Raw genomic sequence first — 56142 nt, forward strand, 5'->3', positions numbered from 1 at the left:
CGCAATCGCCCGCCCCGCTGCGCGAAATGAAAGCTCCGCGCGTCGGGCGATTGCTCAACCTGCGCCGATCGGCGTAAACACCAACCGGACTCCGGTCGCGGCTGGATGAAAGTTCAGTGGCAGGTCAGGATGACAAATACTGCATTTATTGGAATCCTCTCGGCCTGCATGGCTTGCCGCAGCACCGTATCAACCCCGTTGATTACATCCGCAAAGATAGCCCGTCCTTGGTCTCGGACGTCAAAGTGCTGTGTCAAAATTTGGTGGTGGCAAGCGGGTCGGCACAGGGTGTGTATTTCGAAGGCCGCGCACAAGAAATACTCGAGGGCGTCATTCTTAACTTGGTCGAACAAAAAGGCGTGTTAACCCTGCCTGACCTCTATCATGTGGTGAATTTGATCCCCGGAGGCGGCGAAAACTGGTTGGATTTTGGCTTTGAGATGTCTGAAAGCCAGTTCCCCATTGCCCGCCGTGTTGAGGAAGAAATCGCGACCTCCCGTGAAAACGGCGCGAATAGCTTTCAAAGCATCATGGGAGAAATCTACCGCGCCTTAGCGCCGCTCTCCGATCCAATTTTGCTTCAATCCGTAAGTCCACCTTTTGATTTTTCCATGGCTGAGCTTTGCGCCAATGACCGCAAATACCAACTCTATTTGATGCCTCCGGCGGAAATGGTCATGCCGTGGGCGGGCATTGTGAAATCGTTTTTTGTGGCGGGTACGATTTGGAAATCCCGCGCGCCGCATGCGCCACGGCAAACATGGATTATGGATGAATGTGGGCAGTTGGGAAAATTCCCGATGATCCCAAAGCTCTATACTTACGGCGCAGGCATTGGCATCCAGCCCTTCGCGGTGTTTCAAAACTCCAAACAAATGAACGGGTTAACCGAAAATGGCGCGGAGCTGATCGCCTCTAGCGCGGCCTTGTCGCTGTATTACGCTGTGCGTGACCTTCCCTCGGCAGAGCAGCTTTCACGTATGCTCGGGGCGGAAACCCTTGAGTATAATGACAGCCTGCAACAATCCCGCGCGGAACTGGCCAAATCGCAAGCGGCGCAAGCTTTTATCTCCGGCGGTGATCCGTTTGCGGCTGTACTGAACTACCGTCACCACAAGCAAGCTGCGGCGCACCGCAGCCAACAACGCCGCATGGTGCGAAACCCCGATGAGATCATTCAAACGCCGCCGGACAAAGGCTATGCCTTTGTCGATGGGCTGTCGCATCCGCTCGAATATGACCGCAGGCCGTATTATAATGAGCCGTGGATGGCGGGGCGCTTCTTCCCGAACCCGTATCATCCGCCCTGCGACGCCGTGCGGGTAAAATCCGGCTGGGGGCATCGCACGCTACGTGTTCGCGATGTCACGCCCCCCTCACACCTCATGCATTATCCGCAATACGCCCATGGGCGCATGCGGGTTTTGGAGAAGTAAACCTAGGATAAACCCGAAGCCGCGACCCCTCGGCTTCGGGCGCTTTAACGCTTATTCAACGGGGCTGTGTGTCCAGTTTTCGCGGTGATGACGTACGCGCAAGACAAAGACCGTTTTCCCATCTTCCAGAACCGAATAAACGATCATGTGTTTTTGCACGGGGTAAACCCGCACGGGCGGTGAGATTTCTTGGCGCAAACGCGCGATCTTGGGGTTTTGGGATAACGTATCAAAGGCCTTATCCAGCTGCGCTTTATAGCGCTCGGCTTGCGTCAGCCCATGCTCTTCAATGCCGTAGAGAAGTATCTCTAACAGATCATCCTCTGCCGCACTGGAAAATCTAATTGCCACCGTTCGTTTGCGCCCGTTCCTTTGCCATGGTCCAGATATCGTCCAGGTTCTTATCACTGACGCCGCTCGACAGCGCTTCGTCCACCAGCTTTTGCATCGCTGATATTTTAGACGCACGGTCTTGATCGTGGCGGATAAGATCACGGACATACTCGCTCGCATTGTCATAGCGGCCAGAGCTTGTCTGTGTTTCAACCCAGTCCTTCATCGGTTCGGGAAGGGATATGTTCATGCTTGCCATGTCAGCACCTCCTACCCCCTCAGAATGACACGAAATGGCAATGTCTGTCAAATTTCGTCATCGCATTGCTGTCGTTTTCGGCGCGTATCACCCGAACACTGCTGGTGGGCGTGGTAGGTCGAAATGGGGCTTTGCCCCTAAACCACAACATTTCAGCAAATGAGGTAAACCTTGTCCAGACAGCCAAAGAGAGGGCATGTCAAAGCGCCCGTGTCTGACCTTGAACGCGAGTGGCTCGAACAGTTTCGTGCCACGCCTGCTTATGAAACCCACCTTACGCCAACGGGCAGCATTGCCAAAGAAGTACGCCGTGACGTCGAAGATATCCGCGAAGCACGGATCAAACACATCACCAAACGACTCGACGCGCAAAAGACCCGCGCACGTGATGGTTTCAATCGCTCCCGCTAACAAAAGGAACTGATATGACAGACACGCCTAATCAAACACCCCGCAAGCCAGAAATGATCGCCTATCACGTCAAGGATCGTGGCGAAGAGAAAGACGCGGTTTGGAATCGTGTCGGTGCGGCTTGGCAGCACCGCGACGGCAAAGGTTTTGACATTCAGATGGATGCAACGCCCGTCGATGGTCGCCTTACCTTGCGCGAACAAAAACGCGAAGAATATCACGAACAGCGCAAGGCCGCGCCGACGCGCGAGCAGGAACAAAGCCGCACACGATAGTATGATTGCGCGCTGCGCGGCGCTCACAGCCCCCGCAGCGCGCACCCTTTGCATTTGTGAATTTATTCCTTGTGACAAATTCCAGAATTGTGGTATGTTCCCCATTCGTTCTTATCAAAACGAAAGGAGAACACCCACCCACAGCACAACAAAAGGAGATCAACATGGTTCAAGCTGATGGCCAAAATAACGGGCGCTACAAATCTCTCACCCTTGATGTCGAGCGCTATCAGGCCATGCTCGATGCGCCGGATTTGAGCGATGCGCAAAGGCGCGAATTGATCGAAACGCTGTGGCAGGTGGTGGTGGGGTTCATTGATCTGAACGTCGAAATCCGCACCACGGATGAAGGCGTTGGTGAAAGCTGTGGAAAACTGCCCAAACTCTCGCCATCCGCCACATGCGATGCGCCGCCTGTGGTAAAATCAAGCATTCCTTTGATGAAGAGCGGTTTTGCCGAAGCGTCCAGCAACGCGGCAAACGCGCCAGTTGAGCTAACAACTAAACAGGAGGCCTCATGAGTAAAAACACCATCACCAAAGCCGTCATTTATACCCGCGTTTCCGGTGCAAAACAGGTGCGCGAAGGCGATGGCCTTGCCTCTCAGGAAACCCGTTGCCGCGAATATTGCACCTATAAGGATTATGACGTCGTTGAGGTTTTCTCCGACGATATGTCCGGCAAGTTTGAGCGCCGCCCTGCGATGGATCGCATGCTTGCCTTCTTACGGCTCAACCCCAAAGGCAGCCACGCTGTTATCATCGACGATATCAGCCGCTTTGCCCGCAACGTGCAGGCGCATATCAAGCTGCGTGAGACCTTGGCGGAGGCTGGCGGTATCTTGGAAAGCCCCTCCATCGAGTTTGGCGAGGATAGCGACTCCCGCCTTGTCGAGCACATGCTGGCATCCGTCGCGCAGCATCAACGCGAAAAAAACGCCGAGCAAACCTCAAACCGCATGAAGGGGCGGATGATGAACGGTTACGCCGTGTTCTCCGCACCCTTGGGCTATGCGTATAAAAAGACCAAGACGCATGGTAAGCTCCTCACCCGCGACGAACCCGTCGCCTCAATCATCCAAGAAGGACTAGAAAGCTACGCCGCAGGCCGCATCACAACGCAGGCCGAATTGCGTCGCTTCTTTGAGGCGCAGCCCGCCTTCCCGAAATGTCTACCCAACGGCAAAATCCGCCAGCAACGGGTGAGCGATTTGCTCAAGCGCGTCATCTACGCGGGGTACATTCAGCATGACCCATGGGGCGTTTCGCGCCGCAAAGGCCATCATGAGCCGATTATCTCGCTTGAAACCTTCGAGCGCATTCAAGCCCGCAAAAACGCCCGCTCCGTCGCACCCAAGCGCGCGGATATTCATGAGGATTTCCCGCTACGCGGGGCGGTTGCCTGCGGCTGCTGTGACAAGCCTATGACCTCCTGTTGGTCGCGCAGTGGCACTGGCAAGCTTTATCCTTACTTCTTCTGCAATAACCGTGAATGTGACGCCTACCGCAAAAACATCCGCGCCGAAAAAATCGACGCAGGATTTGAGGGCATTTTGCGCGCCCTGACACCAAGCCGCCAATTGCTCACCATCGCGATTGAGATGCTTAAAGATGCGTTCGGGCAGAAGGCGGGGCAAGTTGCCCATGTGCAAGCCGAGCTGAAACGCCAGATCAATACCTTGGACAAACAACAAGACGCGGTGCTGACTCGCTTGGTCGAAACTACCAACGGCAAAGTTGCCGCAGCGCTCGAAACCAAAATCGCCCAACTGGAAGATAGAAAGCTTCTGACACAGGAAAAACTGGCGCAAACCGCTAAACCCCACGAAGCCAAGCCTCAGGAATTCGAACTTTTGCGTAGTTTCCTGTCAAACCCTTGGGAAATCTACAAAAACGGCACACTCGCCATGAAGAAAACCGTCCTAAAACTCGCCTTTACAGCACCATTAAGCTTCGACCGAAATACAGGCTTTCGAACTCCGCAAACATCTGTAATCTTTGACTTTTTAGACAATCTCACTGCAAAATGTGTAATGGTGCACCCGACAGGATTCGAACCTGTGACCCCTGCCTTCGGAGGGCAGTACTCTATCCAGCTGAGCTACGGGTGCCTGCGCATCGCTATAGGCTATTGGGCACGGGGCCGCAATGCTGAAAACTCAGGATTAGCCGAACAACTCGTTCGCCAATTCCAGCGCCTCGACCAATTTGTCGACCTCTTCCAAAGTGTTGTAAAGCCCGAAGGACGCGCGGCAGGTGGCCGTCACGCCCAGATGGTCCATCAACGGTCCGGCACAGTGATGCCCTGCCCGCACGGCCACGCCCTTTTTATCAAGAATCGTCGAGATGTCATGCGCATGGGCCATCCCGTTTAGGGTAAAGCTAAAGATCGCCGCTTTGCCCGGCGCCGTGCCTTGCATGTGCAGCCAATTCAGACCGCTCAGACGCTCCATCGCGTAGGCCGCGAGTTTTTCCTCATGCGCGGCGACATTTTCCATGCCCAGCTGCATCAGGTAGTCCAGCGCCACGCCAAGACCAATGGTCTGAACGATTCCCGGTGTTCCCGCCTCAAACTTCATCGGCGGATCGTTATAGGTGACCGTGTCTTTGGACACTTCACGGATCATATCGCCGCCGCCCATGAAGGGGCGCATTTCGGCCAATCGTTCCTTGCGCACCCAGATCGCGCCCGAGCCAGACGGGCCATACAGCTTATGCCCGGTGATCGGATAGAAATCGCAGCCCAAGGCCTGCACATCAACGGGCGCGTGCACCGCGCCTTGCGAGCCATCGACCAGCACCGGCACGCCCTTTTCCCGCGCCGCCTTGCAGATCGTCTGCACATCGACCTTGGTGCCCAGCACGTTGGACAGATGCGTAATCGCCACCAGCTTGGTTTTCGGCCCGATCGCGTCAATTACCTTTTGCGCATCAAGCGCCCCGGTCACATCGCAATCGACCCATTTCAGCACCACGCCCTGACGTTCACGCAAGAAGTGCCACGGCACGATATTGGCGTGATGCTCCATCACGCTGAGGACGATCTCATCGCCCGCCTGCATCCGCGGCATGGCCCAGCTATAGGCCACCATATTGATGCCTTCGGTGGTGCCGGAATTGAGGATAATCTCATCCTCATCGGCGGCATTCAGGAACTTGGCGATGACGCCCCGGACGCTTTCGTACTTTTCAGTTGCAAGATTAGAAAGGTAGTGCAAGCCACGGTGAACGTTGGAATATTCTTCGGCATAGGCACGCGTGACCGCATCAATCACCACCTTGGGCTTTTGCGCCGATGCGCCGTTGTCCAGATAGACCAGCGGTTTGCCGTTCACCTCACGCGACAGGATGGGAAAATCGCGGCGGATTTCGGTCACATCATACATGTCTTAGCACTTCCAAGTTATTGAATACCGATCATCGGAACGACGACCATAAGGGCCACGGCCATGCCGATGAACCCCAAAAACACCACGCCAAGCGTCTTCAGAAGACTGCCAAAGGCATGGACCACATCCACCAAGTTCAGAAAGATCCAGATGCCCAGCAGGCTGGCGACAAAGGCGCCAATCAGGGCAAGTCCGGGGCTGATGAAGGCGACAATCAAAACCGCGATCTGAACCAAGATGCGCAGGGCTTGCATCCAAGTTAGCATCAACAGGATCTGGTCAAACCGTCCCTGCCCGCCCATCATCCGGCCGATCGATGCGATACAGGCCGCGAAGATCAGCACCATCAGCGCGAAGACCACCGCCATCACCCAAGGCGCAGCAAGCGGCCCGGCCAAAGCGGCCATCGGATCGCCCAGCAAGGTGATCCCGGTCAACAGCGTGTTCAGCACCACCACCAGCGCAAAGGCCAACAGAACTGTGTTGCGCGGCAATTGCAGACGGATCAGCCAATCGGCCACCGCACGGGGCGCCTGCACGGACTGGATCACGCGGGCTTGCATTGGAAGGGTCATGCTGCATCCTCCTGCCCGGAGGCCGCCCATAGGCCCGCGCCCCAGAACCACAGGAACACCGCCAACCAGACGACGCCGACCGCAGATTGCGCCGGTCCCGGCCCGATAAAGCCCGCGACCAACCCGTTCAGCAGAACCAGCGGCGACGAGGCCAGCAGCGCCCAGAACAGCACAAACCGCGCGCCATAGGACGACACCCCAACCTTCAACGCCCGCAGCACCAGATGGCAGACAAAGGCCACCGCATAGAGGACCAGTGGCAGGATCATCACCAATGCCAGCAACGACCCGCCAAGTAGCATGTCGAGTTCCTGCCCGCTCAGATGCGCCTCACGCGACAAGGCGGGCCAACGCGCAACAAAAAACACTACACAGGCTGCCATAACGATGGCCAAAGCGCGATCTTCGCGTTGCCCCATCGCCAGTAAGCGGCGGACCACCCGGCCCGGCCCGCGATAGGTCTGAACGATATCCGTCGTGACCGGCATCTTACCCCCGACGACGCGTCAGCCAGCCTTCGATCCGGCTAACGATTTCTTCTTGGATGGCTTCGTCTTCGATTTCCTGCACCGCTTCGGCAAGGAAGGCAATCGTCAGAAGGTCGGTTGCCTCATCGACAGGCACCCCGCGCGAGCGCAGATAGAACAGCCCTTCGTCATCAATCGCGCCGCTGGTGGACCCATGCGAACAGGCCACGTCATCGGCGTAGATCTCAAGCTCGGGCTTGGCCAAAAACTGGCTGTCATCATCAAGCAGAAGGCTCTGGGAAATCTGGTAGCCATCGGTCTTCTGCGCGCCCGGCTTCACGAGGATCTTGCCCTGGAAGACGCCGGTTGCGCCGTTGCGCAGCACCTTTTTGAACACCTGACGGCTCTCGCAGTTCAGCGCGTCATGGGTCACGAACACCGTGTCATCATGAAGGAAATCACCGTCGCCCATGCAGGCCCCGGCCACATGTGCCACCGCGTCATCGCCCGTCAGTTCGATCACGCATTCATTGCGCGTCAGCACGCCATTGGCGGTGAAAGTGAAAGACTTGAACACCGATTCCGCACCAAGACGAGCAAACATATGCGTTGCCGCACGGCGCTGATGGTCACGGCCCTGCGCCCGGATGTGGTGCAGCTTGCCGCCATCGGCAATGTCGGCCTCTAGGCATTTGTTGAACCGCGCAGCCGCCGGACCGTTTTCCAGCAACGTCAGTTCGGCACCGGCCTCAACCTTGACCACGTGATGCAGGATCGCGTCGGAATTGGTTGCGGCGTGTTTATAGGTGATGTGGATCGGCTTGGATGGCGTTTTCGTCACGCGGATCAGCAGACCATCGGTGGCAAAGGCCGTGTTCAGCGCCGCCAAGGGCCGCTCAACCGGGGTTTGGCCACGCGCTTCCAGAACACCGTAGACGTCCTTGGCCCAGTGGATATCCCCCGCATCGGCCAGCCGGTCGATGCTCACGCCTTCCAGCGCCAGATCGTCCGAGGCGTCGGCATCAAAGACACCATCCACAAATACGATCTTCACGCGGTCGAAATCGTTGAAAATCGGCGTTTCATTGGCGTCAAACACCTCAGCCACCGGGGCATCGACCTGCACCAGCGTGTCAGGCTGCGTGTATTTCCAATACTCATCCCGGCGCGACGGCAGGCCCGTGGCTTTTACCCGCGCAAGGGCATCTTCGCGGGCGCTGCGGCTCCAACCGCTGGCGGGCAGATCCAGCGCCGCCAGCCGCGCGTCTGTCGCGTCTTGCTTCAGCTTCGGCAGGGCCATTACGCGATCTCCGCCAGAATGTCGGCATAGCCGTTCTGTTCAACTTCGAGCGCCAGTTCCGGCCCGCCGGTTTTCACGATACGGCCCGCCGCCATGATGTGCACCACGTCGGGTTTGATGTGATCCAGCAGGCGCTGATAGTGGGTGATCACAAGGAAGGACCGGCCTTCGCTGCGCAGCGCGTTCACGCCTTCCGACACCAGCTTCATCGCATCGACGTCAAGACCCGAGTCCGTTTCATCAAGGATGCACATTTTCGGTTCCAGCATGGCCATTTGCAGGATCTCGTTGCGCTTCTTTTCGCCGCCCGAGAAGCCGACGTTCACCGGACGCTTCAGCATATCGGCGTCGATCTTCAGCGTCTTGGCCTTGGCGCGAACGACCTTCAGAAACTCTGCCGCGCTCATTTCTTCTTCGCCGCGGGCTTTGCGCTGTGCGTTCACAGCCGTCCGCAGGAAGGTCATGTTGCCCACGCCGGGAATTTCGACCGGGTATTGGAAGGCCAGAAACAGGCCAGCGGCCGCACGCTCTTCGGGGTCCAGATCCAGTAGATCTTCGCCATCGAGCGTCGCTTCGCCATCGGTGACCTCATAGCCATCGCGGCCCGACAGAACATAGGACAGGGTCGATTTGCCCGACCCGTTCGGACCCATGATCGCATGCACTTTGCCCGCTTCGACCGTCAGATCAACGCCTTTGAGGATCTGCTTGTCCTCTTCTTCAAGTTTCACATGCAGGTTCTTGATTTCCAGCATTATTTTCGTTCCTCTTTCGATTCCGGGCCTGCCGGTGATTTATCCGTCCCGATTGTCCTGATGGATCACCGGGTCGCCTTCGCCCACGCGATCCACCGCGCCAATCAGGAAATTCTTGTTGCTCACATAGCGTTGCACGACTTCCATCGCGCGGTAGTTGACGCTGGCCATGAAGGCATCGAATGCGTCATAGTTTTCTTGGTCCACCTCGACCAGCATATGCGGCTGGCAGCGCTGCAAGGTGGCGCGAAGCCCCTCAAGCACGCCGATCTCCATGCCTTCTACGTCGATCTTGATGAAATCCGGCGTCAAATCGGCCAAAGCCAGATCGCCAGTTGTCACCGGGATATCGCCAGTCCCCGCCAAGAGCCGCGCCGCGCCTAGGTTCGTTGCACGATCCTCAACCCCGAACCCATCGCCCGGCGCATCCGACAGGCCCCAGCCCAGATGATCAAACCGCACGGTTTGGTCCAGACCGTTCAGCACCATGTTGGCCATCAACAGACGATAGGCCAAGGGGTTCGGCTCAAACGGAACGACGCAGGCGGCGTTCAGGAACTTGGCCGCATAAAGGCTATGGTTCCCGACATTTGCGCCGATGTCGATGAAGGTGCCACCCACGGGCACGTATTTGCGAAGCAGCTCCAACTCGGCCGCCTCATAGAAGCGGCCATTGCGGTGATTGCGCTGAATCGGGTCGCGCTGTTTGTCCGTCGCGAAAAAGACCCGCGCCCCATGGATCATCGCCGCCGTCACTTTGACATTGTCAAAGCTGACAGGCGCACCGGCTATCAAAGCCTCGCGCACGGCGGTCAGATCAAATTCAGGGGCGGGTCTGGCCATTGGTTACGCCACCACCACAGCTGTGCCAGAGGCGCTGACCATCAGCATGCTTTCGCCCACGACCTCATAATCGAGATCAACGCCGATCACCGCATTCGCCCCAACAGCGGCGGCACGTTGTTCCAATTCGCGCAGCGCCGTATCACGCGCGTCTTGCAGCTTGCTTTCGTAAGCCCCCGACCGGCCACCGACAATATCGGTGATCCCGGCAAAGAAATCGCGGACGATATTCGCGCCCATGATCGCCTCGCCCACCACGATGCCGCGGTAATCGGTAACTGTCTTGCCTTCAATCTGTCCGGTCGTCGTCAGGATCATCGAATTTCCTTTCGCTTGGCTCCAAGGCATATCAGGCCCCGGCGGTGAAAAATTTGATGGCCATCATGACCAGAAGCGCAACGCCGCCCGCCGCGCTGGATGTCAGCAGGACCGAGTCGCCCAGTAGCCCTTCGCGCTTGCCTGAGCGTTTGCGCAGTGACAGGCCGATCAGACAGCCCAGAAACACGCCAATGGCCGCCCCGGCCGAACTCTGCACCAATTGTGCGATCATACTTGCCCCCATAGGCCTTTGAATAAAAACGTCATTCTGCCGCCTCCTGCATGCGCTTCAGCCGCGCAGGCAAGCGGTCAACATAGCCCGCCGCCAGATCCGGTCCGCCGCGATGGGCCAATTCGTCCAGACAGAGCAAGCACAGATCATGGCTGCCCAACACCAGCGACGCAATCAACGCCAGATGCGCCAATTGGCCATCCGACCACGCGGCGCGATCCTCAAGGCTGCGGATATAGACCGCGTCCCCGTCGATCAACTGGCTGCCAGCCGCCCGCACATTCAGACGGTCACGCTGAGAGTTGTTCAGAAATCGCGCCTTTTGCGACAGGAATTTGTGCAGCACAAAGCCCTGGCTGCGCAGTTCGGCGTCAAGCTCGCCCAAGCTCGGCTCGCCCTCATAAAGGCCGTAGAACCGCATCTCGACGATCACCGCCACCGCATTCGCCAGCTTGCCACGGGCGCCCGCGATCACATCGCGATCCGCGCCTTGCGTGTCCACCTGCAACAGATCAAGAGGCGGCACCTCGGCCACCTCATCCAGCGCATGAAGCGTCATGGCGATCTTGGTTTCGGTCCCCAAATGCCGCAGAAAATGCCCCAGATAGCCCAAGGCAGCCCGGCTGAGCGGATAGACCGACGACATCTCAGACGCTTTATAAGCATGGAACATCGCAGGCCCCGGCAGGCCGATGGCCTTATCCGAAACCGTCAACCAGTCCGGCCGCTGCGCGTTCAATGCCGCGCGGGCATCGTCATTGGGTTCAAACCCCCAGACCTGCGCCAAGCCAGCCTCAGCCAGCGGCAGGTACTTCGGCGCTTCAATCGGATTGGCCCCCACATCGGCAATCGCCATCGGGCGAAGCGGGCCAAGCCCCTCCGCCAGATATTGCGCGATATGCGAACCTTGGTCCGACATGCCTCAGCCTTTCCGGATCAGCCGACCGAGCCTTCGAGGGAAATCGCCACAAGCTGTTGCGCTTCCATCGCGAATTCCATCGGCAGTGCCTGAAGCACGTCCTTACAGAACCCGTTGACCACCAGCGCCACGGCCTCTTCTTCGTCCATGCCTCGCTGACGGCAATAGAACAGCTGATCGTCATCCACCTTGGATGTCGTCGCCTCATGCTCAACGCGGCTGCTGTTGTTCTTGACCTCGATATACGGAACGGTGTGCGCCCCGCATTTGTCACCGATCAGTAGGCTATCGCATTGCGTGTAGTTGCGGCTGTTCTTGGCTTTCGGGTGCATCGAAACCAACCCGCGATAGGTGTTCTGCGCCACACCCGCGCTGATGCCTTTCGACACGATGCGCGATTTGGTGTTCTTGCCCAGATGCACCATCTTGGTGCCCGTATCGGCCTGCTGGTGGTTGTTGGCGATGGCGATTGAATAGAACTCGCCCTGGCTTTCTTCACCGCGCAAGATGCACGACGGGTATTTCCACGTGACGGCCGATCCGGTTTCCACCTGCGTCCACATCACCTTGGACCGGTCGCCCCGGCAATCGGCGCGCTTGGTCACAAAGTTATAGATCCCGCCCTTGCCGTTCTCATCGCCCGGATACCAGTTCTGAACGGTCGAGTATTTCACCTCGGCGTCTTCCTCGATGATGATCTCGACCACAGCGGCATGAAGCTGCGCGGTGTCGCGCTTGGGGGCGGTACAGCCCTCAAGGTAGCTCACATAGCTGCCCTTGTCGGCGATGATCAGCGTGCGCTCAAACTGGCCTGTGTTTTCCGCGTTAATACGGAAATAGGTCGACAGCTCCATCGGGCAACGCACGCCCGGCGGCACATAAACGAAGGACCCGTCCGAGAAGACGGCGCTGTTCAGCGTGGCATAGAAGTTGTCCGAGACCGGAACCACCGAGCCAAGGTATTTCTTCACCAGCTCGGGATGTTCGCGGATCGCCTCAGAGATCGAGCAGAAAATCACGCCCGCCTTCTTCAACTCCGCCTGAAAGGTCGTGCCGACAGAGACCGAGTCAAACACCGCATCCACAGCAACCTTGCGGCCTTCAGCCGGCATGTTTTCCGCGCCTTCAACTCCTGCAAGGATCATCTGTTCCTTCAGCGGAATGCCCAGTTTTTCATAGGTGGCCAACAGCTTGGGATCGACCTCATCCAAGGATTTCGGCTTTTCCTGCATGCTTTTGGGACGCGCATAGTAATAGACGTCCTGAAAGTCGATCTCAGGATAGTTGACCATCGCCCATTTCGGCTCTTCCTTCTGGGTCCAGCGCTCAAACGCGGCCAAACGCCATTCGGTCATCCATTCCGGTTCGTCGTTCTTTTCGCTGATCAAACGCACGATATCGGGGTTCACGCCCTTGGGCGCGTATTCCATCTCAATATCGGTATTCCAGCCGTATTTATAGGCTCCGCCAACTTCACGCACCGCATCAACGGTTTCCTGATCGACGCCTTCCTTGACGGTTTCGGTATCCAAAGCAGCCATCTGAGCCCTCTCTGCCATTCACGCCGACCGGGCGCGATGCTTTTCGTATTTGGTCAACCAGCTTTCGCAAAAGCGTCGGACATCATCTTCTGTTGTTTGCGGCCCAAGGCTGACCCGGATCGCACAAGCGGCAACATCGTCGCCATAGCCCATCGCCTTTAGCACGCGGCTGGCCTTGACCTTGCCGCTGGAACAGGCGCTGCCCGCGCTGATCGCAAAGCCTGCAAGGTCCATTTGCATGACCTGCGTTTCGCCCTTCCAGCCCGGCGTTGCAAGGCAAGAGGTGTTGGGCAGGCGCGGCGCGTCTTTCCCGACTAAAATAGTCTCTTTCGCGCTGGCCACAATAGTTGATTCTAGAATGTTTCTAAGTTTCTCGACCCCGGCCCACAGACCATGGTCCAAATCCCGCGCCGCAGCCTCGGCCGCCGCCCCAAATCCGGCGATTCCAATCACGTTTTCCGTGCCCGAACGGCGCCCCATCTCCTGACCGCCGCCTTTGATCTGCGACGCAATGTCAGTGCCGCGCTTCATCACCAAGGCCCCGATTCCCTTGGGTCCACCCAGCTTATGCGCCGATATCAGAGCCATCTGGCAGCCCATCCAATTAAACGCCAAAGGCACCTTGCCAAAGGCCTGCGTGGCATCCACCACCGCGAGGCCCTGCGGCAGATCCTGGATCACGCCTGTTTCGGAATTGGCAAATTGCAGCGCAGTGCGTTCCGGCTCAGCCACCGTCACCCGGCCTGCCCCGTCCACCGGCAAACCGCCATCGACCCACGACAGCACCGCGTCATGCTCGACCTCAGCGCCCAGCAATCCGCGCCCAGCACAAGCCAGCGCCGCGGCCTCGGTCGCGCCAGACACGAACACAACATCGGCACCATCCGCGCCAAAGGCCGCAGCCACCTGCGCCCGCGCCCGTTCAACCAAGGATTTGGCCGCACGCCCCTCGGCATGCACGCTGGATGGATTGCCGCAAAGGTCCATCGCTGCGATCATCGCGGCCCGCGCCTCATCCCGCAGCGGCGCAGTGGCGTTATAGTCCAAATAGGTCCGGCTCACCGCGCCCATCCCATTTTCTGACCACAAATATCCCGGGGAGTCCGCGCCCTTGCGCGGACGGGGCAGCGCCCCAAATCCACATCTGCCAAACGCACCGTCATCCTTCGTCGTCCACCACATCAAACAGCGACGGCACCGCCGGGCACGGGGCCAGCGTATTGCTCACCAAATCGGATAGGCGTGTCTGATGCAGGAACACATAGACATGCGCCGAAAGCCCTTGCCACAAACGGTTGGTCAGCGATTGCGCCCGGCTGCCCGACAAAGCGCCCGACGCACCCGCACCCTTGTGCATGGCATCTACGGTTTCATCCACCGCCGCCAGAACCTCAACCACCCGTATTTCGCTTGCCGGCCGAGCAAGGCGATAGCCCCCGCCCGGTCCCCGCACCGAAGCCACCAGATCCGCCCGTCGCAACTTGACGAACAACTGTTCCAGATACGGCAAGGAAATATCCTGACGCCGCGAGATATCGCCAAGCGTCACCAGACTGCCCTCGGGTTGCAGGGCAATATCGGTCAGCGCGACCATGGCGTAACGCCCTTTGGTACTCAACTTCACCTGCTGCACTCCCCTCAAGTGGCACCGATAGATTGACCTCGGCCTTGACAACGCATATCTGCAATCGAACCCGTCCGTCAAAATGGACAGTTAGAATAGTTCTAAGGTGCTTGAGAAAATTCGTCAAGAATTGAGGCGCCCCAGACAAGGAGCTTGTTGCGACCAATGCCCGAGGTCATTTTCCCTGGCCCAGAAGGCCGCCTAGAAGGCCGTTACCACCCGCAGAAAGACCGTGACGCTCCGATCGCGATTGTTCTTCATCCCCACCCGCAGTTCGGCGGGACGATGAACAACAAGGTGGTCTATAACCTGCACTATGCCTTTTACAACATGGGCTTCACCGTGTTGCGCTTTAACTTCCGCGGCGTTGGCCGCAGTCAGGGCGAATACGACCAAGGCGTGGGCGAATTGTCGGATGCGGCATCGGCGCTGGATTACCTGCAATCGATGAACAACAACTCCAAACATTGCTGGGTGGCTGGCTTTTCGTTTGGGGCATGGATCGGCATGCAGCTATTGATGCGTCGCCCGGAAATCACCGGCTTTGTCTCGGTCGCGCCGCCGGCCAACATGTACGATTTCTCGTTCCTGGCACCCTGCCCGTCCTCGGGTCTGATCATCAACGGCACCGCCGATCGCGTGGCCCCGCCTGCGGACACCACCACATTGGTGAACAAGCTGCACGATCAAAAGGGCATCACGATCACCCACACCCAGATCGAAGGGGCCGGACACTTCTTCGAAGAACCGCATATGGGCACGATGGTGGACGACGTCACGACCTATGTGAAACGCCGCCTGACCGAAAATTCGCGGTAAACCATGGGTGTTCTGGAGGATCTGGCCGACGGTCTGGCCGCCGACACCATGAAGGCGATGGCCAAACTTGGCGATGAACGTCTTTACGAAGAGGTGGCCAAAGCGCTTGGCGCCTCTTCGACCACGCTGGAAGAGGCATTTCTGACCTCGATGCGTTTCCGCTTGGCCGAACGGCGCGGGCGCAAGTTCTTGGAAAACAAGGTGCGCGAAGCGTTGAAGGCGCAAAAGGCCGAAAAGGCCGCGGATGATGGCAACTGACCGTCTGACGGCGCAAATGCGCTTCCTGCTGGAGGCGGACAAGCTGAAATCGGTGGACCGCGCGAACGTGCTGATGGATCTCAGCCGCGCGGAAAACTCGGCAGAACATTCCTGGCATCTGGCGCTTTATGCGATGGTCATGGCCCCCTATGCCGCGTCCGATGTGCGGCTGGACCGGGTCATGCTGATGCTGCTGATCCACGATCTGGTTGAGATTGACGCAGGCGACATGCCGATTGATCAACCCCATGACGTAGCCGCCCACCGCGCCGCAGAAGAGGCCGCGGGCAAACGCCTGTTCGGCTTGCTGCCAGACAACCAGGCCACCGCCCTGTCCGATCTGTGGCATGAGTTTGAATTCGCCCAAACGCAAGACGCGATATTTGCCAAAAGAATTGACCACTTACAGCCCATTCTTCAGGTTCTTTTCGCGCGCGATCCACTGCCCGATCACATGCAGGTCGTCTATGACAACCTGACCACGGGCCGCGCCGCGCGGTTCCGGGATGAATGGCCAGACATGCACGCTTGGGCCTTGTCGCATTTTGATGGTCCCAAGGCCGCGCTTGACCCCACTCTATCCGCCCGCCTGCGCTTTCTCGCCGAGGCGGATCGCCTGAAATCGGTCACCCGCGCGACCCTGCTGGCCGATGCCAGCCGCCGCGAAAACTCGGCTGAACATAGCTGGCACATCGCCCTGTTTGCCCGCGTCCTTGCCGAACATGCGCCGCAGCCGGTGGATGCCAATCGCGTGGCGCAAATGCTGGTGCTGCATGATCTGGTGGAAATCGACGCGGGCGACACGCCAGTCTTTGGTCAGGTCGACGCCGCCGCCCAAGCCGCCGAGGAAGACGCCGCCGCGCAGCGCCTGTTTGCCCTGCTGCCAGCCGATCAATGCGACGCATTTCTGACCCTGTGGCGAGAATTTGAAGCCAACGAAACCGCCGACGCCACCTTTGGAAAATCGCTCGACCGGTTCTGCCCGCCCAATCAAAACCTTGCGGCGGGCGGCGGCAGCTGGGTGGAATACAATGTCAGTTACGCCACCTTCCGCGACCGTGTTGGCCGCAAGATCGAACACGGTGCTCCGGCGCTGTGGCAATGGCTGGAGCCGCGCGTAACTGTGTTTTTCCAGCAAAAACTGGGCCGTAGCACCGATTGACCGCCTAGACTTTCCGAACAAAAAGGCGCCGCGATTCGGCTATCGCAGCGCCCAGATTATACTTTTGCAACATTCAGGCAAATCTAAAGATAGTCAGACCTCTGCAAGCCATACTTGGCCATTTTCTCATTCAAGGTCCGGCGCGGCAGGCACAATTCGTCCATCACCGCCGCGATGGATCCCTTATGACGACGCATTGTGTTGTCGATCAACATCCGCTCAAACGCTTCGACATATTCCTTCAACGGCTTGCCTTCGGTGGTCATCACCGGCTGCATTTCGTCGTGATCGCTCATCAACAATGACGCGATCGTGCCCGAGCCGCGACGCGATTGCAGCACCGCGCGTTCGGCCAGATTGATCAGCTGGCGCACATTGCCGGGCCACGGGGCCTGAAGCAATTGCGCGGCCTCTTGTGCCGAAACCTGCGGCGCGTCGCAGCCGTATTCCTCGGCGAATTGATCGACCAGATGGGTAAACAGTTTGAGGATATCCTCGCCCCGCTGGCGCAGCGGCGGCACGGTGATCCGCAGGGCCGCCAGACGATAGAACAGATCGCCGCGAATGGCGTCCTCGGTCGTCTTGCCTTCGTTCTGAAGGTTCGAAATCGCGACGATGCGCGTTTCAGGCGGGTTGCCCTGTTCGTTGATAAAGCTCAGCAGACGCGCCTGAAGCGTGTCAGGAAGCGCTTCGATGTCTTCCAGCGCCAAGGTGCCGCCCCGCGCCTCCTCGACCGCTGGAAGGCGCGTATCCTCGGGCTGCATCGGGCCGAACAGGCGGCGCGTCAGGGCATCTTCGTCAAAGGCACCACAGCTGACCAGAACGAATTTCTTACCGGCGCGCGTACCGACCGCATGCAGCGCGTGGGCGATTAGCGTTTTGCCAGTGCCGGTTTCGCCTTCGATCAGCACATGCCCGTCGGCCTGCCCCAGATCGAGGATATCTTCGCGCAAGCGTTCCATCACCGGCGAGGTGCCCACCAGCTTGTTCATGATCTGCGAGCCGTCAGACAATTCGCGGCGCAGCGCCCGGTTATCAAGCGTCAGTCGGCGCGAATTGGTGGCCTTTTTCGCCAGTTCCGTCATCCGGTCCGGGTTGAACGGCTTTTCAAGGAAGTCGAACGCGCCAATGCGCATCGCCTCAACCGCAATGGGCACATCGCCATGCCCGGTGATCATGATGACCGGCAAAGTGCTGTCGCTGCCCATCAGTTTGCGCAGCAATTGCAGCCCGTCCATGCCCGGCATTTTGATGTCGGAAATCACGATGCCCGGATAATCCGGCCCGACCGCGCCAAGCGCTTCTTCTGCGCTGGCGAAGGTTTCTGTGTCATAGCCTGACAGGGCCAGCCACTGGCTGATTGATTGACGCATGTCCTTTTCGTCATCGACGATGGCAATTTTCATCGCTTTCGACATGTGGTCCTTACTCCGCTGCCTGTGTCGTTTCGTTTAATATAGGAAGCTGCATCTCAAATACTGCCCCCCCGCCTTCCGCATTTCGCGCGGTCAGCCGCCCGCCAAGGTCGGACACAATGCCCGAAGAAATGGCCAGACCCAACCCAACGCCGTCGCCCGGCTGTTTGGTGGTATAAAATGGTTCAAACAGCGCATCGAGATCAGCAATCCCATGGCCATTGTCGCGCACGGTCAGCGTCGCGGTCTCACCACTGGCGAGAATGATCTCAACCAACGGGTTATCGACGTTGCGCGTGGCATCAATTGCGTTGCGCAGCAAGTTGACCATCACCTGTTCAATCCTCACGCGGTCGCCCATCACATAAACGGGCCGTTCGGGTAGGATCTTGGACAGGCGCATTTGGCGCAATCGCAGCTGCGGCTCCATCATCGACAGGCTAGAGGCCAAGGCATCGCCCATATTGACGGGGTGAAACTCTGACGCGCCCTTGCGGGCGTAGGATTTGAGCTGGCGGGTGATCGCGCCCATGCGTTCGATCAGATCGTCGATGCGGTGGAAGGCGGTCAGCGCCTCATCCGGGCGGTTCCGGCGCAGCAACAATCGCGCCCCGGCCAGATAGGTTTTCATCGCCGCCAAAGGCTGATTCAGTTCGTGACTGACCGCCGCCGACATCTCGCCCAAAGCGGCGAGTTTTGAGCTTTGGGCCAGCGTCTGTTCCGCCACATCGAGGTTCTTTTGCACCCGTTCCCGCTCGGCGATTTCCCGCTGGAGCCGTTCGTTCAGCACGCGCAATTCCGCCGACTCCCGTTGGAACAGTGCCATGCGCAAGGCGCTTTTGCGGCTGAGGAGGTAGAACACCATCGCCGCAAGAATGGCGAATCCCATGATTTCAAGCGCCAAGACACCGTTCACTCGTTCGCGCACGCTGGCATAGGTGGTGAAGCTGGCGATGCGCCAACCCCGGAACGGGATGCGCCCGGCGATGCGCATAACCGCTTCGCCGCTAAGGTAAGCCTCGGCTGGCAGGGCCGTCCAATCGGCAGTCACCTGAATGGCGCGGCTGATGGCGCCGCGCGCTGGCTGCCGCTCAAGCGCCTCTTCCTCGGTCAATCCGCGCCAGCGCGGTTCGGTCGCCAGAATGATAACGCCTTCACTGTTGGACACCAGAACAGCATCCGAAATTCCGGCCCAAGCGCGTTCAAACTTTTGCAGATCAACCTCAACCACGATCACCCCGACCGAGGCGTTCATATCCTCAACCCGGCGCGAGTAGGTAAAGATATACCCGCCGCTTTCACGCGGAAGCGTCGTAAACACGGTGATATTGGAGCGCTGCGCATCGACGAAATAGGCCGATTGCCGGTGCATACTGCCCAAACGGTTGCGGTCGGTGGCGGCCACTGCGCGCCCGTCCTTATCGAGCAGCATCAGCGACGCCGCGCCAATCTCATCGACGTAAGAAATCAGGCGCTGCGTAGACTGGCTGAAATCGCCTGAATTCAGCGCCCCAATCAGCGCCGGATCACGGGCCAAAAGCTGCGGCACAATCGCGTTGCGGCGCAGTTCTGACACAAGGTTTCCCGAATAAAGCGCAAGGCGCAATTCGGCCCGGTTGCGCGTGGTTTCGGTGAACCGATTGGTCAGCAGATGGTTGGTAAACAGCACCGTGCCAATGGCAGTGACCAGCAATAGCCCAAGCGCCACCCGGACCCGCCAACTAAGCGGGCCAGAGCGTCTTTGGACTGCCTTGGTGGAGGTGCTGACCGACATACGCGCCAGATTACGGCGCGAGAATGGGCGGCTCAAGTCACGCGCCTGCGAGCGCCTCAGTCAAATGAGCGAAAAGCCGCGCACCATCGGTGCCGCCATGCGCCTCTTCTGCGGCCCGTTCGGGGTGCGGCATCATACCAAGAACGCGGCGGTTCTCAGACAGAATGCCCGCGATATCGGCGGTCGACCCATTGGGGTTCTGGCCATAGGTGAAGGCAATCCGATCTTCGTCTTGCAACAATTTCACCGTGTCGGCATCGGCGCTGTAATTGCCATCGTGATGGGCGATCGGGATCATGATCTCCTGACCCTGCGCATAGGCCGAGGTAAAGACAGACGACGTGGTCTCAACCTTCAGCGGCGTGTTCTTACACACAAATTTCAGCCCGGCATTGCGCATCAACGCGCCGGGCAGAAGCTTGGTTTCGGTCAGAACCTGAAAGCCGTTGCACACCCCAAAGACATAGCCGCCGCGATCTGCGTGCGCCTTCACCGATTGGCAAATTGGCGAATTGGCCGCGATGGCCCCGCAGCGCAGGTAGTCGCCAAAGCTAAAACCGCCCGGAATGCCGACCATATCGATGCCCGACGGAAGGTCAGTGTCCTTGTGCCACACCATCGTGACGTCCAGCCCGGCATTGCGGAAGGCCACCGCAAGATCGCGGTCGCAGTTGGAACCCGGAAAAACGATGACGGCGGCGCGCATGGGGCAAGCTCCTTCAGGCGGTGAAATCGGTGATCACGGCCACGCCCGGCGGTGTCGGCCCGTTAAAGGCCGCAAGCTCCGCTCCGGTCTGCGACAGCGCAATCTCCCGTGCTATGAGCGGCGACATATCGACAGCGCCGCTTGTGATCAAGTCCAATAGGCTCGGATAACGCCAGCTTGGCATGCCGCGGGTGCCATAAAGCGCCAAATTCTTCATATAGACGCCGTTCATATTGATATTCATGAAGGCGGTGTGCCCCACGGGCATGCCAACCTGCACATGGCGGCCCAGCGGGCGCAGACAGTCGATGCTGGCGTTGGTCGTCGCCTCAATCCCCAGCGCCTCAACGCTGACATGCGCCCCGCCCTTGGTGATCTCACGGATCTGTTCGGCCACATCGCCATCGCGGGCGTTCACGGCGGCATCGGCCCCAAGGCCAAGCGCGTGGTCCAGCTTTTCCTGCACCACATCCACCACGATCACACGCGCGCCTATCGCTTTGCCCAGCAGCATCGCAGACAGGCCGATTCCCCCGGTGCCATGCACGGCCAGCCATTCGCCCGCCTTCACATCGGCGCGGCCCGTCAAAGCGTGCCAACTGGTGGTCACACGGCAGCCAAGGCCAGCCGCCACGGTTGGCGACAGCATCTCAGGCAAACGCGCGAGGTTGTGATCGAACGGAACCGCCACATATTCGGCAAAGGCCCCCGGCTCAACGAACCCCGGCAAGCGTTGGTTCGGACAGGTGTTCTGATGACCCGACTGGCAACTTGGGCAAGTGCCACAAGCCAGAATGAACGGCGCAACCAGAACATCGCCCAGCTTGTAAGTCGCGCGCGGCCCGGCCTCCACAACCTCGCCGCAATATTCATGCCCGCCGATCTGTCCGGGCTTCACGCGCGGGTGCTCACCGCTCCAGCCGTGCCAATCGCTGCGGCACACGCCGCAGGCCAGGACCTTCAGAACAACCCCGTCTTCAGGACACTCCGGGAACGGAACATCCTCAATCGACAAGTCCTTGTTATATTCACGTAAAACCGCTGCACGCATGGGGGCCCTCCTTCTCCTGAAGGCTACCAGACCGCAGGGCCATGGCTGCGTCAAGCACCCAAAGAAAAACGCCGCGTCCCGATGGGCGCGGCGCTAGACATCCCGGTCAGGACAGGATCACACCAGCTCGATCTCGTAGCGTTCGATCACAGTGTTCGCGAGAAGCTTCTCGCACATGTCTTTCACGGTCTCTTCGGTGGTGCCATCGGCCAGATCCAGCTCAATCACCTTGCCCTGACGCACCCCTTCGACGCCAGCAAAGCCAAGGCTTCCGAGCGCGTGGCGCACGGCCTCACCCTGCGGATCCAGAACCCCGTTCTTCAACATCACGTGCACCCGTGCCTTCATTTTCGGCTCTCCGTCCTAGTGATAAGGGGCAAGCACCCCTCTTTCATCTTTCTCATAAATACTCAAAAGCCAGGCCCGCCGAGGGGCACGGCCTTAGTTGATCAGTTTCGGCTTTTCCATCGGCGTCGCGCCCTGCGGCATCAGGCCAAGGCGGCGTGCCACTTCGGCATAGGCATCCGTCAGGCTGCCCAGATCGCGGCGGAACACGTCTTTGTCCAACTTTTGCCCGGTCTCGATGTCCCACAGGCGGCAGCTGTCAGGGCTGATTTCATCGGCCACGACCAAACGCTGGAAATCGCCTTCATAGACACGACCCACTTCGATTTTGAAATCGACCAGACGAATGCCAACGCCGTACATCACACCGGCAAGGAAATCATTGACCCGCAGCGCAAGGCTCAGGATATCGTCCATGTCCTGCTGACTGGCCCAACCAAAGGCGGCAATATGCTCCTCAGTGACCAGCGGATCACCCAGCTTGTCATCTTTATAGCAATATTCAACGATCGGGCGCGGCAATTGCGTGCCTTCTTCGATTCCCAGGCGCGTCGACATCGACCCGGCTGCAAAATTGCGCACGATGATTTCCAGCGGCACGATTTCACACGACCGCACCAGCTGTTCACGCATATTCAGGCGCTTCAGGAAGTGAGTCGGAACACCAATATTGTTCAGACCGATCATGAAAAATTCGCTCATGCGGTTGTTCAGCGCACCCTTGCCGTCGATCACGTCTTTTTTCTGAGCGTTGAAAGCGGTGGCGTCATCTTTGAAATACTGCACGATGGTGCCCGGTTCGGGGCCTTCGTACAGGATTTTTGCCTTGCCTTCATAGATTTTCTTACGACGTGCCATGAGATCTCTTTCGATGGGGGTAAATGGAGCGCGACTCCACTGTCATTCGCCCTCATAGTGCATGGGCGGCATTGTCGCAAGCTGCGCCACCCCCTTGCGCCCCGCGCCCTCAGGCGGCATACGTTTATTTAACCGCAACGCCCGAGGGAGTGTGACCAATGACCACCTTCGACGATCGTGAAAGCGCATTTGAAAACAAATTCGCGCATGACGAAGAAATGAAATTCAAGGCTGAGGCCCGCTGCAACAAGCTGCTGGGTCTTTGGGCCGCCGAAAAGCTGGGCAAGTCCGGCGATGAGGCCGCAGCCTATGCCAAAGAAGTCGTGAAGGCCGACTTCGAAGAAGCAGGCCACGAAGATGTGGTGCGCAAGGTCGCAGGCGACCTTGGCGATGCCTCCAGCGCAGAAGAAATCCGCGCCAAGATGGTTGAGTTTCTAGCCGAAGCCAAAAAACAGCTGATGTCCGAACTCTGAGGCACATTGCCTTTCGGACCGATTTTGAAACGCGCCTTTCGGGGCGCGTTTTTCTTTGCGCGCCCCCTTTTGCAGCAAGATCGAACAGGATCATGAGCAATATCGGTTTGCGTCAACGCCCGCGCCGTGCCAAACCGGCGCAAACTTAGCACAAAGGGCACGCCTGATGACAAATGCGCTTTCAGACCTTCTGGCCACCCGCGACTGGCTTTTGACCGATGGGGCCACGGGCACGAACCTGTTCAACATGGGGCTGACCTCAGGCGATGCGCCCGAGCTTTGGAACGAAACCCACCCTGAAAACATCCTCAAGCTTTACCAATCGGCTGTGGATGCGGGCAGTGATCTGTTCCTGACCAACTCCTTTGGTGGCAACAGGTCGCGTCTGAAACTGCATGATTCCGGTCACCGCGCGCATGAACTGTCGCGCATCGCTGCGGAACTTGGCCGCGAAGTCGCCGACAAAGCGGGCCGCAAAGTGATTGTCGCCGGTTCCGTCGGCCCGACGGGCGAGATAATGCAGCCAGTCGGCACGCTCAGCCACGCGCTGGCGGTTGAGATGTTCGAGGAAACCGCGCAGGGCCTCAAGGATGGCGGAGCAGATGTGGTCTGGGTTGAAACCATCTCGGCCCCCGAAGAATTCCGCGCCGCCGCCGAAGCCTTTGCCAATGTCGGCATGGACTGGTGCGGCACCATGAGCTTTGACACCGCAGGCCGCACCATGATGGGCGTGACATCGGCGGATATGGTCAAGATGGTCGATAGCCTGCCCAACCCGCCGCTGGCCTTTGGCGCGAACTGCGGCGTGGGCGCGTCGGACCTGCTGCGCACGGTTCTGGGCTTTTCCGCCCAAGGCACCGAACGCCCGCTGATCGCCAAGGGCAATGCCGGCATTCCGAAATACGTCGATGGGCATATCCACTACAACGGCACGCCTGAACTGATGGCCGATTACGCCTGCCTTGCACGCGATGCGGGCGCGACGATCATCGGCGGCTGCTGTGGCACCATGCCCGAACACCTGCGCGCCATGCGCGAGGCGCTGGAAACCCGTCCACGCGGGCCGCGCCCGACACTGGAAGACATCGCCGCCAAGATCGGCGGGTTCAGCTCTGACTCAGATGGTACGGGCGACGATTCCGACGCGCCCAAGCGTGCACGCGCGAACCGCCGTCGCCGCTAAGAAACAACTGCGCCGCCAAGGCCTTAGCTTTGACGGCGTCCGCGCCACCCGCCCCGGCGCGCAGGCCGATCCGCCTGCACCAAACCTTCCCGCAACACCTTGGTCATCGGATGGTCGCCCGCATCGGCATAGCGGGCCAGCAGCGTTTCGATCAGATCATTGGTATTTGCGCCCATCGGCACCGACAGCGCCCAATCCATAAAGATCGACCGGCATTCCCCTTCGGTGATACCGTCGATTTGATAGGCCTCTTGGATCAAGGCCTTGGGATCAGTCTGTGGGTCGCCCTTCGTCGGCATCGTCTTGCCCTACCAATTCATCTATCATGGATGTTGCTTTTGCAGACATCTCTGACAGCCTTGCCTGTAGCCCGTCAAGCCCGGTGCTGGCCGTCATACGCGTCAAAAACCCGGCGCCACCGGCCCCAAGCGCATCCGGTGCGATCATGTTGGCGCTGATCAGCCGCGATCCCGTCTGCAAGCCCCAGCACAAATCATAGGTTGCACGCAGGTGATCGGCCTGAGCGCCAGACATCCACCCGCAAGCCACCGCCGCCGCCAACGCCCCCGCCACATCGCGGTGCGGCTGACCTGCGATCAAAGCGCCCGCTTGGGTGACCAGTTCGATATCCTGCAACCGCCCGCGCCCCAGCTTGGGATCCCAGGCATCGCCCTGCCCCTTGGCCGCCGCGATGCGGCTGCGCATGGTGGCAACCTCGGCCAGAACCGGCGCGGCGTCGCGCGGGGTCGAAAGAATTTCCTGCCGGATCTGATCGACCGTCGCGCCCAAGTCATCCGGCCCCGCCACAACCCGTGCACGGGTCAGCGCCAGATGTTCCCACAGCCATGCCTCATTGGCCTGATAGTTGCGGAAGCTGTCTATGGACACCGCCACTGGCCCCTGATTGCCCGACGGGCGCAGACGCATGTCCAGCTCATAGAGCCGCCCTTCGGCCATGGGCGCAGTCACCGCTGTCACCAAGGCCTGTGTCAGCCGGGCGTAATAAGTGCGCACGTTCAGCGGGCGGCGACCGTCTGACATCTCGACCCCGGCCGGGTCATAGATGACGATCACATCCAGATCTGACCGCGGATGCAGACGCCCCGCCCCAAGCGAGCCCATGCCCAGCACAATCGCGCCGCGCCCCGGCACTGGCCCGTGACGCTCGGCGAACTGCGCCTCGACCACCGGCAGCAAGCCGCGCAGCGACGCCTCGGCCAGATCTGCATACTGCCGCCCAGCCTCCCCGGCGTCGATCAGCCCGCGCAGCAAATGCACACCAATGCGGAAATGCCATTCCTTGCCCCAGCGCCGCGCCGCATCCAATTTCCGTTCATAATCGGCCTCGGCCCCAAGCCGCACCGTCAATTCGGCAACCAAAGTCGTCAGCCCCGGCCAATCGCTAAAGAAATCCCCGCCGATCACCGCATCAAAGACGCCCGAATTGCGCGCCAAATAGCGCCCCAGATCGGGCGAGACCGAGACGATATCAATCAGCAAATCAACAAGTTGCGGGTTCGCCTCAAACAGCGAAAACAACTGAACCCCGGCGGGCAGCCCCTCTAGGAACCCGTCAAACGCCAAAAGCGCCTCATCCGGGCGCGAAGCCTCGGCCATGCGCGTCATGATCTCAGGGCGCAGGCGTTTGAAGATCTCAACCGCGCGTTCCGACCGCAGCGCCGGGTAGGTTTTCCAACGTGATGTGATCTTGGCCACTTCCGGCGGCTCGGCGTCGGTGGTTGGGCTCTGGCCCGGTGCAAAGAAATCTTCAGTCAGATCATGCACTTCCGACAGGCGTTGCCGCAGATCGCTGCGCAAGCTGTCGGCATCGGTGCCCATCATCGCGGCCAGGCGGTCAAACCCATCCGGGGTTTCCGGCAGGCTATGGGTCTGAGCATCGGCCACCATTTGCAGACGGTGCTCAACCTCGCGGTGCTGGCGATAGCGGTCAGTCAGAACCTCCGCCACCTCCTGCGGGATCCAGCCCTTGCCCGCAAGTTGCGCCAGCCCGTCTACCGTGCCGCGCACCCGCAAATCGGCATCACGCCCGCCCGCAATCAACTGGCGGGTCTGAGTGAAGAACTCGATCTCGCGGATACCGCCGCGCCCCAGCTTCATATTGTGACCAGTCAGCGTGATCGGCCCGCCAACGCCCTTATGTTCGCGGTAGGCCAGACGCATATTATGCGCGTCGTCAATCGCCGCGAAATCGAGGTGCCGCCGCCACACGAAGGGGCGCAGCGTTTTCTGGAAAGCCGCACCCGCGACCAGATCCCCGGCGCAAGGCCGCGCCTTGATCCAAGCGGCCCGTTCCCAAGTACGCCCAAGGCTTTCGTAATAGCGTTCGGCCGCTTCCATCGCCATACAGACGGGTGTGACCGACGGGTCAGGACGCAGCCGAAGATCGGTACGAAACACATAGCCTTCGCCCGTCAAATCATTGAGCGTAGACGACATTTTCCGCGTTGCCCGCACGAAGGCAGACCGCGCTTCGTGATAGTCCGACGGGTCATAGCGGCTTTCGTCGAACAGGCAGATCAGGTCGATGTCCGAGCTATAGTTCAGCTCTCGCGCACCCATTTTGCCCATCGCAAAAACCGCCATGCCGCCCGCATCTTGCAAGCTGTCCTCGGTCGCGCCGGGCAGTTTGCCACGCCGGATTTCATGGGCCAACGCGGCCTTCAGCGCCAGATCACAAGCCCGGTCGGCCAGATCCGTCAACGCGCCTGTGACCTGTTCCAGCGTCCAAGCGCCGCCCAGATCGGCCAGACCCGCCATCAAGGCAACGCGCCGCTTTGCCTGGCGCAAAGCGCTGGCAAGCGCATCAGGGCCAACCTCGCCCAAATCGGCCAGCACCGCCGCAACCGCACCTTCGGCATCCTGAACCGCGCCTTCCAGCCAATCCGCCTCTCGACGGATCAGGCCGCCCAGATAGGGGCTGCACCCGGCTGTGCCAGCCAAAAGTTCAGCCAAGGGGCCAGAGGCCCAAGGCACTGCGGACAGAACATCCATCCCCAAAGCGGGGTCATAAGGGCGCGGCAATCGGGTCAGGTTATTCTCGAGTGTCATAGGCGCAGCTTGGTCATGGACGGTGAAAAATGGCAATGCGATGGATCAACCATTTGCGCGGATTTTCCACCCGCGTTACCAATCACCCATGACCCAATACGCAGCCTTCCTTCGCGCCGTTAACGTGGGCGGCACCGGCAAACTGCCGATGGCCGACCTGCGCCAGATGTGCAGCGATGCGGGCTTTGACGATCCGCGCACCTATATCACCAGCGGCAATGTGGTCTTCGGCTCGGACCTGCCTGAGGCCGAGGTCAAAACTACGCTAGAGGCGCGGTTGGCCGACTACGCCGGAAGGCCTGTGCCGGTCTTTGTGCGAACGGCGCAAGACCTGAACACCTTGCTAAACGCCCTGCCCTTTGCCGATGCTGAACCGTCAAAGGTGGCCGTCAGCCTGCTCGACGATGAACCCACAAAGGCCGACATCGCCGCGCCGCGTCATCAAACCACCGAATCCATCGCCTTGGCCCCCCGCGCGATTGTCGTGCAATACCCCGATGGGATGGGCCGGTCGAAACTGCGCCTGCCCGCCGCCGAGGCCGGGACCGCGCGCAACGTCAATACACTGCGCAAAGTGCTGGCGATGTTGGGCTAGAAAAGGACACCCCATGAGCAAGAGCCTGAAACGCGTCCGCGCCGCATTACATGATGCAGGCATCACCGCCGAAATCGTCGAAGCCGGTCAGGCCCGCACCGCGCAAGAGGCCGCCGATACCATGGCCTGCCACATTGACCAGATCGCAAAGTCGATCATTTTTCGCGGTGAAGCCTCGGGTGAGGCTGTTCTGTTCGTCACCGCAGGCGGCAACCGGGTCTGCGCTGATAAGGCGGCCGCCCTTGCGGGCGAGGCTTTGGGCAAAGCCGATGCGGCGCTGATCCGGTCGCAGACGGGCTTTGCCATTGGCGGCGTGTCGCCAGTGGGCCACGTAAACCCCATCCGCGCATGGCTGGACCCGCGCCTGATGGAATTTGACGTAGTTTACGCCGCCGCAGGCACCCCGCGACACCTTGTAGGGTTGAATCCAGCCGATTTGCCGGGTTTGGCCGGGGCCGTTCAGGCCGATTTCATCGAATAAAATCCAAAAAATGAACCGCGTAACCCGCTGAAATAAAACCAGATAAAAAATAAATGTAATAAACATTCACATGCAACCTTGAAACCCGGCCCTGTCATCCCGATCTCCTGTAATGTGAAACGCATTCACATACACACCGAAACAACGGAGACACACATGACAACCGCCGCTTCTTCCACCCCGCTGCCCGCCAACTCTGGCTGGTTTTCCCGGAGCGAGGCATGGCTCGACAGCAAGGGCAAAGGTGCCTGGATTGCGGCCATGGTTCTTGGCTTCGTCTTTTTCTGGCCTGTCGGCCTCGCCCTTCTGTTCTACATGATCTGGAGCAAACGCATGTTCTCGAAATCCTGCCGCGGTCGCGGCGCCGCTTCGCACTTCCAAAACTTTCAGGGCTTCCACGCCATGAAACCCTCGGGCAACACCGCATTTGACGCCTATAAGGCCGATACCCTGCGCCGCCTGATGGACGAACAAGAACAGTTCGAAGCCTTCCTTGAGCGCCTGCGTGCTGCCAAAGACAAGGCCGAGTTCGACCAGTTCATGGACGACCGCGCCAAGACCGCACAGGCCGCGCGTGACGACGAAGAAGACGCACGCGAAAACGCCTAATCGCACACCATGGCACGGCCCGATCCGCGGGCCGCGCCCTTCAACCCCGGAGCTTTCAATGTATTCCGACATCTCGCATTTGCCTGACCCTGCGGCCCAGCCCGAATTTTATCGCGACGTTCCGATGAAACGCGCCTTGGCATGGCTGATCGACACGATTCTGATCATGCTATTGGTGGTTCCCGTCGTTGTGCTGACCGCTTTTGTGGGCCTGTTTTTTCTGCCCTTCTTGTTCCTTATTGTCGGCTTTTTCTATCGCACGCTGACCATTGCCTCGGGGTCTGCCACGTGGGGTATGCGCATGATGTCGATCGAACTGCGCAACGCTTATGGCGAACGCTTGGATGGCGCGCAGGCCTTCATGCACACCGCAGGCTACACCCTGTCGATTTCGATCTTCCCGGTGCAACTGGTGTCGATGGTTCTGATGGGCATTGGCGACCGCGGCCAAGGTCTGAGCGATTTGGCCCTTGGAACGGTGATGATAAATCGTCGCAGCTAAGCGATATCACAACCTTAGGCATTCCCGGCCCGCGCCAAGACAATTGGCGGCGGGCCGTGTCATTGTTGGCGCAACTGCATCTCTCACGGGCCGTTTTCCGCCATTTGATCACGAAATCCGCACTTCTGCTAAAGATTGCCCTTGAAATGGATCCCGTTTCTTTTCAGATTTTTCCAAGGGGCTGTTGTTGAGGCATGGATGCAGGTTAAGCACATCCAATTCATGCCGTTAACAAGATCAGCCATGTATATTCATCAAGCTTCGGGCACTCGCCCGGCACGGTGCCCATTTGGGCGCCGCACGAACAAGACGACGACGGAACAACGATGCGCCATTCTGTACCTCTTGCGCCGCAGTTTTATGTGACGGCTCCGCAACCCTGCCCTTACCTTGAGGGCCGGATGGAACGGAAGCTGTTCACCGCGCTGCAAGGCGACGCGGCCCAAAAGATGAACGACGGGCTGTCCAAGCAAGGGTTCCGCCGATCGCAGAATGTGCTCTACCGGCCGTCCTGCACGGATTGCGCCGCCTGTTTGTCTGCGCGGATCAACGTTGCAAAGTTCGAGCCAACCAAAAGCCAGCGCAAGACCATGCGCCGCAATGCGCATCTGCGCCGCCGGGTTTCCAGCCCTTGGGCGACCGAAGATCAGTTCGATTTGTTCCGCCGCTATCTGGACGCAAGGCATGCCGACGGCGGCATGGCCGATATGGATGTGTTCGAATACGCCGCGATGATCGAAGAAAGCCCGATCCGCACCCGAGTTGTCGAATATTCCGACCCGCACCACACGGGGCTGACGGCGGTCTGTCTGACCGATGTCCTCGATGATGGGGTATCGATGGTCTATTCGTTCTACGAACCAGAGCTTCAGAAAAACAGCCTCGGCACATGGATGATCCTCGATCACATCGACATCGCGCGCGAAGCGGGGCTGCCGTATGTCTATCTGGGCTATTGGGTGCCGGGATCGCAGAAGATGGGCTACAAGGCCACCTTCACGGGGCTGGAACTGTATCGCCACGGGCATTGGCAACCTATGCAGCACCATTCGGCCTATGAGGCGGACACGCACCCGCTGTCCACCGATCCGATTGCCGAACAGGTGGCCAATATCGCCCTGCCCGACACGCGCCGCGTCGAAGGCTAGTCGCCGGAAATTCCCGCAGATCGAACCGGCCCAAGTGGCCGGTTTTCTTTTGCCCCAGCCACAGAACCCGCGCCAAAGTAAAAGGGCCACCCGATTGGGCGGCCCTTTCGATGTCTTACCTAACTCTGGGCCGTTACGGCATCAGGTCCGGTACGATGGTCACGATGCCCGGGAAGGCCCATAGCAACGCCAGACCGAACACCTGGATCAGCACGAACGGGATGACGCCGCGATAGATGTGGCCAGTGGTCACTTCTTTCGGGGCAACGCCGCGCAGATAGAACAGCGCAAAGCCGAACGGTGGTGTCAGGAACGAGGTTTGCAGGTTCACCGCGATCATGATGGTCACCCATTTCGGATCGAAATGCGCCCCATAGATCACCGGGCCCACAATCGGCACCACGATGTAGATAATCTCCAGGAAGTCGAGCACGAAGCCCAGGATAAACAGGATGATCATCACGATGATGAAGGCCGTTTCCGGGCGTTCGAAGCTACGCAGGAAGTCCTGAATATACTCTTCGCCGCCGAAGGAAATCACCACCAGGTTCAGCAGCTGCGAGGCCACAAGGATGGTGAAAACCATGCTGGTCACTTTCGCCGTCTCGCGGACCGCTGGGGTCAGTACCTTGGTTCGGAACAGAACCCAGCAGCTATAGAGAAGGCCAAACCCGGCAACCAGATAGGCCCCGTATGCGATGAAGAAGAAGATCCAGCTTTCGGCGCTGACGCCGCTCTGGTTGATCCGCAGGTCAAAGTTGATGCCCACAAGGATCATGATCAGCACGGCAAAGGTCGACCAGATGATGATCTTGCCGGTGCCGCCTTCTTCTTTCAGCTTACGGTACGCTGCCAGCATGATCGCACCAGCCGCACCAAGCGCCGCAGCGGGCGTCGGGTTGGTGATACCACCAAGGATCGAGCCAAGCACAGCCACGATCAGAACCAGCGGCGGAAAGACCACGCGGATCAGTTCGTTCTGGGCCAGACGGCCAGCGGCCACCTTACAAGCCCAAAGCGTGATCAGCCACGGAACCAACATCAGCACCACGGTCGTCGACGGCGAGGTCAAAGGCCCAAGAAGGAACGCATCGACCAGCAGACCCAGCACGATACCGCCTGCACCAATCATCAGCGGGCGCGGATCGGACGACGGCGACACGCCGCGTGCGAAGGCCAGCGTCAGACCGAACATGATGGCCATGATGGTCAGACCAGTGCCCAGAGGCGCGGCATCTGCCACTTTCTGTGCGCGGGCTGCCTCGATCTCTTCGGGGGTCAGGCGAACCGATTCCTTGGCACCGCCGGATGCGTCGATATCGGCCTGTTGGGCAATTGCCGCGTCCCATGCCTCTTGGCCATGCAGGTCGATCATCGCCGACTGACACTGCGCGTCCACATTGGTCCGCAGGCTGGCTGCCTCACCAATATCCGAGAAGCTGTCAACGCGCACCGATTGCGAGCCGACGAAGTTGACCTGCGACAGGGCCACCGTGCCAAAGATCAGAACCACAGGAACCGCAAGGAACCAGGTCAGACCTTCGTTACGGGTGATCGGCTCGCCGTTGCTTTCGCCCATTGCCACGGCAGGTGCCTTGGACGGGTTCAGCATGGCAAAGCCAAAGGCATAGGCCGCATAGAGGCCCGCCAGCAGGATCCCAGGCAGCAGCGCCGCCTGGAACAGCGTGCCAACCGACACGACCGCAGGTTCGCCCAGATAGGTCAGCGCGTCGGTACAACCCGCCGCCTGCGCCCGTGCTTCCTGCGCTGCCGAATAAAGGTCGCCCGCCAGAGTGCCCAGCAGAACGATCACGATGGACGGCGGAATGATCTGGCCAAGCGTGCCCGACGCCGCAATCACACCCGTCGCCAATTCCGGCGAATAGTTGTTGCGCAGCATGGTCGGCAGGGCCAGCAGGCCCATGGTGACCACGGTCGCGCCAACGATACCGGTCGAAGCGGCAAGGAACGCGCCCACAACCACGATCGACACGGCCAGACCGCCCGGAAGCGGGCCAAAGACGCGCGCCATGGTGGTCAGCAGGTCGTTCGCGATTTTCGAACGTTCCAGAACGATGCCCATCAGAACGAACATCAGAACCGCCAGCAGGGTTTCAATCGACTGACCGGCCAGAACGCGTTCGTTGATCCGGTTAACGATGAAGGAAACGTTCCGGTCAAGCGCCACTTCCCAGCCGCGTTCGAACACATGATGCGCCTCTCGCGGAAGGTCCGGGTAGGTAAAGACCGAAATCAGTTTATCGCTGACGCCGGTGTTCACCAGCGCCACATATTCCGCCGACGAGGTGTCGATGGCTTGGTGAATCAGCAGCCCCGCGCTGTCGAGCGCGGCAATGATGCCGAATGAGATGACACCGGCGCCGCCGATGGCAAAGGCCACCGGGAAGCCGGACAAGATCGCGCTAAAAAGCGTGACGAATACGATGACAAGGCCGAGTTCGACGCCGTCTAGTCCAAACAACATGATGCGTCCGTCCCTTAGAATTCAGCGTGGTCGTAGGCTTCTTCACCAGCCTCGAGCACGTCTTTATCGAGATACTTGCCTTCGCTCTCTTCGCCCTCTTTCCACTCAAGGTACGAGCGGTAGAAGAACGCGACCGCTTGCAGGAAGATCAGGCCACACATGACCACCAGCAGGATCTTGAAGAGGAAATAGGCGGTGAAGCCGTTCGGGCTGAAACCGATGGTTTCGACGTTCCAGCGCAGCGCGCGGGCTTTCATCAAAAGACGGTCCAGCTCATCCGAGGCAGAAGGCTTGGGCACGATCAGGTGGCGCCACAGGAAGTACCACGAATACATCCAGATCAGCGTGGCCATCGGGATCATGAAGAACAAGCTGCCGAACATGTCGATGGCCTTTTTCGTGCGGTATTTCACCGCCGCATAGACCAGGTCAACGCGCACATGGCCGCCCTGCACGAATGTGTAGGTCAGGCAAAGCGCAACGATCAACGCGTTGTATAGCTTAAGTTCTTCGGCCCACCAGGAGATATCGAATTGCAGCGGGATACCAAAGCCGAACGAAATGTCAGGCCGGGTAAAGATCCGCTGCATAAAGACGATGACCACCTGTTGCAGCACCATCAAAAGGCCAGCCCAGCAGAACACGCGGCCCAGCGTGTTGGCGATGCCTTCCAGCACGCGCACACAGCCCCACATAAAGCCGTTCTTCCAAAAGCCAATCGCCGTGACCACAAGGAACGCGGTGAAGACCACAAAGAAGAATTCCACCGATCCGCCATAGTACACGAACCGCATGATGGCTTGCTTATCGCTCCAGTCCAGCCAAAGCGACGGATGCGACACCGCATAGCCAAAGTTGTAGAACGCCATGACGATATTCTGGAGGAACCAGACAATCCCGTCACCTATTGCGCCCAAGGCCCCCATCAGGCCTACTGCGCTCTCTTCTTCCATGTTACCCCCCGTCTGTCCCGTTCGGGATCGGTTTTGGTGGTTCGAAGTTCAGAAAAGGCCCCTGCGCAGCAAGGGCCTTTCCATATTCACATCCGGTCGGATTACTGGCCCAGAACGCGTACGCGCTGCTGAACGTAGAAACCGTCCGACTTGTTGATCCAGCTTGCCGAGTTGGCCAGCGAGGTCTCGAACGAGCCGCGGATTTTCGCGAACAGTTCGTCGCCCATGTTTTCGTCCATGACTTCTGCCGATGCGCGACCGAAGGCATCCCACACGTCGTCCGAGAACTGCAGGGTTTTCACGCCCTGTGCCTGCAGACGGGCAAGTGCGGCACCGTTGTTTGCCAGCGTTTCGGCCAGCTGGTAGTGGGTCACAGCCATCGAGGCATAACGCAGAACCGCTTTGTGGTGGTCCGACAGTTCGTTCCACACGTCCAGGTTCACGTTGGCAGCCAGTGCCGAGCCCGGCTCGTGGAAACCGGCGGTGTAGTAGACTTTCGCAACTTCCTGGAAGCCGGCGCGTTCGTCAGCCATCGGGCCAACCCACTCCAGACCGTCCAGAGCACCCGACGACAGCGCCTGATACAGTTCGCCGCCCGGAATGTTCTGAACCGAAGCACCCAGCTTGCCCAGAACCTTGCCGCCCAGACCCGGCATACGGAACTTCAGACCGTTGAAGTCGTCAGCCGAGTTGATTTCCTTGCGGAACCAACCACCGGACTGCGAGCCCGAGTTACCGGCCAGCAGGCCCTTCATGTTGAAGATCTGGCCCAGTTCGTCATGCAGCTCTTCGCCGCCGCCGTGGTGGTACCAGTTGGTGACTTCCTGCGCGGTGCCGCCGAACGGAACAGCGGTGAAATAGGCGTAACCCGGATGCTGACCGATGAAGTAATAGTCAGCCGAGTGGTACATGTCTGCTTGGCCCGACGAAACGGCGTCGAACACTTCCAGAGCGCCCACCAGTTCGCCCGGAGCTTTTTTCTCGATGGTCAGCGAGCCATCGGACAGTTCCGAAACAAAGTTTTCCAGGTAGGTGGCGGCATCATCCAGAACGGCAAAGCCGCGCGGCCACGACGTGACCATGGTCAGTGTACGCTTGCCCTGTGCGTAGGCCGGCGCGGCCAGAGTGGTTGCCGCAGCTGCGGTGCCGCCCAGAGCAGAGGTTTTCAGAAAAGAACGACGATCCATTGGTTTCCTCCCGTTTATTGAGTGTTGCGCACAACGCATACCAGCAATGCACGCGGATCGTTTCAGTGGGCCAACCGTAGCGACGGAATTGGCCAAAAAAAATACCCAATGCTACGTAGTGGTGCGTATTTTTCCGCCGCAAGGCAGCAAAGGTTCGCCGCAAAGCAGCATTTTACTTGACCAATTTGCTGGTCACATGGCTTCCACGTTTTGCTGATTCCTGCTTAGATAAAGCCATGCGCGCGCTCTTTTCCCGCCTTTCCCTGACCTATGGGCAGAAGTTGTTTCTGCTTGCCACGGTCCCGCTAATCTTGGCGGTGACTGGGATTGCGATCATTGTGGCCTTGCAATCGCGCGAACTGGCCGAACGCGAAATGCTGTCGCTGGAAACCCAACTGATCGAAGCGAAAAAGCGCGAATTGCGCAATTACGTCACGCAAGCGCGGAACGGATTCTACTTCATTTATGGCAGTGCCCCGCCCGACGACGAAGAGGCGAAACGTCAGGTCATGCAGATCCTCGCCGCGATGATCTACGGCGAGGAAGGCTATTTCTGGGTCTATGACTATGACGGAACGAATCTGGTCAGCCCCCGTCAGACAGATTTCATCAACGGCAACTGGATTGATCTGACCGATAGCGAAGGCACGCCCGTCGTCCGCGAATTCATCGAAACCGCGCGGCAGGGTGCGGGCTATGTCGAACATCTGTGGCCCAAGCCCTCCACCGGTGAGGAGGCGCGGATGATCACCTATGTGACCTCATTTCCTTCGTGGCAATGGGCCGTGGGCACAGGTCTGTTTATTGACGATGTAGTCAAATCCGTCGCCGCCGCCCGCGCCGAGGTTGAGGCGCGGGTTCAACGCACTTTCTTTTATATTGGCGCGATCACCTTTGTTGCGCTTCTGTTGGTCTTCCTGACCGGGATCTTCCTGAACATCCGCGAACGGCGCTTGGCCGATGCCAAGCTGAAACAGCTGACACAACGCGTGTTCGACGCCCAAGAAGAAGAGCGCGGCCGGGTTGCCCGCGAATTGCACGACGGGATCAGCCAGATCCTGGTGGGGGTGAAATACGCGCTGGATATCTCTCGCAGGCGGATTGCCCAGAACGATGACCGGGCGGGCGATACTCTGGACAAAGGGATCGACCATCTGAGCCGCGCCATCCAAGAGGTGCGCCGCATCAGCCGCGATCTGCGTCCCGGCGTGCTGGACGACCTTGGCCTTGGCCCTGCCCTGAAAGCGCTGACCGATGATTTCCGTCAGCGCACCGGCATCGAGTCGGAGTTCAGCACGGTGGTGTTCCGCAACCGTCTGGATCAGGACAGCAAAATTGCGCTATATCGTATCGCCCAAGAGGCGCTGACCAATATCGAACGCCACGCAGGGGCGACGCGCGTCGCGATTGACTTGCGCGGGCACACCCGTGGTGCGACCTTGCGGATCAGTGACAATGGCTGCGGCATCAGTCAAACGCGCGGCGACAGGCCCAGCTCGGGCATTGGCCTGCGAAACATGCAGGAACGGATGGATCAATTGGGCGGTATGCTGCGCATCCTGTCCACCAAAGACGGCACCTTGATCGAAGCGCAGGTGCCACTCACCCACCTTCTGCCCCCTGAACCGGGCAGCGGCGACCAAAGAAAGGCGATGCCATGACACACCGAACCCGCGTTGTTGTTGTTGACGATCACCCTATGGTCGCCGAAGGGATCGAAGCCATTCTTGAAAGCTATGATGACATCGAAGTCATCGCCACGCTGTCGGATGGCAAACAGGTGATCGACCAGATCAGCACCCTGTCGCCCGATGTGATCTTGATGGATCTGAATATGCCCGGCGTCAGCGGCCTTTCCGCGACCGAGATCATTTTGGAAAAGCGGCCCGACACCCGCATTCTGGTCCTGTCCATGCATGACAGCCCCGAATATATCACCACCGCCCTCAGCCATGGCGCGCGGGGATATGTGCTCAAGGACGTGCCGACCGAGGAAATCAAAGAAGCCATAGACTGTGTGATGCGGGGCGAACGTTATCTTTGCACCGGAGCCGAGGGCGCTTTGGCCCCCCAAGGCGATGGCCGCGAACAACTGACCAACCGCGAACAGACAATCCTGCTGCAACTGGCGCAGGGCAAGTCAAACAAGGAAGTGGCGCAAGCGCTGGATATCTCGGTGCGGACGGTCGAGACCCACCGCAAGAACATCAAGCGCAAGCTGGGCATCAGCAGCACAGCGGGCCTGACCCGCTATGCGCTGGAACATGGGGTTCTTCAGGGAACCGGCGTCGATCTGTAATCAAAGATCGGTGGGCGACAGGCTGCGGGCACAGATCCGCTGGATTGCATCCCCCAAGGCCACGACCGGGCAATCGCCCTCATCCACGACATTGTATATAGCAGGCGCAACGCCGTGTTCGGCCACGCGGGCCCCGGTGCTGGTGCCATGGATCAACACCTGAGACGCAATCACCAACCCCACCAGCAATGCGGCGCGGGTCGTGGAAAAGGCTCTGATCGACGATTTGGTCAACATGGGGACACTCCGCTTTTGGATTGCACCCAAGATGTGCCAAAGGTTTCGAACACAGGCAATTCACATCCCCGTGCGCGAGGGGTTCAAGCGGGCGCGCCCTCAACTTCCCCAAAGTATTCAGCGCGGTAGGCAAAGGCCTTCACAGTGTCGGACCAGTGATCCTCGGGCAGTCCCGCCTTGCGCTTAAGCTGCGCAAGGAAGGCCTTGGGCGTTTGCAAGCTGGACCAGACAGACGGCAGGAAGGTGCCGCGCCGCGCCCCGTCTTGCAGGATCAACCCGGTTTCCCCCGGCACCATCTGCGCCAGCAAGCCCGCCTCATTCTCGAACTGCAAAGGTGCGGGCCGCGTCAGGACCGACACCTTAATGACCACGCGGCCCAGTTCAGCCGCCGTGATCGGGGCAAAGCGCGGATCCTCAAAGCCAGCTTTGACCGCATTGATAATGACATCCTGAACAAGCGCCCGGTGTGCCTGCATTGACCCAATACAGCCGCGCAGCCGCCCATCCAGTTCCAGCGTCACAAAGCTGGCCATCACCGTGCGCAGCGGCACGGCAAAGCTATCAACCCGCACCTCGGGCATGGTGCCGCGCGTCAGCCGGGATTTCAGCGCCTTGCGGGCCACATCGGTCAGCACATGGCGCAGATCGCCCGGCAAGACATCCGCCGCCGCCGGGAACAAGCCCCAACTGCCATAGCCCACCACGCGCGAAGCATCTTGCGTTGCGGCAAAGGATGTGGTGCGGGCCATGCGCAGCACCCGCGCCCCTGCTCCGGCACGGGACGCCAGAAAGCCAGCGATTGCCCGACACCCGCAGGCGTCCTCGCCCGTCAGCTTGTCCCACATCCCCAGTTCAATCTTGCCGCAAGTGGCGCGGTCTTTGGCCAACGCTTGATCTTGGGTCAGAAAATGGCTCAGGTCGCTGGACAGTACGAACAGCGTCTCGCCCTCCATCGCGGCAACCGCGTCAATCATCGCGGCGACTTGATGGGGCGCGGCGTCACCAATCACCAGCGGCAGCACCCGAACCGACGGGTGCAGCACATCGGCAAAGGGCAATTGCGTGTCGATCCCATGTTCGCGGGCAAAGGCGGCCTCATAGGCCACAGCATGCCCATCTTGGCAGAGCCGTTCGGCCCCGATGGTGTCCAACCGCACACGCATTCCCGGCAAGGACACAGCGCGATGATCCTGCGGCACGGCAATCCCGCGAAAGGCCACGCGATGCGACGGCGACAGAATGGCGATCCGGTCCGGGCGGCACCGTGCGGTCATGTTCCATGACGCCGCCGTCAGCGCCCCGCTAAACTGATAGCCTGCATGGGGCGAAATCACCGCAATCGGCGCGGCGGGCAGATAGCTGCGCAACGCGCCGCTATGTGTCAGCAGATCATCCACGGATTTGGCCAAGCCATCCTTGTCACCGGGAAAGAATGTCCCTGCCACCTCTGATTTACGCTGCGCCATGTTTGCCCCGTTGTCGCCAGTTCTTTCGATCAATCTAACAATACCGGCGGCATTTGTTCGAATTTTGGCAACGATCGGGAATTTTAGACCTCTCAAACCGCCGCATATTTCCGAAAATTTCCCAGATGCGACATTCCGGCGCAATAAATGCAAAGAAAAATGCGCCAATTGGCAATGCAATCGTCCCTTTGGCGGTTGACGCCCCTGCAAGTGGCCCATAATGTCCCCCCACGAATGAAGGAGCCTTCAGATGAATACGCTAGTCGTAATCGTAGGATACAGGCGCATGGGCCGGTAACGGACACCATAACGGTTCCCCATGCGCCCCCGACTGATCCTCGGGGGCTTTTTTATTGCTGAACAATGACGTCGTAAGTGGAGTAAAAGCGATGACACGTCAGATGACCGGAGCGAAAATGGTGGTTCAAGCCCTGAAGGATCAGGGTGTGGACACGGTATTCGGCTACCCTGGCGGGGCTGTACTACCTATTTATGACGAAATCTTTCAGCAGAACGGGATCAAGCACATCCTGGTTCGGCACGAACAAGGCGCGGTTCACGCCGCCGAAGGCTATGCCCGCTCGACCGGCAAGCCCGGCGTTTGCCTTGTGACCTCGGGCCCCGGCGCGACCAATGCCGTGACCGGCCTGACCGATGCGCTGCTCGATTCGATTCCGATTGTTGTTCTGACCGGACAGGTGCCGACCTTCATGATCGGCTCGGACGCGTTCCAAGAGGCCGACACCGTTGGCATCACGCGCCCCTGCACCAAGCACAACTGGCTGGTGAAAGACACCGACAAACTGTCGGCCAAGATCCATGAGGCTTTCCACGTGGCGACCTCGGGCCGCCCCGGCCCCGTTCTGATCGACATTCCCAAGGACGTGCAGTTTGCCAGCGGCACCTACACGCCCCCCGCCAAGACACCGACCGGCCATTACCAGCCGCAGGTCAAAGGCGATATGGAAACGATCACCGAATTGGTCGAAGCCATTGAAAAGGCGGAACGTCCGGTGTTCTACACCGGCGGCGGCGTCATCAACTCTGGACCGGGGGCCAGCCAGTTGCTGCGCGAACTGGTCGATGCGACCGGCTTCCCCATCACCTCGACCCTGATGGGCCTTGGCGCTTATCCGGCGTCAGGCAAGGGCTGGCTTGGCATGCTGGGCATGCACGGTCTGTATGAGGCCAACCTGGCAATGCACGGCTGCGATCTGATGATCAACGTCGGCGCGCGTTTTGACGACCGGATCACCGGCCGCATCGACGCGTTCAGCCCCAAGTCGCGCAAGGCCCATATCGACATCGACCCCAGCTCGATCAACAAGGTGATCCGCGTGGATATGCCGATCATCGGCGACGTTGGCCATGTTCTGGAAGACATCCTGAAGGTCTGGAAAGCCCGCGGCCGTAAGGTCAATAGCGAAGGCCTGTCCAAGTGGTGGACCCAGATCGAGAAGTGGAAGAAGGTCGACTGCCTGAAGTTCAAGCAGGAAGGCCCGACCATACGCCCGCAATACGCCCTGTCGCGTCTGGAAGAGCTGACCAAGAGCCACGACCGCTATATCTGCACCGAGGTGGGCCAGCACCAGATGTGGGCCGCGCAATACCTTGGCTTTGAAGATCCGAACCGCTGGATGACCTCGGGCGGGCTTGGGACCATGGGCTACGGCACGCCTGCGTCAATCGGTGTGCAGATCGCTCATCCCGAAAGCCTCGTGATCAACGTGGCGGGTGAAGCCTCGTGGCTGATGAACATGCAGGAAATGGGCACCGCGGTTCAGTACCGCCTGCCGGTCAAGCAGTTCATCCTGAACAACGAACGTCTGGGCATGGTGCGCCAGTGGCAGGAACTGCTGCATGGCGAACGCTATTCGCATTCGTGGTCCGAGGCCCTGCCCGACTTCGTGAAGCTCGCCGAAGCCTTTGGGGCCAAAGGCATTTATTGCGACAACCCGGCAGATCTGGACGATGCGATCATGGAAATGATCAACTACGACGGTCCGGTGATCTTTGACTGCGTTGTTGAAAAGCACGAAAACTGCTTCCCGATGATCCCGTCGGGCGAGCCGCACAACAAGATGCTTCTGGGCGAAGCCTCGACCAAGGACGCGATCGGAAAATCCGGCGCGGTTCTGGTCTGAGCTTTGCGCGCGTGACATCTGCCGGGGGGCCGACTGCTCCCCGGATCCCATAGGATATTTCAGTCAGAAGAGGCCACCATGTCTCCGCTACACATCAAAAAAGGCTCGACCAAGCACTCGGCCTATAATCTACGCCCGACCTTCTCGGATCACGAAGAAACCCACACCATTGCGGTGCTGGTCGACAACGAAGCAGGCGTTCTGGCCCGTGTGATTGGCCTGTTTTCGGGCCGTGGCTACAACATCGAAAGCCTGACCGTGGCCGAGGTGGACCATCAGGGCCACCTAAGCCGCATCACCATCGTCACGCGCGGCACTCCGCAGGTGATCGAACAGATCAAAGCCCAGCTTGGCCGCATCGTGCCTGTGCATGAAGTGCACGACCTGACGGTTGAGGGCAGTTCAGTTGAACGGGAACTGGCGCTGCTGAAAGTGGCCGGAAACGGCGACAAGCGCGTAGAGGCGCTGCGCCTTGCCGATATCTTCCGCGCCCATGTGGTGGACAGCACGCTGGAAAGCTTTGTGTTCCAGATCACCGGCACACCCGACAAAATCGACGCATTCGCCGATCTGATGCGCCCGCTGGGTCTGGTCGAAGTGGCCCGCACCGGCGTGGCCGCCCTGTCGCGCGGCGCTTGATCCACATCCCTGGCGCTAAGAACAACAAGGCCGCCCTTCGGGGCGGCCTGTTTCGTTGGCAAGGTTCAAATCTGACGCTTAGGCGCGCAAACGCATCCTCGCATCGATGACATTGCTGTTGCTGGCGCCCTGTAGTGCGGCCGATGCTGTCACAGCCCCTGTGAGCCGCTGTGCCAGTGTGGGGAACTGTTCTTGTCCGATCAGGCGCAGATTGCGTGCAAGCCGCATGTGGCGCACCTCACTGACGTCAAACTGGATCAAATCACCGGCATCAAGGGATAGTCCTGTGCCATCCGACGCCTCGTTATGCGTATAATATGCGAGGTTCCCATGATCCTCGCACCAGATCACTGCCTTTTTGTCGGTGTCGTCGGACCAAAGCACCACGCCGAACATTTGCCTATCAGCCATTTCGATACCTTTTTTGCCTTTCTTGTAGTGTCTTACATTCCTGCAACTTTCAGAATTTCTTTCCCCGCGACATTCTCGTGGATTTTGTGTCGCGACTTGGGTATCGTGACGCTATATAGCGACAGACATGGCGCTTATGAGAGGCATTTTTTACTTGACCCGGACTCGGTTTGTGTAGGAGGTCACCATGACGGAAGAGACTGAAACGCGCGAAAGACAATTATCGATGCCAAACGGACCCGAGGACCGAAGAAAATCCCCGAACCCTGCCGAACTTCGCAGCATGCTTGGTGCGAACCTGCGCCAACTTGCACAAGGTGCGCAGTCCATTTCTCAGTTGTGCCGTGAGCTTGGAATCAACCGAACCCAGTTCAACCGCTACCTTGCTGGCGAAAGTTTCCCGCGCCCCGACGTTCTGCACCGCATGTGCAGCTTTTTCGGCGTCGATGCCCGCATTCTTCTGGAACCGGTCGAGCAGATCAACTCGACCTCACCCAGCCTTCTGACCCACCCCGAGATTGCAGACTTCATCGGGGCAACCAAGGCGGTGGTGACCGAAAACCAGTTTCCGTCAGGCTTTTATCGCTATTCCCGCCGCAGCTTTATGCAGCGCACGCGATTTGTGCAGGGTCTGGCCTTTGTTTACCGCCAGGACGGCCACACCTTCATGAAGGGCTTTGAAGCGCGTCAGGCGATGCAGCAACAGGGTCTTCCCGCCTCAAAGAAGGACCGCGAATTCCGGGGCTTCATGCTGCCGCATGAAACCGGGGTTTCGACCATGGTCTGCCGCCGCAACGCGATGAACGTCTCGTTCAACTTCCTTGCGCCCGTTGCGTCCTTCGACAGCAACTTCTGGGTTGGCTACACCGCCCGCGCGGGCCAGGAAACACCGGGACATCCGCGCGTGACCCGCGTGGTCTATGAGCACCTCAAGGGCGGAGTCAAAGAAGCGCTGCGCGTCACGCGCTCTGGCGGCATCTGCGAGATTTCAGAACTGGCGCCGTTCCACCGCGCCCAGTTCGAATCGGACGGCGAATTTAACTGATCTCAGGTCGCCGTATGTTCGGCGGCCGGGTGCGCCTTGCCATAGGCCAGCATGTCATAAAGGTGCCACGTGGCGTGGCCCAGCAATGGCAGGATCAGGAACAGCCCCAGAAAGATCGGCACCATCGCCACCAACGTCAGCCCGGCGATCATCACACCCCAGATCAGCATCGGGAACAGGTGGGATTTGACAAAGCCAAAGCTGGTGATCATCGCGGTGACAAAGTCGATTTCCCGGTCTAGCAGCATCGGCAGGGCGATCACCGTCAGCATATAGATCAGCAGCGCGGTCAGCGCCCCCAGTACCAGTTCAACCAGCAACATGATCAGCCCATTGCCTGTCAGGAAGACTGACACCGAGCTGGACACATTGGTCATCGTGCTTAGGCCCATGAACAGCGCAAAGATCATATGGGCCAGAAAGAACCAGAACAGAAACACGATGATGATGATGGCACAGATCGACGGCAACTGGCGCTTGGACTGGCTGGCGATCACGCCAAAGATCTGCATCCAGTCCAGCGGCAGGCCCTGTTCGAGCCGCCGGGACACATCATAAAACCCAACCGCTGCAAACGGGCCCAGCAGCGGAAAGCCGACCGCCGCGAAGATCATCCAATAGCTTTGCCCGGTTGCCCATGTGATCAGCCACATCCCCCAACCGCACACCACATAAACCGCCGAGAAGATCAGCCCGAACCCCGGCGTGCGGCGTTGGTCACGCCAGCCGCGGCGCAGGGCTTCTTTCAGCAGGTCCAGGCTAACATCCCCTAGGTCGGGCACGCCCGGCTTTGGTGTGGTTGGCATAGCGTCCTCCCGTACAACTGCCTGTTGTTTCCATCTGAACGTGGTTCACATTCAAAAGCAACAATATTGCGCGGGGAAATTCAGCTTAGTCGCCAAGTACCGAAACGGAATAGCCAAACTGGGCCGACGCGCCCGGTGCCAAGGTCATGGCAAAAGGGCGGTCCGCGATCTCGGGCCCGTGGCCCGCGCGCGGTGCCAGCCCGTGCCACGGCTCAATGCACAGGAACGGCGCGCCCGGCTTTTGCCAGATGCCAAGGTTGGGCGTGTTGTCGAACCGGAAGGCCAGTTCCGGCCCGCCGTCCACGCCATAGCGCAAGCCGTCGCCCGTGCCGCCTTCGAAGATCAGCGCGTCATTGGCGAATAGGTCGTGGGTCAAATCAAGCACACCAAGGGCAAAGGGCGACGGTTTGGTCGCCTCGGCCAGATACCCGCCCTCCAGCACCGACAGCGGCGGCTCGGCCCCATTGTCCAGCACCACGCGATGCGCCTGCCCTTCGCCGCCGGGCAAGGGCCAGCAAAAGGCCGGATGGAAGCCCACACAATAGGGCATGTCCTGATCGCCAGTATTCTCTGCCGTCACGCTGACCGTCAGCGTCGCGCCATCCAGCGTATGGCGAATGGACAGGACAAAATCGCTGGGATAGGCCGCGCGGGTGGCCTCAGATGCCGTCAGGCGGTGCAGCACAAAGTTCGGGCCTTGGTCCACCCGTTCAAACACGCTTCGGCGGGCAAAGCCGTGCTGGCCCATCTCTCCGCCCTGCCCGTTCACGGCAACCCGGCCTTCAACGGCGCGGCCCACGATCGGAAACAGGATCGGCGCACGCCCGCCCCACCATGCGGCATCGCCATGCCACAGGTATTGGCGGCCATCCTCGCGCGACAGGCTTTGCAGCTCGGCGCCCATGTCCGAAACGGTGGCGGTGAATGCGCCGGATGTCAGGGTGGTCAGGTTGATCATGGGGCCTCCGGGCAAAGTGATTTAGGCGCAGATTGCCACGCCCAACCCACAGACAGAAGCCCTGAAAACCTTAGTCTTCGGCGTTCGCCTCGGCGCGGGACTTGCCCGACACGTTCAGCGCCAGCGTCGCGCCCATCAGCCCGTCCAGATCGCCGTCCAGCACCCCTTGGGTGTCCGAGGTTTCAAAGCCGGTGCGCAGGTCTTTGACCATCTGGTAGGGCTGCAAAACATAGGACCGGATCTGGTTGCCCCAGCCCGCATCGCCTTTTGCCTCATGGGCTGCGTTGATATCGGCGTTGCGGCGGTCCAGCTCCAATTGATACAGACGCGATTTCAACGCCTTCATGGCGATATCGCGGTTCTGGTGCTGCGACTTTTCCGAGCTGGTCACAACGATGCCGGTCGGAATGTGCGTGATCCGCACGGCCGAGTCGGTGGTGTTGACGTGCTGACCGCCCGCACCGGACGACCGGTAGGTGTCGATGCGGATGTCATTGGGTTTCACGTCAATTTCGATATTGTCGTCGACCACCGGATAGACCCAAACGGATGAGAACGAAGTGTGGCGACGCGCGGCGGAATCATAGGGCGAAATGCGCACCAAGCGGTGCACGCCGGATTCCGACTTCAGCCAGCCATAAGCGTTCTGACCGCTGATCTTATAGGACACCGATTTGATGCCTGCCTCTTCGCCCGGACTTTCGGACTGAAGCTCAACCTTGTAACCCTTCTTTTCGGCCCAACGCACATACATCCGCGCAAGGATCGACGCCCAGTCACAGCTTTCGGTGCCGCCCGCGCCCGCGTTGATTTCAAGGAAGGTGTCATTGCCATCGGCTTCACCATCCAGCAGGGCCTCAAGCTCTTTCTGGGCGGCCTTTTCGGCCAGCGCCTTCAGGCCTGCAATGGCATCGTTGACGACTTCGGCGTCGTCTTCCATCTCGCCCAATTCGATCAGTTCAAGGCTGTCCTCAAGGTCTTGTTCGATGGACCGGTGCGTCTCCATTGCGTCAACCAGCATCTGCCGTTCACGCATCAGCTTTTGCGCCGCCTCAGGATCGTTCCAAAGGTTCGGATCTTCGACCCGCGCGTTGAATTCTTCCAGCCGGTAAGGGGCCGTTTCGACATCGAGCCGTTGTGCCAAAAGCTCGATCGAGCCTTTGATCTTGTCGACGATGTTCTGAACGTCTGCGCGCATGGACTTACCCTGACTGATCTTCTGTGGCCCGCCTGATACCAAGGCTGACGGTCGGGAACAAGACAGGGCAGACGGCGGATGCCCCAAAACGGCGCATCCGCTGGCCGATTAATAGAGCCCGCCCGAGCTGAGCGAGCCAAACGACGCCTTGGGACCAACCACAGCCTTGCGGCCCGTTGAGGTTGTCACCTCTTGCGCCTCGCCCGGCTCATCCCCGGTGATCAGGTCGAAATTGCCGCCCATGGCAAAACCACCGTCGAACTGCATGCCAAAGATCGGCTCTTCGCCCGAGCGGAAACATTCCGACACAACGTTCGGGCCGCTGGCGCTATCGGAGAGGCGCGCACCGGTGAAGCGGTCGATCTTGATGAACTCGCAAGCCTCGGGGACTTTGAATTTGCCGCCGCCGTATTTCTTGACCGCTTTGGACATGAAGCGCTGAAACACCGGGCCGCACATGCCGCCGCCTGACGCACCGCGCCCAAGGCTGCGCGGAGTGTCATAGCCGATATAGCACCCGGCGACGATGTTGTTGGTAAAGCCGATGAACCAGACGTCTTTGGCATCGTTGGTTGTACCGGTTTTACCGGCGGTCGGCACTGGCAGGTTCACCGTGCCCGACGCGGTGCCGCGCTGAACCACGCCTTCCATCATCGAAGTCAGCTGATAGGCCGTCACCGCATCCATCACCCGTTCACGGTTGGTCACGATGCGGGGGCTGAGATCGGAGGAAATGCCTTCGCTGCCGCAATCCACACAGTCGCGCCGGTCATGGCGGTACACGGTCGCGCCATAGCGGTCCTGCACGCGGTCCACCAAGGTCGGCTCCACCCGCTCGCCACCATTGGCGAACATCGCATAGGCCGCAACCATCTGGTAAAGCGTCGTTTCCTGCGATCCGAGCGAGTTGGCAAGAACCGGGTTCAGGTCTTCGTAAACGCCGAATTTCTCGGCATACATGCCCACCGTTTCCATGCCGATTTCCTGCGCCAAACGCACGGTCATCAGGTTCCGCGACCGTTCGATCCCGGTGCGCAGCGGCGTCGGGCCATAGAACTGGTTGCTGGCGTTCTTGGGGCGCCATACGCCTTGGGGCGTGTTGATTTCGATCGGGGCGTCGATCACGATGGTCGCGGGGCTATAGCCGCTGTCCAAGGCCGCCGCATAAACAAAGGGCTTAAAGCTGGACCCCGGCTGGCGCATGGCCTGCGTGGCGCGGTTGAACACCGAATGCTGATAACTAAACCCGCCCTGCATGGCGATCACACGGCCATTGTTCACGTCCATCGCCATGAACCCGCCTTCGACCTCGGGCACTTGGCGCAGGGTCCAACGAATGAACTCTCCGCCGTTATCAGTGACCATGCGGCGCACGAACACCACATCGCCGGGTTTGAAATTGTCGAAGAAGTTGCCCTTGATCCAGCTGATGTCTTTGCGCGGAATGACAAAGGGTTCCGCCTCAGTTTCGGTCACGCCTTCGATGCCGACGCGCATCTGCTGATCTTCGATGTTCAGAACCACCGCCGGATGCCACTGACCGTCCAGATCGATGTCACGGGCAACGCGCACCTCGGCCAATGCCGCGCGCCATGCCTCTTCGCTGCCCAGCTGATCCAAGGCGATCTCTTCGCCCGTGCCGCGCCAACGGCCATCGGCGCGGTCGTATTCTTCCAGCGCGGTGCGCAGCGCATTGGCCGCAATCACCTGCATCTCCGGCTCAATCGTGGCGCGCACGCTGAACCCACCCGAGAAGAACTCCCCCTCACCGAAATCGCGGCTGAGCTGGCGGCGGATTTCGTCGGTCGGATAATCACGCGGCGGCAATTGCGCCTGAAACGGTTCAAAGTCGCCGTTCTGCACCGATTTCAGCGGCTGCGCGACTTCCCAGTTATAGGTGCCCTGGTCGATATATCCGTTTTCCATCATCTCTTTGAGGACGAAGTTCCGGCGCTCCAGCAGACGCTCCTTGCGGCGCACCGGGTGGAAACTGCCCGGGGCTTTGGGCAACGACGCCAAGAAGGCCGCCTCATGCGGTGCCAGTTCCGACAGGGATTTGTTGAAGTAGGTCTGCGCCGCCGCCGTCACCCCGAACGAGTTTTGACCAAGAAAAATCTCGTTCATGTAAAGCTCAAGGATCTTTTCTTTGCTCAGCGTCTCTTCCAGACGCGAGGCTAGAATGATCTCTTTGATCTTACGTTCGGCCCGGCGGTCGCCCGACAGAAGGAAGTTCTTCATCACCTGCTGGGTGATGGTCGAAGCTCCGCGCACATTGCGTCCGCGCGACTTGACAGCATCCACAGCCGCCGCCGCGATCCCGCGCAGGTCATAGCCTTGGTGCTGGTAGAAGTTCTTGTCTTCGGCCGAAATAAACGCCTGTTTGATCAGGTCAGGGATTTCTTCGGCCGGGGTAAACAGGCGGCGTTCCTTGGCAAATTCGTCGATGATCTTGCCTTCGGTCGAATAGATCCGGCTGATTGTCGGCGGTTTGTACTGGGCCAGCGATTCATGGCTGGGCAGGTCGCGCCCATACATCCAGAACACCGCGCCAACCGACAGGGCAACCATCATCAGCCCAAGCGTGATGACGCTGAAGACCCCTCCAAAGAATGAAAAGATGAATCTGATCACAAATGTGCCCCTTGCCGAACTGCGAGCATCCCATATACCGCAATCCAAGTCTGGTCAAAACACAATGCCTTGCGTGGCAAGCTGGTTCCCGCTGATCTGCGAATGACCTACTGGCGGCGCAACCGCGACAGCGCCGCATCCTCAAGCGCCCAGGCCTGTAGCCCGTCACGAATGCCCGCCGCCATCCCGGCCCGCCAGATCGGATCACGCAGGTTCTTCAAATCGGCATTGGTCGACAGGAACCCCAGTTCAATCAAAACCGACGGGATATCCGCCGCCTTCAGCACCGAAAACCCAGCCTGGCGCAAAGGCCGCTTATGCACCCGGCCCACCGAATTGCGAATGCTGTCCACCAAGACCTGCGCCAAGGCCTGACTGCGCGGCGTATTATCCAGCCGCGCCAAATCCATCAGCACATCGGCCACATGGTCGTCCGCCCCTGTCAGATCCACGCCCGACAGCAGGTCATCGCGGTTGTGCCGCTCCGCCAACGCCGCCGAGGCCGCGTCCGAGGCCTCCTCGGCCAGCGTATAGACCGTCGCACCGCGCGCCACGCCTTCATCCAGCGCGTCGGCATGAAGCGAGACAAACACATCCGCCCCCGCTCGATGCGCCTTGGCCACCCGCGCCTCAAGCGACACAAACTCATCCGCATCGCGGGTCAATTGCGCGTCAAACCCGCCCGACCGGCGCAGAACTTCCTGAAGCTCGCGCGCCATGATCAACATCAGCTGCGCCTCGGACGAGGTGCCATTCTGCGCGCCGGGGTCGATCCCGCCATGTCCGGGGTCGATCATCACCACCAAGTGCCGATCATCGCCGGCCCGTTTCGGTGCGGTCACAGCGGCCAATGGTCCGATCTGCATGGCCCCGACCTCGCGCGGTGCACCCGCTGCCGCCAAGAAATCCTCGCTCGTCGTCCGGGTCAAACGCACCTGCAACGCCGCCGTTCCATCCGACTGGCCGATCTTCATCTCGGCCTGATCCACCGCCATCGGCTCTCTCAGATCCACGACCAAACGCGACCAGCCTTGCTGCACCCGGCCAAACCGCAGTCCCGCCACGCGCGATGTCTGCAGCATGTCCACCGGGTTGGCCCCCGTCCAATCCACCTCGCGAAAATCGACCACCAACCGCATCGGCTCGGCCAAAGTGTAAATCCGAAACGGCACGCCCTGGCTCAGGTTCACCTCAAGGCGCACATCGCGCAGCCCTGCATCGACCACCCTGCTGCCCTCGGGCACCACCCGCGCCAACCCGCCCAGCGGTTGCGCCAAACCAGCGCAAGCCAAAACCAGCCACGCGGCAATTGCCAGAAATATCCTGCTCATAAGCCTCTCCGGGCACTTCTAAGATTGCCCCAACCATAGCGCGACAGGGCCGGATTCGCACCCCTGCTTCTTCTCTTTGATAAATACCGCCGGGGGAGGCTTCCGCAGGAAGACGGGGGCAGCGCCCCCAACCCGCTTGGCCGCATGGCCAAGCTCCCAATGCGCGGCGCGTCAGCGCCGCACCGCTGGATCACCGATTACCCACGGCTCTCCATAAACCGTTTCAACCGTTCCAGCCCTTCTGCAATATCGGCGGTGCTGCGCGCATAGGAAAACCGCAGCGTTCCGTGCCCGCGCACCGGATCGAAATCCAATCCCGGCGTCACCGCCACACCGGCTTTGTCCAAGATCTCAGCAGCGAATGCCCGGCTATCCTCGGTCAAATGGCTCACATCCGCATAGACGTAGAACGCGCCATCGGGCGGCGCGATCCGGTCGAACCCGGCTTTCGGCAATCCTTCCAGCATCAACCGGCGGTTTTCGGCATAGACGGCCATATTGGCCTGCAACTCCTCGCCCGCGTCCATTGCGGCCAGCGCCGCCAATTGGCTGGCATGGGGCGGACAGATGAACAGGTTCTGGGCCAGACGCTCAATCTGGCGTACCTGATCGGGCGGCACCACCAGCCACCCCGCCCGCCAGCCAGTCATGCTGAAATACTTGCTGAACGAATTGATCACGCAGACATCGTCGCTGATCTCCAGCGCGGTGACCGCCTTCGCCTCATATTCAATCCCGTGGTAAATCTCATCCGACAGAAAGGCCGCGCCCTTGTCATGGCAGGTTGAAATCAGATCCCCCAGCGCCTCGCGCCCCAGCATCGTCCCCGTCGGATTCGCCGGAGAGGCCACCATAAGCCCCTGATAATCAACACCCTCTAAATCGGTCGGCACAGGTTGGAGACGGTTCTCCATCGACGATTGCACCTCAACCGGCACCAGATCCAGCGATTTCAGAATTTGCCGGTATGACGGATAGCCCGGCGCACCCAGCGCAACCCGGTCGCCTGCATCGAACAGGGCCGTGAACGCCAGAATGAACCCGCCCGACGATCCCGGTGTCACCACAACCCGCGCCGGATCCAGGTCGACATTGTACCATTCGCCATAAAGCTGGGCGATCCGGCGGCGCAACGCCGGTAGACCAAGCGCCACGGTATAGCCCAAAGGGTCGTCCTGCATGGCGCGCGTCAAGGCATCCCGCGCCGCCGCAGGCGCAGGCGTTCCGGGCTGGCCCACCTCCATATGAATGATGTGGCGGCCATCGGCCTCAGCCTGCCGCGCCGCTTCCATCACATCCATCACAATAAAGGGATCAACCGCGCCACGCCTTGAGTTCTTCATCCCGATCTCCGTAAACTGCATCGACCCTGACTTATGAGCCTCAAGGACCGCCCGTCAATGCATCTGCTTCGATCTTTGCTGCTTGCCGCGATGACCTTTGTCATCAGCACCGTGTCGGCGGGCGCCGCGTCCCTGATCCGCGATGCCGATATCGAATATGCGCTTGGCGAACTGGCGGCCCCGGTGTTGCAGGCCGCCGGGCTGAACCCGTCGCGCGTTCGCGTGCTGCTAGTCGATGACAGCAGCCTGAATGCCTTTGTGATCGACACACGTTATATCTTTATTCACACCGGCCTGCTGCAACGTCTGACCAGCGCGGGCGAGTTGCAGGCCGTCATCGCGCATGAGGCCGCCCATATCGCCAATGGCCATATCACCCGGCGCATGGCCAATTTCCGGTCTGCCAAAACCGCCGCCGGAATCGGCATGGCCTTGGCCGCCGTCGCTGCCGCCAGCGGCGCCGGAGAGGCCGCCGTTGGCTTTGCCGCAGGTGCGCAATCCTCGGCAACGCGCCTGTTTCTGGCCCATACCCGCGCTGAGGAAGCCTCAGCCGATCAAAGCGCGGTGCGGTTCATGGCCCGTGCCGGGGTCGACCCGCGCGGTGCCGTCAAAGTGATGGAGATGTTCTCGGGCCAAGAGTTGCTGGCCGAACATCGCCAAGATCCCTACACCCGCAGCCATCCCCTGTCGCGCGACCGGGTCCGAGCCTTGAACGGGTTTGTCACCGTCTATGGCAAGGATCTGCCCGAAGATCCCACAGCCGCCTATTGGTTCGACCGGGCCAGCGGCAAACTCAGCGGCTTCACCCGCGCCCCGGCCTGGACCCTGCGCCGGGCCGAGGAGTCCGTATCCGCCGACATTACCTGGATGCGGCGCGCCGCCGCCTATCATCGCCAATCAAACGCCGCCAAAGCCCTGGCGGCCATTGATAAATCCCTGTCGATCCGTCCGGGCGACCCCTTCTATTTAGACCTCAAAGGGCAAATTCAACTGGAAAGCCGCCAATTCGCCAACGCCGTCCAAACCTATGCCGCCGCCGTCAAATCCAGTGGCAACAATGCCCAAGTCTTAGGCGGTTATGGCCGCGCCCTTCTGGCGGTCGATCAGCCTAAGAACGCGATCAAAGTTCTCGAACAGGCCCGCACACGCGATTACACCGACGGGCGCGTTCTGCGCGATCTGGCCGTCGCCTACGCCGGAACCGGGCAAAACGCCATGGCGTCGCTGGTGACCGCCGAACGCTACGCCCTAAATGGGCGCATGAAAGATGCCGCCATCCACGCAAAACGCGCCGCAGGCGCCCTGCCGCAGGGGTCTGGGCCGTGGCAGCGAGCGCAGGATGTGCTAAACGCAGCCAAACGGGCCGAATAGCCCACTCATCTCAGGGAGCCTTCCATGAAATCCACCCTTTCCGTCTTCGCTCTGATGGTCGGCCTTGCCGGACCGGCTGCGGCTTTCGACATCACCGCCATGACCGATGACGAACGCGCTGCCTTTCGGGCCGAAGTCCGCGCCTATCTGATGGACAATCCCGAGATCATCATCGAAGCGGTCAACTCGCTTGAAGCCAAACAAGCCGAGGCGCAGGCCGAAAACGATGTCTCCATGGTTCAGGACAACATGAACGAATTGGTCAACGATCCGCGCAGTTGGGCTGGCGGAAATCTTGACGGCGATATCACCTTGGTCGAATTCATCGATTACCGCTGCGGCTATTGCCGCAAAGCCCATGACGAAGTGGCCGATCTGATCGAAAGCGATGGAAATATCCGCTTTATTGTCAAAGAGTTCCCGATTCTCGGCGAAGCCTCTCTTACCTCCTCTCGTTTTGCCATCGCCACGCAGATGATCGCGGGCGATGATGCCTATAAATCTGTGCATGATACGCTGATCACGCTATCGCAGGATCCGTCCGAACCCGTTCTGCGCCGCATCGCAACCACCCTTGGCCTTGATGCCGATGCAATCATCGCTGGCATGTCCGACCCCGAAGTGACGCGCCGCATCGCGGAAACCCGCGCCTTGGCACAGCGCCTCCAGATCAACGGCACGCCGACCTTTGTCCTCGAGACACAAATGCTTCGCGGCTATGTGCCTTTGGACGCAATGCGCAGCATCGTAGCCGACGTCCGCCAAGACAGCTAATGCGCTTGGCCCTTGCGCTTGGCCTGATTGCCGGCCTGCCGGTCGCGACAAACGCGACCGGGTTATTGGGTGATGACCCTTCCGCCTACACCACCCTCGGCAACGAACTTCGCTCGCTCTTTCAAGACCAGCCTGAGATCATCGCCAAGGCCATGCGCGGCCCCGTTCCCTATGCCGATGAGATTGCTGCCGATCTGAAGCTCATCGCGTCGCATAGCCAAGCGCTATTCGGCCCGCATCGCGCCAGTTTCGGAGCGTCAGAGCCAGCCAAAACAATGGCGATCCTGGTCAGGCCTGCCTGCCCTGATTGCATCGCCACGCTGGCGGACCTCCGCAACCTGTCTTCGATGCACCCAAATTGGCGGTTTGTCGTAATAGATCTGCCAGACGATCCAACGGACACCCGGCCAAAGTTGATGGCGAACATCCTTCGAACACACGGGTTTGACGCTGCCCAAACAGCGCGTTTGCTCGCAGCACAGCACCCTGACTGGACAGGCGATGATCTGGCCCGGTTCCTTAGTCTAAGCGCCCCGTCAAAGGCCAATAACCCCAGCGACAGCGCTGTGATTGCCGAGCTGGGTTTAGATTTGTTTCCGTCCTACATCCTTCCCGAAATGATGATCCGCGGACAGATGCCCACATTTGTTTTGCAACGGTATTTGTCAGACTAACGGCCCCAATCTAGCGCGCGGTGTGCAAAGATTCGGTTAACCGCCCCCGAGAAACGGCAAGGCGCGCGACCGTCTGATCGCGCGCCCCTTGGCGACGTGCAAAGCACGGCGCAACCCTTCATGATTTTACTCGGCCGCTTTGGCCGCCTCTGCCGCGTCAATTTCTGCCGCTTTTTTCTCAACCTGCTCAACGATATGATCCACCATCGCATCATTGGACATTTTGTGGCTGGCTTTCCCCGCCAAATAGACCATGCCAGACCCCGCGCCGCCGCCGGTGAACCCAACGTCGGTCATCAAAGCCTCACCCGGGCCGTTCACCACGCAACCTATGATGCTCAGACTCATCGGGGTTTTGATATGTTCCAGCCGTTTTTCAAGCGCCTCAACCGTTTTGATCACGTCAAACCCCTGTCGCGCGCACGAAGGACAGGAAATGATGTTCACACCGCGATGGCGCAGGCCGAGCGACTTTAGGATTTCGTAACCTACCTTCACCTCTTCCACCGGATCGGCGGACAGGCTCACGCGAATCGTATCGCCGATTCCCATCCACAAAAGGTTACCAAGGCCAATCGCGCTTTTGATCGTGCCGGTCATCAGGCCGCCCGCCTCAGTGATCCCAAGGTGGATGGGCGCATCCGTTGCCTCAGCAATGCCCTGATAGGCCGCTGCGGCAAGAAAAACATCAGAGGCTTTCACGCTAATCTTAAACTCGTGGAAATCATTGTCTTGCAAGATCCGGATATGTTCCAATCCGCTCTCTACCATCGCTTCGGGGCATGGTTCGCCATATTTTTCAAGCAGATGCTTCTCAAGGCTGCCAGCGTTGACCCCGATTCGAATCGAACAATTGTGATCCCGCGCGGCGGCGATAACCTCACGCACACGGTCGGCGCTGCCAATATTGCCGGGGTTGATCCGCAGACAGGCCGCGCCTGCTTCGGCGGCCTCGATCCCCCGGCGATAGTGAAAGTGAATGTCCGCCACGATCGGCACGGGGCTTTCGCGCACGATCTCTTTCAGCGCCTTGGAGGATGCTTCATCCGGGACCGACACACGCACG

General features: G+C 59.7%; 58 protein-coding genes, 1 tRNA gene and 1 pseudogene (1 of these 60 only partly in view). 23 read left to right on the plus strand and 37 right to left on the minus strand.

What is annotated here, in order from left to right:
* Positions 1-116 precede the first annotated feature (116 nt).
* Positions 117-1436 carry a type IV secretory system conjugative DNA transfer family protein gene (locus tag PRI8871_RS12240; RefSeq protein WP_181389458.1) on the plus strand — a complete coding sequence of 440 codons (1320 nt, stop codon included), beginning with the start codon at positions 117-119 and terminating at the stop codon, positions 1434-1436.
* Positions 1437-1487: 51 nt separating this feature from the next.
* On the opposite strand, the gene PRI8871_RS12245 is transcribed toward PRI8871_RS12240, so the two are convergent.
* Positions 1488-1787: a type II toxin-antitoxin system RelE/ParE family toxin gene (locus tag PRI8871_RS12245; protein ID WP_108886527.1), complete on the minus strand. Its 300-nt coding sequence runs from the start codon at positions 1785-1787 to the stop codon at positions 1488-1490.
* Positions 1777-2028 carry a type II toxin-antitoxin system ParD family antitoxin gene (locus PRI8871_RS12250; RefSeq protein WP_108886528.1) on the minus strand — a complete coding sequence of 84 codons (252 nt, stop codon included), beginning with the start codon at positions 2026-2028 and terminating at the stop codon, positions 1777-1779. The genes PRI8871_RS12245 and PRI8871_RS12250 overlap by 11 nt, the downstream gene beginning before the upstream one ends.
* 210 nt (positions 2029-2238) lie before the next feature.
* On the opposite strand from PRI8871_RS12250, the gene PRI8871_RS12255 reads away from it, so the two are divergent.
* From PRI8871_RS12255 to PRI8871_RS20215, 4 genes and pseudogenes are all read left to right on the plus strand, one after another.
* Positions 2239-2439, plus strand: coding sequence for a hypothetical protein (locus PRI8871_RS12255; RefSeq protein WP_108886529.1), 201 nt, complete (start codon positions 2239-2241; stop codon positions 2437-2439).
* Between the two features lie 14 nt (positions 2440-2453).
* Complete coding sequence (locus PRI8871_RS12260) at positions 2454-2714, plus strand: hypothetical protein (RefSeq protein ID WP_108886530.1); 261 nt, start codon at positions 2454-2456, stop codon at positions 2712-2714.
* A 164-nt stretch (positions 2715-2878) separates the two neighbouring features.
* Positions 2879-3235: a hypothetical protein gene (locus PRI8871_RS12265; RefSeq protein WP_108886531.1), complete on the plus strand. Its 357-nt coding sequence runs from the start codon at positions 2879-2881 to the stop codon at positions 3233-3235.
* Positions 3232-4194: pseudogene (locus PRI8871_RS20215) on the plus strand (recombinase family protein); the annotation flags it as partial. The gene PRI8871_RS12265 and the pseudogene PRI8871_RS20215, both read left to right, overlap by 4 nt.
* Here PRI8871_RS20215 and PRI8871_RS12280 read toward each other — a convergent pair.
* The 14 genes from PRI8871_RS12280 to iscR form a co-directional block, all read right to left on the minus strand.
* The gene (locus PRI8871_RS12280) at positions 4099-4524 is read right to left on the minus strand and encodes a hypothetical protein (RefSeq protein ID WP_146188682.1); all 426 of its coding nucleotides are present in this window, start codon (positions 4522-4524) and stop codon (positions 4099-4101) included. The pseudogene PRI8871_RS20215 and the gene PRI8871_RS12280 sit on opposite strands and share 96 nt — an antisense overlap.
* 223 nt (positions 4525-4747) lie before the next feature.
* A tRNA-Arg gene (locus PRI8871_RS12285) sits at positions 4748-4824 on the minus strand.
* A 54-nt stretch (positions 4825-4878) separates the two neighbouring features.
* Positions 4879-6099, minus strand: a complete 1221-nt coding sequence (locus tag PRI8871_RS12290; RefSeq protein ID WP_108886534.1) for a cysteine desulfurase — start codon at positions 6097-6099, stop codon at positions 4879-4881.
* A 17-nt stretch (positions 6100-6116) separates the two neighbouring features.
* Positions 6117-6677 carry a YIP1 family protein gene (locus PRI8871_RS12295; protein ID WP_181389459.1) on the minus strand — a complete coding sequence of 187 codons (561 nt, stop codon included), beginning with the start codon at positions 6675-6677 and terminating at the stop codon, positions 6117-6119.
* Complete coding sequence (locus PRI8871_RS12300) at positions 6674-7165, minus strand: YIP1 family protein (protein ID WP_108886536.1); 492 nt, start codon at positions 7163-7165, stop codon at positions 6674-6676. Before PRI8871_RS12300 ends, PRI8871_RS12295 begins: the two co-directional genes overlap by 4 nt.
* A 1-nt stretch (position 7166) precedes the next feature.
* Entirely contained in the window at positions 7167-8444 is a 1278-nt protein-coding gene (locus PRI8871_RS12305; protein WP_108886537.1) for a SufB/SufD family protein, read from the minus strand.
* Positions 8444-9199: a Fe-S cluster assembly ATPase SufC gene (sufC, locus tag PRI8871_RS12310; RefSeq protein WP_108886538.1), complete on the minus strand. Its 756-nt coding sequence runs from the start codon at positions 9197-9199 to the stop codon at positions 8444-8446. Before sufC ends, PRI8871_RS12305 begins: the two co-directional genes overlap by 1 nt.
* A 39-nt stretch (positions 9200-9238) precedes the next feature.
* Positions 9239-10042 carry an FkbM family methyltransferase gene (locus tag PRI8871_RS12315; protein ID WP_108886539.1) on the minus strand — a complete coding sequence of 268 codons (804 nt, stop codon included), beginning with the start codon at positions 10040-10042 and terminating at the stop codon, positions 9239-9241.
* Between the two features lie 3 nt (positions 10043-10045).
* On the minus strand, positions 10046-10360 hold the full coding sequence (locus PRI8871_RS12320; protein ID WP_108886540.1) for a heavy metal-binding domain-containing protein: 315 nt from the start codon (positions 10358-10360) through the stop codon (positions 10046-10048).
* A gap of 31 nt (positions 10361-10391) precedes the next feature.
* Entirely contained in the window at positions 10392-10592 is a 201-nt protein-coding gene (locus tag PRI8871_RS12325) for a hypothetical protein (RefSeq protein WP_108886541.1), read from the minus strand.
* A gap of 31 nt (positions 10593-10623) precedes the next feature.
* Positions 10624-11511: an FkbM family methyltransferase gene (locus PRI8871_RS12330; protein WP_108886542.1), complete on the minus strand. Its 888-nt coding sequence runs from the start codon at positions 11509-11511 to the stop codon at positions 10624-10626.
* A 17-nt stretch (positions 11512-11528) separates the two neighbouring features.
* Positions 11529-13052 (minus strand): Fe-S cluster assembly protein SufB, encoded by a 1524-nt coding sequence (gene sufB, locus PRI8871_RS12335; RefSeq protein WP_108886543.1) that lies wholly within the window; start codon positions 13050-13052, stop codon positions 11529-11531.
* Between the two features lie 18 nt (positions 13053-13070).
* The gene (locus tag PRI8871_RS12340) at positions 13071-14114 is read right to left on the minus strand and encodes a cysteine desulfurase family protein (protein WP_108886790.1); all 1044 of its coding nucleotides are present in this window, start codon (positions 14112-14114) and stop codon (positions 13071-13073) included.
* 97 nt (positions 14115-14211) lie between these two features.
* Complete coding sequence (iscR, locus tag PRI8871_RS12345) at positions 14212-14676, minus strand: Fe-S cluster assembly transcriptional regulator IscR (RefSeq protein ID WP_108886791.1); 465 nt, start codon at positions 14674-14676, stop codon at positions 14212-14214.
* Between the two features lie 165 nt (positions 14677-14841).
* Here iscR and PRI8871_RS12350 point away from each other — a divergent pair, with 165 nt between their 5' ends.
* The 3 genes from PRI8871_RS12350 to PRI8871_RS12360 are packed head-to-tail and all read left to right on the plus strand — an operon-like array spanning position 14842 to position 16915.
* Positions 14842-15495 (plus strand): alpha/beta hydrolase, encoded by a 654-nt coding sequence (locus PRI8871_RS12350; RefSeq protein WP_108886544.1) that lies wholly within the window; start codon positions 14842-14844, stop codon positions 15493-15495.
* A 3-nt stretch (positions 15496-15498) separates the two neighbouring features.
* Complete coding sequence (locus tag PRI8871_RS12355) at positions 15499-15753, plus strand: hypothetical protein (RefSeq protein ID WP_108886545.1); 255 nt, start codon at positions 15499-15501, stop codon at positions 15751-15753.
* Positions 15740-16915 (plus strand): HD domain-containing protein, encoded by a 1176-nt coding sequence (locus tag PRI8871_RS12360; protein WP_306418456.1) that lies wholly within the window; start codon positions 15740-15742, stop codon positions 16913-16915. Before PRI8871_RS12355 ends, PRI8871_RS12360 begins: the two co-directional genes overlap by 14 nt.
* Before the next feature lie 83 nt (positions 16916-16998).
* Here the strand turns inward: PRI8871_RS12360 and PRI8871_RS12365 are convergent, their stop codons facing one another.
* The 6 genes from PRI8871_RS12365 to purC form a co-directional block, all read right to left on the minus strand.
* Positions 16999-18333, minus strand: a complete 1335-nt coding sequence (locus PRI8871_RS12365) for a sigma-54-dependent transcriptional regulator (RefSeq protein ID WP_108886547.1) — start codon at positions 18331-18333, stop codon at positions 16999-17001.
* A 7-nt stretch (positions 18334-18340) separates the two neighbouring features.
* Entirely contained in the window at positions 18341-20104 is a 1764-nt protein-coding gene (locus PRI8871_RS12370; RefSeq protein WP_108886792.1) for a sensor histidine kinase, read from the minus strand.
* Positions 20105-20141: 37 nt separating this feature from the next.
* Entirely contained in the window at positions 20142-20810 is a 669-nt protein-coding gene (purQ, locus tag PRI8871_RS12375) for a phosphoribosylformylglycinamidine synthase subunit PurQ (RefSeq protein ID WP_108886548.1), read from the minus strand.
* A gap of 13 nt (positions 20811-20823) precedes the next feature.
* Positions 20824-21861, minus strand: coding sequence for a zinc-dependent alcohol dehydrogenase family protein (locus tag PRI8871_RS12380; protein WP_108886549.1), 1038 nt, complete (start codon positions 21859-21861; stop codon positions 20824-20826).
* A gap of 117 nt (positions 21862-21978) precedes the next feature.
* Positions 21979-22209 (minus strand): phosphoribosylformylglycinamidine synthase subunit PurS, encoded by a 231-nt coding sequence (purS, locus tag PRI8871_RS12385; protein WP_108886550.1) that lies wholly within the window; start codon positions 22207-22209, stop codon positions 21979-21981.
* A 93-nt stretch (positions 22210-22302) separates the two neighbouring features.
* Positions 22303-23064: a phosphoribosylaminoimidazolesuccinocarboxamide synthase gene (purC, locus tag PRI8871_RS12390; protein WP_108886551.1), complete on the minus strand. Its 762-nt coding sequence runs from the start codon at positions 23062-23064 to the stop codon at positions 22303-22305.
* A gap of 158 nt (positions 23065-23222) precedes the next feature.
* Here purC and PRI8871_RS12395 point away from each other — a divergent pair, with 158 nt between their 5' ends.
* Together PRI8871_RS12395 and bmt are read left to right on the plus strand one after the other, a co-directional pair.
* A complete protein-coding gene (locus tag PRI8871_RS12395) occupies positions 23223-23537 on the plus strand; it encodes a DUF1476 domain-containing protein (protein ID WP_108886552.1) in 315 nt (104 codons plus the stop codon).
* 166 nt (positions 23538-23703) lie between these two features.
* Positions 23704-24720: a betaine--homocysteine S-methyltransferase gene (bmt, locus tag PRI8871_RS12400; RefSeq protein WP_108886553.1), complete on the plus strand. Its 1017-nt coding sequence runs from the start codon at positions 23704-23706 to the stop codon at positions 24718-24720.
* Between the two features lie 23 nt (positions 24721-24743).
* Here the strand turns inward: bmt and PRI8871_RS12405 are convergent, their stop codons facing one another.
* Both PRI8871_RS12405 and glnE read right to left on the minus strand, forming a co-directional pair.
* Positions 24744-25019: a hypothetical protein gene (locus tag PRI8871_RS12405; RefSeq protein WP_108886554.1), complete on the minus strand. Its 276-nt coding sequence runs from the start codon at positions 25017-25019 to the stop codon at positions 24744-24746.
* On the minus strand, positions 24991-27789 hold the full coding sequence (gene glnE, locus PRI8871_RS12410; protein ID WP_108886555.1) for a bifunctional [glutamate--ammonia ligase]-adenylyl-L-tyrosine phosphorylase/[glutamate--ammonia-ligase] adenylyltransferase: 2799 nt from the start codon (positions 27787-27789) through the stop codon (positions 24991-24993). Before glnE ends, PRI8871_RS12405 begins: the two co-directional genes overlap by 29 nt.
* A gap of 88 nt (positions 27790-27877) precedes the next feature.
* Between glnE and PRI8871_RS12415 the strand changes: the two genes are divergently transcribed.
* From PRI8871_RS12415 to PRI8871_RS12435, 5 genes are all read left to right on the plus strand, one after another.
* Positions 27878-28384: a DUF1697 domain-containing protein gene (locus PRI8871_RS12415; RefSeq protein WP_108886793.1), complete on the plus strand. Its 507-nt coding sequence runs from the start codon at positions 27878-27880 to the stop codon at positions 28382-28384.
* 13 nt (positions 28385-28397) lie between these two features.
* A complete protein-coding gene (locus PRI8871_RS12420) occupies positions 28398-28865 on the plus strand; it encodes a YbaK/EbsC family protein (protein WP_108886556.1) in 468 nt (155 codons plus the stop codon).
* Positions 28866-29021: 156 nt separating this feature from the next.
* On the plus strand, positions 29022-29474 hold the full coding sequence (locus PRI8871_RS12425) for a DUF2852 domain-containing protein (protein ID WP_108886557.1): 453 nt from the start codon (positions 29022-29024) through the stop codon (positions 29472-29474).
* A 58-nt stretch (positions 29475-29532) separates the two neighbouring features.
* Positions 29533-29976 carry an RDD family protein gene (locus PRI8871_RS12430; protein ID WP_245897858.1) on the plus strand — a complete coding sequence of 148 codons (444 nt, stop codon included), beginning with the start codon at positions 29533-29535 and terminating at the stop codon, positions 29974-29976.
* Positions 29977-30302: 326 nt separating this feature from the next.
* The gene (locus PRI8871_RS12435) at positions 30303-31124 is read left to right on the plus strand and encodes an arginyltransferase (protein WP_108886558.1); all 822 of its coding nucleotides are present in this window, start codon (positions 30303-30305) and stop codon (positions 31122-31124) included.
* A 133-nt stretch (positions 31125-31257) separates the two neighbouring features.
* On the opposite strand, the gene PRI8871_RS12440 is transcribed toward PRI8871_RS12435, so the two are convergent.
* The 3 genes from PRI8871_RS12440 to PRI8871_RS12450 form a co-directional block, all read right to left on the minus strand.
* Positions 31258-33609 carry a TRAP transporter large permease gene (locus tag PRI8871_RS12440; protein WP_108886559.1) on the minus strand — a complete coding sequence of 784 codons (2352 nt, stop codon included), beginning with the start codon at positions 33607-33609 and terminating at the stop codon, positions 31258-31260.
* A 14-nt stretch (positions 33610-33623) separates the two neighbouring features.
* Positions 33624-34562, minus strand: a complete 939-nt coding sequence (locus PRI8871_RS12445; protein ID WP_108886560.1) for a TRAP transporter small permease subunit — start codon at positions 34560-34562, stop codon at positions 33624-33626.
* 101 nt (positions 34563-34663) lie between these two features.
* Entirely contained in the window at positions 34664-35749 is a 1086-nt protein-coding gene (locus tag PRI8871_RS12450; protein ID WP_108886561.1) for a TRAP transporter substrate-binding protein, read from the minus strand.
* Between the two features lie 236 nt (positions 35750-35985).
* On the opposite strand from PRI8871_RS12450, the gene PRI8871_RS12455 reads away from it, so the two are divergent.
* Both PRI8871_RS12455 and PRI8871_RS12460 read left to right on the plus strand, forming a co-directional pair.
* Positions 35986-37410, plus strand: coding sequence for a cache domain-containing protein (locus PRI8871_RS12455; RefSeq protein WP_108886562.1), 1425 nt, complete (start codon positions 35986-35988; stop codon positions 37408-37410).
* Positions 37407-38048: a response regulator transcription factor gene (locus PRI8871_RS12460; RefSeq protein ID WP_108886563.1), complete on the plus strand. Its 642-nt coding sequence runs from the start codon at positions 37407-37409 to the stop codon at positions 38046-38048. The genes PRI8871_RS12455 and PRI8871_RS12460 overlap by 4 nt, the downstream gene beginning before the upstream one ends.
* Here PRI8871_RS12460 and PRI8871_RS12465 read toward each other — a convergent pair whose 3' ends face one another.
* On the minus strand, positions 38049-38285 hold the full coding sequence (locus PRI8871_RS12465; protein ID WP_108886564.1) for a hypothetical protein: 237 nt from the start codon (positions 38283-38285) through the stop codon (positions 38049-38051). It abuts the gene before it with no gap.
* 83 nt (positions 38286-38368) lie between these two features.
* The gene (amrA, locus tag PRI8871_RS12470; RefSeq protein WP_181389460.1) at positions 38369-39784 is read right to left on the minus strand and encodes an AmmeMemoRadiSam system protein A; all 1416 of its coding nucleotides are present in this window, start codon (positions 39782-39784) and stop codon (positions 38369-38371) included.
* A 356-nt stretch (positions 39785-40140) separates the two neighbouring features.
* Between amrA and PRI8871_RS12475 the strand changes: the two genes are divergently transcribed.
* Entirely contained in the window at positions 40141-41895 is a 1755-nt protein-coding gene (locus PRI8871_RS12475; protein WP_108886566.1) for an acetolactate synthase 3 large subunit, read from the plus strand.
* A gap of 78 nt (positions 41896-41973) precedes the next feature.
* Positions 41974-42534 (plus strand): acetolactate synthase small subunit, encoded by a 561-nt coding sequence (gene ilvN / locus PRI8871_RS12480; protein ID WP_108886567.1) that lies wholly within the window; start codon positions 41974-41976, stop codon positions 42532-42534.
* Between the two features lie 78 nt (positions 42535-42612).
* Here ilvN and PRI8871_RS12485 read toward each other — a convergent pair whose 3' ends face one another.
* Positions 42613-42945 carry a hypothetical protein gene (locus PRI8871_RS12485; RefSeq protein ID WP_146188683.1) on the minus strand — a complete coding sequence of 111 codons (333 nt, stop codon included), beginning with the start codon at positions 42943-42945 and terminating at the stop codon, positions 42613-42615.
* 187 nt (positions 42946-43132) lie between these two features.
* Between PRI8871_RS12485 and PRI8871_RS12490 the strand changes: the two genes are divergently transcribed.
* Positions 43133-43990: a helix-turn-helix domain-containing protein gene (locus tag PRI8871_RS12490; RefSeq protein ID WP_245897859.1), complete on the plus strand. Its 858-nt coding sequence runs from the start codon at positions 43133-43135 to the stop codon at positions 43988-43990.
* Between the two features lie 2 nt (positions 43991-43992).
* Here PRI8871_RS12490 and PRI8871_RS12495 read toward each other — a convergent pair whose 3' ends face one another.
* The 6 genes from PRI8871_RS12495 to PRI8871_RS12520 all read right to left on the minus strand — a co-directional run bounded on the left by PRI8871_RS12495 (position 43993) and on the right by PRI8871_RS12520 (position 52257).
* Positions 43993-44796, minus strand: a complete 804-nt coding sequence (locus PRI8871_RS12495; protein WP_108886570.1) for a DUF2189 domain-containing protein — start codon at positions 44794-44796, stop codon at positions 43993-43995.
* Between the two features lie 85 nt (positions 44797-44881).
* Entirely contained in the window at positions 44882-45754 is an 873-nt protein-coding gene (locus PRI8871_RS12500; RefSeq protein WP_108886571.1) for an aldose 1-epimerase family protein, read from the minus strand.
* Between the two features lie 70 nt (positions 45755-45824).
* On the minus strand, positions 45825-46952 hold the full coding sequence (gene prfB, locus PRI8871_RS12505) for a peptide chain release factor 2 (protein WP_108886572.1): 1128 nt from the start codon (positions 46950-46952) through the stop codon (positions 45825-45827).
* Positions 46953-47060: 108 nt separating this feature from the next.
* Positions 47061-49583, minus strand: a complete 2523-nt coding sequence (locus tag PRI8871_RS12510) for a penicillin-binding protein 1A (RefSeq protein WP_108886573.1) — start codon at positions 49581-49583, stop codon at positions 47061-47063.
* Positions 49584-49690: 107 nt separating this feature from the next.
* The gene (locus PRI8871_RS12515; RefSeq protein WP_108886574.1) at positions 49691-50914 is read right to left on the minus strand and encodes an N-acetylmuramoyl-L-alanine amidase; all 1224 of its coding nucleotides are present in this window, start codon (positions 50912-50914) and stop codon (positions 49691-49693) included.
* 197 nt (positions 50915-51111) lie between these two features.
* Positions 51112-52257: a pyridoxal phosphate-dependent aminotransferase gene (locus tag PRI8871_RS12520; protein ID WP_108886575.1), complete on the minus strand. Its 1146-nt coding sequence runs from the start codon at positions 52255-52257 to the stop codon at positions 51112-51114.
* 57 nt (positions 52258-52314) lie between these two features.
* Between PRI8871_RS12520 and PRI8871_RS12525 the strand changes: the two genes are divergently transcribed.
* From PRI8871_RS12525 to PRI8871_RS12535, 3 genes are read left to right on the plus strand one after another with little or no spacing between them, the layout of a single operon-like run.
* A complete protein-coding gene (locus tag PRI8871_RS12525; protein ID WP_108886576.1) occupies positions 52315-53628 on the plus strand; it encodes a M48 family metalloprotease in 1314 nt (437 codons plus the stop codon).
* 24 nt (positions 53629-53652) lie between these two features.
* Positions 53653-54402, plus strand: a complete 750-nt coding sequence (locus PRI8871_RS12530; RefSeq protein ID WP_108886577.1) for a DsbA family protein — start codon at positions 53653-53655, stop codon at positions 54400-54402.
* Positions 54402-55076, plus strand: a complete 675-nt coding sequence (locus PRI8871_RS12535; protein ID WP_108886578.1) for a hypothetical protein — start codon at positions 54402-54404, stop codon at positions 55074-55076. The genes PRI8871_RS12530 and PRI8871_RS12535 overlap by 1 nt, the downstream gene beginning before the upstream one ends.
* A gap of 126 nt (positions 55077-55202) precedes the next feature.
* Here PRI8871_RS12535 and ispG read toward each other — a convergent pair whose 3' ends face one another.
* Positions 55203-56142: the 3' portion of a flavodoxin-dependent (E)-4-hydroxy-3-methylbut-2-enyl-diphosphate synthase gene (ispG, locus tag PRI8871_RS12540; RefSeq protein WP_108886579.1), read on the minus strand. The gene runs 188 nt beyond the window's last position; only the last 940 of its 1128 coding nucleotides appear in the window; the start codon falls outside the window, past its right edge; its stop codon occupies positions 55203-55205.

This window comes from Pseudoprimorskyibacter insulae (genome assembly GCF_900302505.1).
GTDB lineage: Bacteria > Pseudomonadota > Alphaproteobacteria > Rhodobacterales > Rhodobacteraceae > Pseudoprimorskyibacter > Pseudoprimorskyibacter insulae.

Coding starts and splice junctions, on each gene's coding strand:
- PRI8871_RS12250 (WP_108886528.1), bottom strand. CDS start 2,028: ATGGCAAGCATGAACATATCCCTTCCCGAACCGATGAAGGACTGGGTT.
- PRI8871_RS12260 (WP_108886530.1), top strand. CDS start 2,454: ATGACAGACACGCCTAATCAAACACCCCGCAAGCCAGAAATGATCGCC.
- PRI8871_RS12265 (WP_108886531.1), top strand. CDS start 2,879: ATGGTTCAAGCTGATGGCCAAAATAACGGGCGCTACAAATCTCTCACC.
- PRI8871_RS12290 (WP_108886534.1), bottom strand. CDS start 6,099: ATGTATGATGTGACCGAAATCCGCCGCGATTTTCCCATCCTGTCGCGT.
- PRI8871_RS12295 (WP_181389459.1), bottom strand. CDS start 6,677: ATGACCCTTCCAATGCAAGCCCGCGTGATCCAGTCCGTGCAGGCGCCC.
- PRI8871_RS12300 (WP_108886536.1), bottom strand. CDS start 7,165: ATGCCGGTCACGACGGATATCGTTCAGACCTATCGCGGGCCGGGCCGG.
- PRI8871_RS12305 (WP_108886537.1), bottom strand. CDS start 8,444: ATGGCCCTGCCGAAGCTGAAGCAAGACGCGACAGACGCGCGGCTGGCG.
- sufC (WP_108886538.1), bottom strand. CDS start 9,199: ATGCTGGAAATCAAGAACCTGCATGTGAAACTTGAAGAAGAGGACAAG.
- PRI8871_RS12315 (WP_108886539.1), bottom strand. CDS start 10,042: ATGGCCAGACCCGCCCCTGAATTTGATCTGACCGCCGTGCGCGAGGCT.
- PRI8871_RS12320 (WP_108886540.1), bottom strand. CDS start 10,360: ATGATCCTGACGACGACCGGACAGATTGAAGGCAAGACAGTTACCGAT.
- PRI8871_RS12325 (WP_108886541.1), bottom strand. CDS start 10,592: ATGATCGCACAATTGGTGCAGAGTTCGGCCGGGGCGGCCATTGGCGTG.
- PRI8871_RS12330 (WP_108886542.1), bottom strand. CDS start 11,511: ATGTCGGACCAAGGTTCGCATATCGCGCAATATCTGGCGGAGGGGCTT.
- sufB (WP_108886543.1), bottom strand. CDS start 13,052: ATGGCTGCTTTGGATACCGAAACCGTCAAGGAAGGCGTCGATCAGGAA.
- PRI8871_RS12350 (WP_108886544.1), top strand. CDS start 14,842: ATGCCCGAGGTCATTTTCCCTGGCCCAGAAGGCCGCCTAGAAGGCCGT.
- PRI8871_RS12355 (WP_108886545.1), top strand. CDS start 15,499: ATGGGTGTTCTGGAGGATCTGGCCGACGGTCTGGCCGCCGACACCATG.
- PRI8871_RS12360 (WP_306418456.1), top strand. CDS start 15,740: ATGATGGCAACTGACCGTCTGACGGCGCAAATGCGCTTCCTGCTGGAG.
- PRI8871_RS12365 (WP_108886547.1), bottom strand. CDS start 18,333: ATGTCGAAAGCGATGAAAATTGCCATCGTCGATGACGAAAAGGACATG.
- PRI8871_RS12370 (WP_108886792.1), bottom strand. CDS start 20,104: ATGTCGGTCAGCACCTCCACCAAGGCAGTCCAAAGACGCTCTGGCCCG.
- purQ (WP_108886548.1), bottom strand. CDS start 20,810: ATGCGCGCCGCCGTCATCGTTTTTCCGGGTTCCAACTGCGACCGCGAT.
- PRI8871_RS12380 (WP_108886549.1), bottom strand. CDS start 21,861: ATGCGTGCAGCGGTTTTACGTGAATATAACAAGGACTTGTCGATTGAG.
- purS (WP_108886550.1), bottom strand. CDS start 22,209: ATGAAGGCACGGGTGCACGTGATGTTGAAGAACGGGGTTCTGGATCCG.
- purC (WP_108886551.1), bottom strand. CDS start 23,064: ATGGCACGTCGTAAGAAAATCTATGAAGGCAAGGCAAAAATCCTGTAC.
- PRI8871_RS12395 (WP_108886552.1), top strand. CDS start 23,223: ATGACCACCTTCGACGATCGTGAAAGCGCATTTGAAAACAAATTCGCG.
- bmt (WP_108886553.1), top strand. CDS start 23,704: ATGACAAATGCGCTTTCAGACCTTCTGGCCACCCGCGACTGGCTTTTG.
- PRI8871_RS12405 (WP_108886554.1), bottom strand. CDS start 25,019: ATGCCGACGAAGGGCGACCCACAGACTGATCCCAAGGCCTTGATCCAA.
- glnE (WP_108886555.1), bottom strand. CDS start 27,789: ATGACACTCGAGAATAACCTGACCCGATTGCCGCGCCCTTATGACCCC.
- PRI8871_RS12415 (WP_108886793.1), top strand. CDS start 27,878: ATGACCCAATACGCAGCCTTCCTTCGCGCCGTTAACGTGGGCGGCACC.
- PRI8871_RS12420 (WP_108886556.1), top strand. CDS start 28,398: ATGAGCAAGAGCCTGAAACGCGTCCGCGCCGCATTACATGATGCAGGC.
- PRI8871_RS12425 (WP_108886557.1), top strand. CDS start 29,022: ATGACAACCGCCGCTTCTTCCACCCCGCTGCCCGCCAACTCTGGCTGG.
- PRI8871_RS12430 (WP_245897858.1), top strand. CDS start 29,533: ATGTATTCCGACATCTCGCATTTGCCTGACCCTGCGGCCCAGCCCGAA.
- PRI8871_RS12435 (WP_108886558.1), top strand. CDS start 30,303: ATGCGCCATTCTGTACCTCTTGCGCCGCAGTTTTATGTGACGGCTCCG.
- PRI8871_RS12440 (WP_108886559.1), bottom strand. CDS start 33,609: ATGTTGTTTGGACTAGACGGCGTCGAACTCGGCCTTGTCATCGTATTC.
- PRI8871_RS12445 (WP_108886560.1), bottom strand. CDS start 34,562: ATGGAAGAAGAGAGCGCAGTAGGCCTGATGGGGGCCTTGGGCGCAATA.
- PRI8871_RS12450 (WP_108886561.1), bottom strand. CDS start 35,749: ATGGATCGTCGTTCTTTTCTGAAAACCTCTGCTCTGGGCGGCACCGCA.
- PRI8871_RS12455 (WP_108886562.1), top strand. CDS start 35,986: ATGCGCGCGCTCTTTTCCCGCCTTTCCCTGACCTATGGGCAGAAGTTG.
- PRI8871_RS12460 (WP_108886563.1), top strand. CDS start 37,407: ATGACACACCGAACCCGCGTTGTTGTTGTTGACGATCACCCTATGGTC.
- PRI8871_RS12465 (WP_108886564.1), bottom strand. CDS start 38,285: ATGTTGACCAAATCGTCGATCAGAGCCTTTTCCACGACCCGCGCCGCA.
- PRI8871_RS12475 (WP_108886566.1), top strand. CDS start 40,141: ATGACACGTCAGATGACCGGAGCGAAAATGGTGGTTCAAGCCCTGAAG.
- ilvN (WP_108886567.1), top strand. CDS start 41,974: ATGTCTCCGCTACACATCAAAAAAGGCTCGACCAAGCACTCGGCCTAT.
- PRI8871_RS12485 (WP_146188683.1), bottom strand. CDS start 42,945: ATGGCTGATAGGCAAATGTTCGGCGTGGTGCTTTGGTCCGACGACACC.
- PRI8871_RS12490 (WP_245897859.1), top strand. CDS start 43,133: ATGACGGAAGAGACTGAAACGCGCGAAAGACAATTATCGATGCCAAAC.
- PRI8871_RS12495 (WP_108886570.1), bottom strand. CDS start 44,796: ATGCCAACCACACCAAAGCCGGGCGTGCCCGACCTAGGGGATGTTAGC.
- PRI8871_RS12500 (WP_108886571.1), bottom strand. CDS start 45,754: ATGATCAACCTGACCACCCTGACATCCGGCGCATTCACCGCCACCGTT.
- prfB (WP_108886572.1), bottom strand. CDS start 46,952: ATGCGCGCAGACGTTCAGAACATCGTCGACAAGATCAAAGGCTCGATC.
- PRI8871_RS12515 (WP_108886574.1), bottom strand. CDS start 50,914: ATGAGCAGGATATTTCTGGCAATTGCCGCGTGGCTGGTTTTGGCTTGC.
- PRI8871_RS12520 (WP_108886575.1), bottom strand. CDS start 52,257: ATGAAGAACTCAAGGCGTGGCGCGGTTGATCCCTTTATTGTGATGGAT.
- PRI8871_RS12525 (WP_108886576.1), top strand. CDS start 52,315: ATGCATCTGCTTCGATCTTTGCTGCTTGCCGCGATGACCTTTGTCATC.
- PRI8871_RS12530 (WP_108886577.1), top strand. CDS start 53,653: ATGAAATCCACCCTTTCCGTCTTCGCTCTGATGGTCGGCCTTGCCGGA.
- PRI8871_RS12535 (WP_108886578.1), top strand. CDS start 54,402: ATGCGCTTGGCCCTTGCGCTTGGCCTGATTGCCGGCCTGCCGGTCGCG.